The organism is Providencia sp. CIM-Carb-044 (assembly GCF_033901115.1).
Lineage (GTDB): Bacteria > Pseudomonadota > Gammaproteobacteria > Enterobacterales > Enterobacteriaceae > Providencia > Providencia hangzhouensis.
Window position 1 is genome coordinate 1 of record NZ_JAXADV010000002.1, and the last position, 57,671, is coordinate 57,671.

Here is a 57,671-nt window from a genome sequence, read left to right on the forward strand (position 1 = left end):
GTCATTACGGCCCATCGCCCTGGGTCGGAAAAACTACCTGTTTGCCGGCTCTGTTGGCGGAGGGGAACGTGCCGCTGTGCTGTATTCGATACTTGGCACCGCCAAGCTCAATGGCATCAATCCCAATGCGTATTTAACTGCAGTGCTAAAACGTATCGGTAATCATCCGATCAACCGTATTGATGAACTGTTACCCTGGAACATCGACTTATCTGCCCAGCCAGGTGATGCTATCTAAGACACTAAGTGTCCACTAAAAATTAAGTGGACACTTAAATTAGAACACCTACCTGTGATCGCCGGACGCTTACTAATATCGTCAGAATAACATCCCATATTCAAAAACGCATCACTCGAACACGTGAATGTTTTTAATTGATAAATTTTTACTGCATATTGAGAGTATTCCTGTTAGTAACTCGCGGTAATAGCATAATTTGCAAAACACAAATGATAATCATTCTTGACTGAGTGTAATGTAAAAGTGTACATTTGAGTACACTTTGAATAATGATGACAAAAGAGATGATTATGATGAACAAAAAGATGATAGAAACAGAAAGCTGGCCAATCTGTGAGATGAATGTATTTCCTTCAACGATGGATGAAACCCGTTTATGGTTAGAGGAAATGGATATGCTATTGGCAAGAAGAAATGAGTTTGTATTGATATATCCTCCGGTGGTTAAAAAAGAAAAACCATCCTTAGAAGATATGGAAAGCATGAAATATATACGTCGTTGGTTGAAAGATGCAAAAGAAGCGATGGAGCAACATTGTCGTGCTCTGATTGTTACCCTACAACCTGACGGGCGAGATCAAGAAGAAATGGAACGAATGGCACCCATGCTGTCTGCGTTGTACGGCCCTCAAGTTTTAATCGCAAATAATTCCATGGCAGCCAAAGAACAAGCCCAATCAGTTCTAGCTTAGTCGGCTGTGGTTTTACTGATTTTACGGATATAACTGGCGATGATATCGACAGACATAGCAATTTGCTGTTGAATAAATTCATCGCTGGGCTTGAAATCAGCAATACAGAAAGTGGTGATAAACACATCCGCTTTTAGCATTTCTAGGTAGCGTGAAGAAATGCTTAACAATGTTTTTTCATCCACTTTAACGTCAGGAAGCAAAGCCAATTTTTGTGTCAACAGACGATAGCTTTTTACTGGACCTTGCTCAAAAAATGCGTGAGTTATTTCTGGGAAACGGTTGTATTCACCTAAAATTAACCGGTATAACCCAATGGATTCAGGCTTAAGCACATTCAATAAAAATCGAGAACCATAAAAAGAAAGTATGGACTCAATCGTATCCAGTGGTGGTGTTTTTTCGTCGGGCTCTTGAAAAATATCATCAATCATTGATGCAATAACCGCAGCAAATAACCCTTCTTTATCACCAAAATTTTTATATAAGGTTGAGCGAGAGCCCCCAGCACGTTCAATAATCATATCCAGAGTTGCGCCTTCAAACCCATATTGCAGAAAAATTTCAGTTGCTGCAGTGATCAACGCCTGATGCCGACGTTGGCCTTTTGGGGTTTTAGCTGTTAGAGGGCTATTCATAAATGGTTAATCCTACAATTTGTCTTCAATAAGAAAATAACATAACAAATTTTACGAAATAGTTTAAATCACGTTACCTCAATCACAGATTTACCTGAAAGAGATCATCATTTAAGCTGATATTTGTCTTTATGATATTTATAAAGATTAACATGTTTAGGTAGATATCTGAATGGTTGTCACAATGTTGGGGGCAAGATGACAGAGCATGTATTAAATGAGCAAAAAACAGACCAAGATGATCCTGTTAATCAGCAACGTGAGGTAACTCGGCTATGTATTGAGTGTGGTTTATTGTTATTGCAACATGGCGCTGAAAGTATGCTCGTTGAACAATTGACGACCCGTTTGGGTATTGCACTTGGAGCAAGCCAAGTCGATAGTGCTATTTCATCTAATTCATTAGTTTTAACCACTATAATTGATGGTCGCTGCTTAACGTCAACACGACGCATTATTGACCGCGGTATAAATATGCATGTTGTTACTGAAGTTCAGCATGCAGTCATCCTAGTCGAACATCATTTGTTAGACCGAAAACAATTAAAAAAGAAATTATTATCAATTAAACCGTTGCGTTATCCTCGATGGTTAATGGTGCTGATGGTGGCACTATCTTGTGCTTGTTTTAGTAGGTTGAATGGAGGTGGATGGGAGAGTGCGTTAATTACATTTTTAGCTAGCGGTTGTGCAATGTATGTGCGGCAAGTGTTAACTTCCCATCAAATGAATCCGTTAATTAATTTTTGTATTACTGCCTTTGTTGCTACCACGGTCTCAGGTTTATTATTGAAAATACCGTATTTGGCTGTGACTGAAACAATTTCGATGGCTGCCAGTGTATTGCTTTTAGTTCCCGGCTTTCCATTAATTAATGCAGTCGCTGATATGTTTAAAGGGCATGTTAATACAGGATTAGCGCGTTGGACAATGGCGAGCCTTCTCACTTTGGCTACCTGTATTGGGGTTGTGTTAGCAATGACAATCTGGGGTTTAAAAGAATGGGCATAGAATTTCTATTCTCTTTATGTGAGAAAATGCTATTAGCCGCTATACCGGCAGCAGGGTTTGCTATGGTATTTAATGTGCCTGTAAGGGCATTGAAATATTGTGCCTTATTGGGTGCTATTGGCTATGGCTTTAGAATGATACTGATGACATTAGGATTGCAAATTGAGTGGGCAAGTTTTCTTGCTGCAATTTTAATCGGTATTATCGGTATTCAGTGGTCGCGTTGGTGGTTAGCTCATCCTAAAGTGTTTACTGTTGCTGCCGTGATCCCGATGTTCCCAGGTATTAGTGCCTATATTGCAATGATTTCAGTCGTGAAAATATCTCAATTTGGCTATAACCCTGAATTAGTTGAGGTTTTAGTGACTAATTTTTTAAAAGCCTCTTTCATTGTTGGAGCCTTGTCTATTGGTATTTCTTTACCTGGTTTATGGTTATATCGCAAAAGACCAAGCGTGTAATTTTTAATGGCGTGGCTTACTGGCATTCTCGTTATGTGAGTAAGTCATACTTTACTTTTTACTAATAAGACTTAGATATCCTATTAAAGCTGCATAAATTCCGATATGGATGGTGAGCCATAAAATTGGGTCATCTCTGATATCATTTATGCTACTATTTGATTAGAATATGTGATATTTCTTCTTATGCATTAATGTGTTAGAGGAAAAACTAATGCATTTATATTAATTCTTCGCATATATTCTTATTAGTGGTGTTATTTTGAAACAATTTAGCTTGTCCAAATATTATCAATTCATTTTTTCGATTCTATTATTTCTTTTCTCTGCTTTTTCATTTTCCGCACCAAATTCGTTTACAGAAGCTAAAGTGCTAAGTAAAACGCAGGTTTATGCAGATCAAAATCATCAAGGAGAGGGAACAATATATTGTGGTTGCCAGTGGGAATGGGTAGGAAAAAGCGGGGGAAAGGTTGACTTAGCCTCTTGTGGCTACCAAGTGCGTAAACAACAGAACCGAGCTGAGCGTATTGAATGGGAGCATATTGTTCCAGCATGGGTGTTTGGTCATCAAAGGCAATGCTGGCAAAAAGGGGGGCGGAAAAACTGTGTGTCTAGTGACCCTATTTTTGGCCGAATGGAAGCAGATATGCATAATTTAGCGCCTTCTATTGGTGAAGTGAATGGTGATAGAAGCAATTTTAGTTTTGGGCAATTATCCACTAATACACCGTATCCATACGGAATTTGCCGTAGCCGAGTTGATTTTAAACAAAAAGTCTTTGAGCCAAGAGATGAAGCCAAAGGGCAGGTAGCTCGAGTATATTTTTATATGCATGACCGCTATAACTTGTCTATGTCACGTCAACAACAACAGTTATTGATGGCTTGGGATAATAAATATCCTCCAACCTCTTGGGAAATCAAGCGAGATAATCGAATCGCTAAGGTAATGGGACATCATAACCCATTTGTGACAGGGGAGAAAAAATGGAATTTAAATCATAAAAATAGTGCAGAGGGAGTTAATATTTCACCAGTCTCACCCTTAAATCAGCCTCAAGTAATAGAAGCTAAATCTATTGTATCAGATGCGGTTGAAATTAAAGGTAATCGTAATTCTAAAAAATATCATTTTTCACATTGCGCTAGCTTCAATACCATCGCTGATAAAAATGCCGTCATTTTCACTGACGAACAATCGGCTAAAGCCGCAGGTTTTGAGTTAGCGGGAAATTGTAAAATACGCTAATTATCCTTTCAAACCACAATAGTTAACTAACTGATTATTGTGGTTTTACTTTTTTTGTTTTTATGTGTGATAACGAAAAAATTTAATAAACGCCCAAAATTTTGTTAGAAAAATGTTGCTTTATCAAAAAAAATGACGCTATATTTAAAGCAGTGAAAACTGCAATAAAAACATGGACTCATTGGGGCACAAAAAATATTGCAGTTCGTCATATTACTGTCACATAGATTCATTAGTTTAAAAGTATCGCTGTTACAGGAGAAACTAATGGGAAATAAGTGTTTATACACGAGAATACAAAGCCGGTTACCACTCCATCATGAGATTTCCATGGTGAGATTGGTAACCGGTTTTTTTATTAGCCGAGTTATGGCATGGAGTTACAGCCACATAATAGATATTTGATATTAACTTTGAGCTTGAAGGGAGCTCGCCTCTGTTTTGAATAGTCCGTCATTTGAATTGACATCACTGATACCTGGAAGGGTTAATACTATGAGTAGACAGAAAGCTGCAACAAAGGCACGCCGTGAAATGAAACGTTCATCACGCAAAGATCGCTCAGGTCGTTTTGATATCAATAACGTCGCATCATTTGCTGAATTTACTGGCATTGAAGCTATCGGTATGGCAAAAGAACGGCGTGATGAATCCCCTATATTGCCCAGAAATGAAGCTCAAAAACTCTATATTAATTCCATTAAACATAAGCAATTAATTTTTGCGAATGGCGAAGCGGGATGTGGTAAAACTTACATCAGTACTGCACTTGCGGCTGATGCGTTAATTCATAAAGATATCAATAAGATCATTGTGACAAGGCCCGTTCTTCAAGCGGAGGAAGATCTCGGTTTTTTACCGGGGGATATGTCAGAAAAGTTTGCGCCTTACTTTCGTCCAGTCTATGACGTCTTGGTGAAAAGGCTCGGCGCATCTTTTTTGCAATATTGTTTGCGTCCCGAAATTGCTAAAGTGGAAATAGCCCCATTTGCTTATATGCGAGGCCGAACATTTGAAAATGCCGTCGTGATATTAGATGAGGCTCAGAATGTCACAGTCACTCAAATGAAAATGTTTTTAACTCGGCTTGGTGAAAATGTGACGGTGATAGTCAATGGTGATGTGACCCAGTGTGATTTACCAGAAGGTGTGTCTTCAGGGTTAGCTGATGCATTACAACGTTTTAGTAGTGATGAAATGGTTTCAATGGTGAATTTTACTATAGAGGATTGTGTGAGATCACAATTATGCCATAAGGCATTATTGGCTTATAACCACTAATTAGCATTGCTATTAACTATATGCCCCGCGATTTACCCACGGGGCATAGGTTAGACTCCTATATAGGAAGCCGATTAGTGATAGAGCATCTCATGTACGATTTGCTCATCTGTGAGGGTATATGGGTAATAAGTTGGCCAATTTTCTAGCTGACTTAATAATTTTTCCTGAGATTCATTTCCCATGTATAGGTGGAAATGCCCCGAGGCTTGTGGTTCAATAATATGGTCACTAAACTGGATAAATTTAGGCGCTTTTGAGTTTGCATCTTTGCATTCAAATAAGTAACGAACGCCTTTTTTTCCTGAAGTATAATGAAGAATTTTGTAACCGGCGTAGTCATATTTACAGCTACTTACAGTACCATTTTGAGTAAACTCAATAACATCGTTTTCAATACCAATACTGTCAACATCAGTGGCATAACCTTTTTTATAATATTCACGATACTCTTCAACAGTTTTGTCTTTATTTTTCTTCGCTTTACTTTCTAGAACCTCATCAAGTTTTCCATTTAATAGCAATGGATTAACAGATTCCCAGATGCCTTGCCAGTCACTAAGAGATCTATCTTTGACGTCAGTATCTTCAAAAATCCCTTTTGAAGCTTGTAGCGCTTTCTCTGATTGTGGATGGGAGTGACTATGTGAGCCATGAGCAGCAGCAGTATAGCTAGTGAGAGCTAATGCAATATAAAGACTAGTTTTTAAAATTGCCATTTTGTACACAGTGGTTTTCCTATTTTTGTAGTGAATATAGCGACCATAAAAAACCATTATGTTATAACATAACATTAATAGGTATGAAAAGTATTTTAGGGAGTTTATTGTTGAGGAATATAATGGCTAACAACTTGGTGAAGACAGGCAAGATCAGGAAATAAGTTCACTTATTAGAATTTATAAACCAATAAGCGAACTAAATATTTGAAGTGAGGTTAATCGTCAGGATTATCCATTACAGCATGGCGCTCATGATGGTAACCTTCCTCATCATAGCCATATCGCCAGTAAGGGATCGCATAGATATCATCACGACCAAAACCTTTTTCACGACGAATATAACGACGCAAATCACGAATAATTTGGTCTTCACCTGCAATCCAGAAAGCGCAGTCGCTGCTTGGGATGTCCCAAGACTTAAATGTGCTAATTAATTCAGCGGTTTTGGTGATATCACCACAAACCCAAATCACCTCAACTTGTTCAGGTTTTTTTAGTTCTCTTACGTCTTTTGGGTTATCTAATCGTAGTACAACTTTGCCTTGGGCATTCGCTGGCATTTTTTCTAATAATGCGGCGATAGCGGGTAGGGAACTTGAATCACCAGCCATGAAGTAATGTTGTCTGGCAGGTAATAATGGGTCTGGGCCACCTGGGTTGGTAATTCCCATCCAATTTCCTGGTTTTGCATCCCGAGCAAATAGATATGCAGGGCCAGTTGCGCCATCATGCATAGCAAATTCAATATCTATCTCGCTAACTTCTGGACGGATGGCTCTGACGGTATAGGTACGAACAAATGGGCGAGGTTTGTCTTCTGGCCAGCTACGGCCTTCTTTACTTAGGATAGGGAGTGCGGGCTGGCTGATTAAATCAGGGGCTAAAAATATTTTCAGGTGCCCACCTTCACAATCTGTTGGGTATGTATTGAGTCTTTCACCGGTGAAAGTAATACTACGAATAGATGGGCTGATATCGGTTATGGATTTGACTTGAATGAGCTGTGGTGGAGCCGGGCGGTAAATGTTTTTTTCAACAGGTTGTTCAGTGGCCACGGACGATCTCCTTTATTAATGATAATTTTATTATATGGTAATTATTATCATTATCATGAATAAACTTGCAAGTTGCAACCGCTAGCGGATGATTGGGGGCGGATATTTATATAGAGAGATTTTCAGCAGTAGAGAGGGCAATTCACGGTGATGAATCGTTAATTTTAATAAAAATGCCGTATGATTTTTAGCATACGGCATATCGAACGGTAAATTACTTCACTTTCATTCCAGCGGCGGTCATCATCAATTTAAACACTGACGAAAATGCAAATAAAGCAAGTACACTTCCGAACCAGATAATGGCCATCCAACCGAGTTTTTTCCACCAAGGAGAGGCACTCACGCTATCAGTGGTAGCCTTGCTCTGGGGTAATTTTTCCTCTGAAGACATAGTAACTCCAATAGGTATAAACCAAAATAACAGGAATAATGAATAACGCACCCACTAACATAAAGCCTAAACTTTCGGATGGGCCTGCGGCATCACGGAAACTTATTGCAGGTGGAATGAGCGTTGGCCAAATGCTGATACCTAGACCAGTAAACCCAAGGAAAATTAACATTAAAGCCGCTAAGAATGGCACGCTGTCATGTTGTTGGCGATTAGCGTTTTTTAGGATCAACCAAGTACAGGCTAATACCAGTAACGGAACAGGTAAAAAGAAGAACAGGTTCGGCAGTGAGAACCAACGCTCAAAGATTGCCTCATTTAACATTGGGGTCCAGAAGCTGATTACCGCAATGACCGCTAACATCAGTAATGTTAATGGTTTTAGAACGCGATACATTGTGCTACGTAAGTGGCCTTCAGTTTTCATGATTAACCAGCCACAAGCTAGTAGTGCATAAGCGACCACGAGGCCAAATCCGCAAAATAGTGGGAAAGGTGCGAACCAATCGAAGTAACCCCCCATGTAAACACGGTTTTCCACATGGAAGCCTTGGATAAAGGCACCAACTACCACACCTTGAACAAAGGCGGCAAAAATTGAACCCCAAATAAAGGCGTGATCCCAATGGCGGCGGTGTGATTCGTCCGCTCTAAAGCGAAACTCAAAGGCGACGCCACGGAAAATCAAGGCCAATAACATGAAAGTTAACGGAATTGACAGGGCATCAAGGACAATCGCATAAGCGAGAGGAAAGGCGCCAAATAAAGCGGCTCCACCTAAAACTAACCAAGTTTCATTGCCATCCCACACAGGGGCAACGCTATTCATCATCAGATCACGGTCTTGGCTATCTTTTAGCGCAGGGTAAAGGATCCCAATGCCTAAATCGAACCCATCCATAACAATATACATCAACATACTAAATACGATGATGACAAACCAAATGAGAGGTAAATCAATGCCCATGAGCTGCGTCCTCCGCGATGCCTTTACGAATTAATTTCATCATGTACATGTAGCCGATACCGAACACCCCACCGTAAACCACAAAGAAGGCGATTAAACTGATACTCATGTGCATTTCACCATGTGCACTGACTGCATCAGAGGTTCGTTGTAGCCCATAAACAACCCATGGCTGTCGGCCTATTTCTGTTGTAAACCAACCCGCTAAAATGGCAATCAAACCAGAAGGAGCCATGACGAACATAAAGCGTAGGAAGGTTTTGGATTCATACAGGTTTTTACGATAACGTAGCCATAAACCCCAGACTCCAGCCGCTATCATTAATAAGCCCAGCCCGACCATTACACGGAACGACCAGAACACCATAAACACGTTCGGCCTGTCTTCTGGCGCGTATTCTTTTAATGCAGGCACTTGTTTATCAATGCTGTGCGTTAAAATCAGACTCGCCAGATAAGGGATCTCAATGGCATATTCGGTTTTTTCCTTCTCTTGGTTTGGAATACCAAATAAAATTAGAGGGGTGGCTTCACCGGGTTTGTTTTCCCAGTGACCTTCCATTGCGGCCACTTTAACCGGTTGATGTTTAAGTGTGTTTAGGCCGTGAGCATCACCGATTAAAGCTTGAACAGGGGCTAACACTAAAATCAACCACAGGGACATGGAAAACATTTTTTTCATGGCACTGGATTTATTGCCTTTGAGTAAATGCCATGCCGCAGAAGCACCAATAAAGAATGCCGCAGCAAGGAAAGCAGCCGTGGTCATGTGCAATAAACGGTATGGAAACGATGGGTTGAAAATAACCGCAAGCCAATCAACAGGAACAATACGCCCATCGATGATTTCGAAACCTTGCGGTGTTTGCATAAAACTGTTAGATGCCAAAATCCAGAAAGTGGAAATGATGGTACCTAATGCAACCATGCAGGTGGCAAAAAAGTGCAGTTTTTCACCCACTCGGTTCATGCCAAACAGCATGACACCAAGGAAACCGGCTTCAAGAAAGAACGCGGTTAATACCTCATACGTGAGCAATGGGCCGGTAATTCCACCCGCAAAATCTGAAAAGAAACTCCAGTTGGTACCAAATTGGTATGCCATCACCAATCCAGAAACAACGCCCATTCCGAAATTAACCGCAAAAACTTTCGACCAAAAGTGGAACAGTTTTATATAGTCCTCGTCACGAGTTTTAAGCCATAGGCCTTGTAGCACCGCAAGGTAACTTGCTAGCCCAATAGTAATGGCTGGAAAAATAATATGAAACGAGACCGTAAAAGCAAATTGTATACGGGCAAGTTCCAGCGCAGTTAGTCCAAACATATTGACCCCTGAGTGGATATGTTAATGGCACGCAATATTTAACGTTTTGATGAGAGCAATTGAGGCGCTAATCCCTAGCAAAAGGAATTGCTCACACCTGAATGCAAAATAACCGTAATTCAACGAAAAATTTTTTGTGCTTATAGTTAAAAAAAAGTCAGGTGAATGTGTGGATAAGTAGAACATGAGACGATAAACTATAATAGTAACAATTATTGGGATATTAACTATAACAGTTGAGGCGGCTATGACGAGATACGAACAATTAGCAGCGCAAATTCGTCAGCAAATTGAAGACAATATCTGGCAAGTGGGCGACAGATTACCTTCATTGAGGGAAAGTGTTAAACAGTCTGGTTTAAGTTTAATGACTGTTGTGCAAGCATATCAGTTACTTGAAAGCCAAGGATGGGTCGTTGCTCGGCCGCAATCAGGGTATTACGTGGCAAACCGCAATAACGCATTTGCTGCCGCAAAAGGAGGAAAAGGGCTACATTTGAATGAAAATGTAGAGATTAATGCCTCTATTTTTGGTGTCCTACAAGCTTGTAAGGACCCGAATATTATCCCATTTGGCTCTGCATTTCCAGACCCCGCCTTATTGGATGATCCAAAACTCGCGAAGTCTCTTGCGTCTGTTGCTAGGCGCTTATCGAAATTTAATACCCCGGCTAATTTGCCTCCTGGTAATGAACAACTGCGTCGTAACATTGCTCAGCGTTATGCAACCCAAGGGATCCATGTCGCTCCGGATGAAATCGTGATTACAGCAGGGGCAATGGAATCTTTAGTTTTGAGTTTACAATCGGTGACTCAGCCCGGGGATTGGGTCGTTATCGAATCTCCTGCATTCTATGGTTCACTTCAGGCAATTGAGCGGTTAAAACTTAAGGCCATTGCCATTAAAACAGACCCGTTATTTGGTATTGATCTTGACGCATTAGAGGATATTGCGAGCAAATATCCAATTAAAGCCTGTTGGCTAATGACGCATTATCAAAATCCATTAGGCGGAACGATGCCGCAAACAAACAAAAGACGTCTGGTCGATATCCTTAATAAGCATCAAATTACTTTAATTGAGGACGATGTTTATGGGGAACTTTATTTTGGTAGCAAACAGCCAATACCCGCAAAGGCACTTGATACTAAAGGTAATTTCTTTCATTGTTCTTCATTTTCGAAATGTTTAGCACCGGGGTATCGTGTGGGTTGGGTGGCTGCAGGCCAACACGCGACAAAAATTCAACATTTACAAATGATGAGTACCGTTTCTGCCAGCGTTCCCACGCAATTAGCTATTGCGGAGTACTTATCATTAGGGGGATATGACAGCCACCTTCGTAAACTGCGTTTAACGATGGAACAGCGTCAGCACCAAATGTTGAGTGCAATAGCAAAATACATGCCTCAGTCAGTAAAAGTTAATACACCAAAAGGTGGGTATTTTTTATGGCTAGAGTTTGAACCGCCGTTTAATGCAATTCGGTTGTATCAACTCGCACTAAAAGAAGGTATCAGTATCGCGCCGGGGAGCATGTTTTCCACAAGTGACCAGTTTAATCATGCATTTCGTCTTAATGCATCGTTTACATGGAATGAGAGGGTGGAGGAAGCAATGAAAACTTTAGGTCGTTTATGTCACTTTTTAATCAATGAGAGGCGTGATTAGTCACATTATCATCGTTAATTCATTGCCCTGAAAGATTAACTTTGCCAATCTAGGTATAAATCTAAATGTGTTAGCAGCAACAGACGGGAGGTAATGTGAAAATAAAATGTTTTGACATAATGGAATTACCTATCCTTGATTGGAATGATGGTGCGGGGGCCAGCCAAGAAGTGTTTTGCTGGCCGGTTGCATCGGATTATTCATTACGCGCAAGCATTGCAACCATTAACCAAGATAGCTATTTAAAGCGCTATGCAGAAGGGGAAAGGCTGGTGGTATTGTTGAATGACCAGCCGCTTCTTTTAACCGATACCAAAGCGTTTGAGCATCGCCTAGAGCGCGCAGGTGATCAAGCCCAATTTTCAGCTCAGCAATTTTGCGCGGTAAAAGTCTCAGAGCCATCAGTTAAGTTAATGAATTTTATTTTTCGAGATGATAGGTGGGTGGCTATAAACTATTTCATCACTGAAGATTGTAGATTACCCGCCAACCAAGCGGGGTTAGTCTACGTGCTCAATGGCGAATGGGAAATTTCAGGGGCAAATTGCCATCATATGGCGCAAGGACAAGGAGCGTGGTGGTTACCTGATATCGGTGAAGGAGATATAAAACCACTTAGCACCGATAGCAAGTTAATCTGGATTGAGTTATTACCCCGCTAACTGGTTGCTAAACCGATAGCGGCTAGCGTTAGCATTCCACCTGCAACACCTTCGGTTATACGACGTTTTTTATCATTATAAGCTTGTTTATTATGCATGGATGCAAATAATGCACCTATTACGCCGTAGATCACGACACACGAAAGTATAAAAGTGGCTGAAAGTATCAAGGATTGGACAGCGACACTTTCTGTTAGCTTAATGAAATTCGGTAAAATAGCAAAATACACCAGTAACCCTTTGGGGTTAAGAAAGCTAGTTAAAAATGCTTTACCCACGACCGCCTTTGTTGACACAGTTTGAATTCTTAAGTCTCCGGCTTTCATTGCAGATAACACCATGCGAATAGCAAGGTAAGTGACATAAGCGACCCCAACCCATTTAATGGTGTGGAAAATCATGGGTGAAGCTGCAACAATCGCCGCTAAACCAAGTGCAGCCAGAATCGCATGTGCCACATAACCCAATATAATACCCAAATTCGCTTTCAAGGCCGCTGAGGTTCCTCCCGATAATCCTTGTGCGGAAATAAATAGAATGTCTGGGCCTGGTGTGCAGACTAAAGGGATCACGGTTGCGCTAAATAAGAGTAAGTTCTGTAACTCCATTTCAATTCCTCATTATTGTTCATTGTTATTTTCACGCAACTGGCCAGTAGCGATAAAATTATAGCGATAATCCAATGATATTGGATTTTTTTATTGCTTTAAAACAAACAAAAATTGGTATTTAATATCATTAATTAATATAAAATTGAGGGGGAATGCCAATGAAGGAAAGTAGGCTAAAACTGGATGCCATTGATAGGCATATCTTACAAGTATTACAAAGAGATGGAAAAATTCAGAATATTGAATTAGCTAAAGAAGTGGGGCTTTCCCCGTCACCTTGCCTACGTCGCGTGAAATTACTTGAAGAGGCTGGGGTTATCAAACGTTATGTAGCGGTGTTGGATGGCAGTAAAATTGGAGCGGGCCTTTCTTTATTTGCTCGTATTTGGTTTAAAACACAGGATGCTAAAACCATCAACCAATTCGTTGAAGACATTAAACAGATGCCTGAAGTCGTCGAATGTCATCTAATGGCTGGGGAATGTGATGCACTGATCCGTATTGTGACGGAAGACTTAGCTTCATATCGTCGTTTCCATGCGGATCATTTAACACAAATTAGCAGTATTCAAAGTATTAAGACGGAGGTACCAATGGAAACGGTTAAGGTTACTTATGCTTTACCACTTTGATGATAATAGCGAATAGAACGATAGTGACAAATTGAAAATGCTTAACGATTAATTTTAATTATATAAATTAAATATGATAAAAAGGATAAATAGTCACTATGCTTTATTTGTTGGGGAGATTTATTTTTATAAGATAAAAATAAATAATAATACAAAAATGAATGGATGAACATTTTTTGAATTTTAATTTTACAAATTGAAATATTATTATGATTATTTTAATGTTAACAGGTTAGTTTTATTTTATTTTTTAGTATTGTCTAATTGGCTATTTAGTTTTTATATAGCGACTTATTTGATGAGATTATTCTCATATAATGAGAACGTTGCTGAGTAATAATTTGGCTATGCTGGCAGTATCAGCTAATTGGTTGATATATAAATAATGAAAGGAAAGTTTTTTTGATCTTGCGCAACATCATATAATGCCACTAACTTATACTGCCATTAATACTAAATCAAAATAAAATAATGCGAATATTTCTTATTTAAAAAATATTTTCAATTTAATCGGTAATGATGTGAGTCTTTATAAGCATTTTTCTAATTGTCACAGGTATTGTCATACCCGTCTATTAATTGATTATTTGCGATCTGAGTCCAATTGAAAATTCAACGAATAATAGGAACTATTTGCTCATAAATTGAAGGTAAATTTATGATCTATCCTATTACAGATAGAACAATCTCTACAGTAAATAACCAAAAGTTTAAGCGTTATACTATTCGCTATTTGGATATTGAACAGCAAACACAGCAGGCAATTATCGAATATGGACTTAATTTTGAAGACCCTTTTGCACAGCAACATGAGATTGAACAACTCAAACTAGATATAAAAAGTAAAGGCGCAATTTTTGCGAATAATGGAAAGAGTATACATTGTAATTGGTTATCAAGTGCTTGTGTACAATGCCGTACAGGGGAAGGGAGCCACACGACATTTTTGTCCTTAAAATGCCACCGCGATTGTTACTTTTGCTTTAACCCAAATCAAGAAAATTATCAGGAATTTCAAGAGGAAATGCGTGATGCTATTGGTGAAGTTGATGCGATAGCAGAACAAGGCTATACACTTACCCATATCGCATTAACAGGAGGGGAACCTTTACTTTTTCGCCAAGAAAGCATTGCGTTTTTCCAAGCAGTCCAACAGAAATTACCTTTAGCTCATAGCCGTTTATATACAGCAGGTGATCCATTAGACCGTAATACGGCATTAGCTCTAGCTAAAGCTGGTCTACAAGAAATCCGCTTTAGTATCAAAATTGATGATCCTAAAGAACGAATTACTAAAGTTTTACATCGCATTACTTTAGCTCGCGAAATTTTTCCAACTGTAATGGTGGAAATGCCCGTGATCCCCGGTACAGAACCGCAGATGTATCAATTACTTACTCAGCTTGATGATATTGGTATTGATGGTATCAATTTATTAGAGTTTTGCTTTCCACTAACAAATAGCGAGGCTTATCAAACTCGCGGGTTCATGCTTAAAAACCCACCTTATGAGGTGTATTACAACTATTGGTATGCAGGTGGATTAGCTGTCGCACAGAGTGAACTAGCCTGCCTCCGTGTTCTTAAATTTGCACTAGAAAATCAGTTATCTATTGGAGTGCACTACTGCTCTTTAGAAAATAAGCATACTGGGCAAGTGTACCAAAGTAATGCTTTTTTTGAACACAACGAACAAATAATAGGAAAGCATTATATTTTTTCCTCTCGGGATTATTTTTTTAAAAGCGCCAAAGTTTTTGGTGACGATTGTGAAAAAGTGGCGGTTTTATTGAAAAACGCAGGCGTTTCTTATCATCAAGAATTGTTGCATGGATTTTTGCAGTTTAATCCTGAAGCAATTTGCTTATTAACCCCGCTAGCCAAACTACCTATTGCATTGACTTCCCACATTATTGAGCCCGATGAACAGGGCAATCCTTTAATTAAAGAAGTGCGAGTTGAACTCACCACACCCACTGAATTTTTATTGACTGACCTGTAGGGAAACATTTATGACCAATGATGACCAAATTTTAGATTTTCTTTATGCGCGTCAATTTGCTTATGACGTATTACGGCGCTTGTTTATGGAAGAACCGACGCCAGAATTATTAAGTTATTTAAGTGATTCAGGGTTGTTGTTATTCCCCTGTGATGAAGCATTACCTGTAATGAAAAATGCGATAAATGAGATGCATAAAGACTTAAACAATAGGCGGATACAAGCCAATAACGAAGATTTCGAAAATTTGCATTGGGATTTTACTCGCTTATTTATTGGCCCAGAAGCCCCGCCGGCAGCGCCATGGGAATCAACGTATGTTTCTCGTGACAAATTGTTATTTCAAGAAAGTACCTTAGCAGTGAAGTCTTTTTATGAACAGTATGGCGTTCACTTGCCAGAAGGTGATATGGAAGCCGCTGACCATATTGGTTATGAGTTAGATTTTATGTGGCATTTAAGTCTACGTATTACTGAAGTTATTGATAGCGAAACTGAAAATGTTGATTGGACTAAAGTAAACGCATTATTGCTCGGGTCTGTGACATTCCTGAATACCCATTTATTGGCTTTTATTACGCCATTTTGCCGCTCAATGTATAACCATGCAGAAACCGCATTTTATCGTCAATTAAGTTCATTACTTGAACTTTTTTTACGCAATGATATTAAAAAAATCAATGAATTAGTCAATTTATAATAATAAAACAAAATGAAGAGGTAAGAGCAATGTCAGAAAGACAGAAAATAGCCTTAAGTCGCCGTTCATTTATAGCTTGGACATCAGCGGCATCAGTAATGGCTACGTTACCGCTGAGTAAGCAATTATATGCGGCAACACCAGAGGAGGAAAAAGCAGTTGCACAAGCCACTGATGCAGTAACTCAAGGGAAATGGAAACCCGTAGCCTGTTGGCATAACTGTGGTGGCCGCTGTGTTAATAAAGCATTGGTGGTCGATGGTGTCGTTGTTAGACAAAAAACAGATGATGTAGTTGCAGATTCTCCTGATTTCCCACAACAGCGAGGTTGTTTACGTGGTCGTTCACAACGTAAACAAGTCTTTGGGGCGGATCGTCTGAAATACCCCATGAAGCGTAAAGGCTGGGCCCCGGGTGGTGGGGACAAAAGCTTACGAGGACGGGACCAATGGGTGCGCATCAGTTGGGATGAAGCATTAGATATTGTGGCATCAGAGTCGAAACGTATTAAAGAAAAATATGGTAACGAGTCTATTTGGATCACGGGTGGTAACGGTGTTGATATCCAAAACGTTTACGCCAAAGCGGGGGGTTTTGTTGGGGATTGGGGAACAACCTCGTGGGGAGCATGGTTTGAAACACCAGCCCATTTAGGATTACTTGAAGGATTTTATACCTTTGGTACCAATGACCGTTTTGATATGCGTAACTCCCAGTTGATCGTGATGTGGGGGGCAAACCCAGCGTGGAGTAGCCCGGGTAGCCCAACCTATAATTATTATCAGGCAAAAAAAGCTGGGGCTCGCTTCATTAGCATTGACCCAAGTTATACGACGACGGCAGAGTTAATGGATGCAGATTGGTACCCCATCAATCCGGGTACTGACCATGCATTAGCACTGGGTATTATGTACGCACTATTAGAAATGGATAGCCCTGACAGTCCGTTGATTGACTGGGATTTTTTACGCCGTTGCACAGTTGGTTTTGATGAAAGTAATATGCCCGCAGGTGCAGACCCGAAAGGGAACTTCAAAGATTATCTATTAGGCACCTATACGGGAGAGCCAAAAACACCTGAGTGGGCCTCTAATATTTGTGGGCTGTCAGTGAGTGATATTCGCACTTTGGCACGTGAAATCGGTGGCACTAACCGAGTCGCATTGCTTACAGGTTGGGCACCTGCTCGAATTCATAATGGTGAAGGGTGGGTGCAAGCATTCTCAACCTTAGGCTTTATGACTGGCCATATGGGAAGGCCTGGCCGGATGACAGGGGTTAGTTGCCATTTCGCTGCTGGAAATAATGGCACGCGGCTCGTTATGGCGGGAGCAAGTGGGCTACCTTCAGTACCAAATCCAGTCAGTTTAAAAATCAATCACAATGAGCTTAACCGTGCATTATTAGAGAAAAAATTCCGCCAACGTGGTGTGGGAGATGTCGATGCAAATATCCAAATGATCATTCATCCATTCAATGCCACGTTACAAACACGAGCCAATATTTCGCAAAGCGTTGAGGCCTACCGTAAAGATGTGGAATTGGTTGTGACCGCAGCGTATGTTCCGCATACTTGCGCCAAATATTCGGATATTGTCTTACCGGTGACGACTGAGTGGGAGCGTGAAGGAACCATATTAAATCCAAGTAACCGTGAAGTTATGATATCTGCAGTGAATGTAACGCCACCACTTTATGAAGCGAGAAGTGACCAATGGATCGCCAAAGAAATAGGTAAGCGTCTAGGTATTAATGTCGATGAAGTTTTTCCTGTTTCGGAAAAACAACAATTTTTCAATAAACTCAATGGCGCAACAATCATTGGTGAAGATGGTAAGACAACAGAACCATTAATCACAATCACTCAAGCGGACATTGATGAATGGCAAGTAACAGGCAAGCCACAACAGGGGCGAATTACCCTCAATGAATTTCTTACTGTTGGGAAATACCAAGTAAAACGGACTGCTGGTGATAACTATGGCTATATTGCCTATGAAGATTTCATTCGCGACCCACAGGCTAATCCACGACCAACACCAAGTGGCAAATTTGAAATTTACTGCCAAACATTAGTCGAAAAAGCCGATGAGTGTGGCTGGACTAAATTACCACCAATTCCTGAGTATATTCCGTCTGCAAGTGGTTACGAGGCTAGCTTTAGCGATTTCTCGAAGAAGGAGAAAGGGGATTACCCATTCCAAATCTATAATCCACACTATTTACGCCGCTCTCACAGCACGCTTGATAATGTGCCTTGGTTACGTGAGCAGTGGCCAAGCCCAATTTATATCAATGCGTCTGATGCGAAACGTTTAGGTATTAAACACGGTGAAACTGTGTTGATAACGAGCCCACAAGGGAAGATTGTGCGCCCTGCATTAGTGACACAAACGATGAAGCCGGGCGTGGTCGCATTACCCCATGGCAGTTGGACCGATGTTGACGAAAAAACAGGGATAGATATGGCGGGAGCCGACAATACGCTAACCATTCAAGTCCCTACAGGGCTTGGTACATCAGGGTGGAACACGATGCTATGTAATATCGAAAAATGGCATGGTGACCAGTTAGTTCCAGATGCAGCAATTCCACAGCGTATTATATTTTAGGGGGCAATAAGAAATGGATAAACAAGTCGGATTTTATATTAATGTTGCCACTTGCATTGGTTGTAAGACCTGTGTTGTTGCATGTAAAGACAAAAACGACCTTGAAGTCGGGCGTAACTTTCGCCGTGTGTATGATATTGAAGTGGGGGAGTATCCACGTCCTCGGACTTGGCACTTGTCTATTGCCTGTAACCATTGTGATGATCCGCAATGTGTAAGTCATTGTCCTACCACCGCAATGCACAAACGAGAGGAAGATGGCGTTGTCTTAGTCGACCATGATAAATGTGTGGGTTGCCGCTATTGTACGTGGGCTTGTCCATATGAAGCACCTCAGTTTGATGCCAGTATTGGAATGATGACTAAGTGCGACACTTGTCTTGATCTCCGTGAAAAAGGAGGAAATCCAATGTGTGTTGATTCTTGCCCTATGCGTGCGATTGAGTTCGGTCTAATTAGCGAATTACGTAAAAAATATGGCTCGAATGCAGATATTGCCGGGCTACCTAGCTCAAGTATTACCAAACCGAACCTAGTTGTCGGTACAAAAGGATAAGGAGAATTATCATGCATGAATTTCCGTTGGTGATTTTCACCTTATTTATGCAAGCTTCTGTGGGGTGCTTGTTAGTTTCATTAGTATGCTATTTTCGTGTGCTTGAAGGCGGAAATAACCTACAAAGCGTCCAGTTTATTAAACTGCCTGTTCTAGCTAGTTTTGTTCTGGGCTGTGTTGGGTTATTGGGTTCATTATTTCATATGGGTAACCCGCTACACATGTTTTATACCATGTTGCATGTATCGACCTCATGGATGAGTCGCGAAGTGTGGGCGACTGCAATTTATATGGCGCTATTATTTTTCAGTGTCGCGCTGCTATTGCTGAAACAAAAAGCGAACGCGCTGCTACTGTTGCTTAGTGCGTTAGCAGGTATTATCTATATGTACGCAATGTCAGCATTGTATGCTAACACCTTGTTTAATCTCTGGAATGGCTTATTTACCTACGCCAGTTTCTTTGGGGCGGTATTACTGGTTGGTGGCGTGATAGCGGCATTATTACTGGTAGGTTCTTTACGTCGCAATGATAAAGAAGAGCAATTAAAGCGAGTGGTTAAAATTACACTTGGTATTGGTGTTATTGGGATCTTACTTATGCTGCTGGGCGCATTATCTCTACTCGGAAATATCGGGGAGCCTATTTATATGGGAATGACGCCGCGTGAACTACCTGAGGGTTTAGTGAACTTAAGCATTGTTAGAGTCATACTTATTGCATTAGGAGTTTTGTTTGTTGGCCGTTTACTGTGCCAAAAAAATGGGCGCAATGTGAATGCAACATTCGTTATGTCACTGGCAACACTCTGTATTTTTGTCGGAGAAGGGGTTGGCCGAGTGGTATTTTTCTCACTGGGTGGTTAATGCCTTTAGAGGCAAAATGATATTTACCTCTAATTATATCATGTTTACCAATAATGTTAACCGAGGGGAAGCTCCCTCGGTTTTTTTAGCTTTATTCACTCTCAATAACCCTTTATATAATAAGGAATTAAAACAGAATAATTTCAAAATAAATAGTAAATTAAGTTGATTGTTTGTAATGATTATAATTATCATTATCTCTCTTAATCTCCTTTATTGCTTATTCCTTATGAATTTAAAAACTAGCAAGCTACTCATATCATTAGCTATTTCAGCGGCATTAGCGCCTTATCATGTATTTGCTGTTGATAATCCAAAAAATGATCAGATTACAGTTACAGGCAATTGGCTTGAAAATACTGAAGATGGTGAGGTGGTATTTAATCACCCAGGTGCGCGAACAGTAAAAAACCAACAACAAATCAAAGAATCAGGCAGTGAAACCATTGCTGATGCATTGAAAGGGATACCCGGTGTGCAGGTACGAGAAAGTAACGGGACAGGTGGGAGCGATGTTTCCTTGAATGTTGGGGTTCGTGGGTTAACCTCACGCCTTTCACCTCGCTCAACGATTTTACTCGATGGTATGCCACTAGCGGCAGCGCCTTATGGCCAACCTCAGCTGTCGATGTCGCCATTATCACTAGGGAGTATTGAATCTATTGATGTGATCCGCGGAGGAGCTTCCGTACGTTATGGGCCACAAAATGTGGGTGGCGTCATTAACTTTGTGACAAAACCTATCCCGAAAGACTTTTCTGGTGGTGTTTCGTTACAAACCCAAGGGGCTAAAACAGGAGGGCTCAAAACCCTAGTCGATGCGTCCGTGGGGGGCTCAAAAGCCGATGACTCAGCAGGAGCGATACTGCTGTATTCAGGGTTACATGGGCAGGGCTACCGTAAAAGCAATGATAATACAGATATTGATGACCTGATTTTAAAAACACGTTATGCCATAACCGATAACGACGAGTTACTGGCTAATTTTCATTATTATCATGCAATGTCAGGTATGCCAGGTGGGCTAACTCAAGCGCAATATAACGCTGACCCATTCCAATCAACACGGCCTTATGACCGTTTTGAAGGAAATCGACAAGACATGTCATTGAAATATAAACATGAAGAAGATGATAAACAATTTGAGTTAATGACATGGTTTAGTAAAAGTTATCGGGGGAGTTATATAGAAAGTGACCATAAAGATAAAGCGAATGAAAGACGGTTAGTTTCTTACCCTCGTCACTATACCGCGTATGCAATTGAACCGAGTTATTCACAATTATTCCGTTTTAATGATATTTCACATGAAGTGACGGTGGGATACCGTTATTTAAATGAAACCGCAGACGAAAAAGCTTACCGTTCAAATTGGTACCAAGCCGGCACTCAAGGTTCGCGGCCGAGTACTAATGATTATTACCAGCACACATCGGGTGGAACAGAAGCCCATGCCATTTACCTTGATGACACCATTGATGTTGGTAATTGGACGGTGATCCCAGGGATCCGCTATGAGAACATTAATATTCATTTAAATGACAGTTTTAAAAACCAAAACAGAAGTAAGCGATATAGCGAACCGCTTCCTGCGCTGGCGGTGATCTATCACATTGATGATGAATGGAAACTATTTGCCAATGCCAGTACGTCATTTGGCAGTTTGCAGTATTTTCAGTTGAATACGAAAGGGGTAGGGAATTCACCCGCAAATGGGTTAAGTGCAGAAAAAGCACATAACTATGAAGTGGGGACTAAATACGATAATACTGCGCTATCTCTTGAAGCGACATTATTTTATATCGATTTCGATGACCAATTACTTTACGTTGAAAATACAACGGGTTGGACAAATTTGGGAGCCACAACTCATCAAGGTGTGGAATTGGCAGCAAGATATAACCTGTCTGAGCTGAGTGATAAATTGGATGGTATAAGTGTGTATAGTACTTATACCTACACTAAAGCGGTAAGTAAAAAAGGGGATTTCGCTCATAAGGATTTACCGTTTTATTCACGGCAAGTCTTTACCGCAGGTAGCCGTTATGAAACTGGTAATTGGGTATGGAACTTAAATACTTATGCACAATCTACCCAAGAATCGCCAGGAACATCAAGCCATTATGTAACAAAACCAAGTGCTGATGGCCGATACGGAACAATCCCCGGTTATATGGTGTGGGACGCACGAGGCGAGTACCATTTTGGAAAAAGTTTGTCTGATTTAACGCTATCTGCTGGTATTAAAAATCTTTTTGATCAAACTTATTTTACACGTTCTACGGATAACAATTATGGTATCTATGTGGGGCAGCCAAGAACTTACTATGTTCAAGCATCCGTAAAATTTTAATAAAAATAAGGCAGAACAATGATGATGAGAAAACTTATCAATGCATTCGTGCTGATTCTTAGTGCTGTTAGCCTACTATTTCCAACTAATAGTTTGGCGGCACCTATCACTGTGACGGATATTGCGGGTAGGGATGTGACGGTTAATGCCCCTGTATCTCGAGTGATGCTGGCGGACAGCCGTGTTTTAGTTGCGTTAAATATATTACATCCGCAAGACCCATTAAAAGGGATTATTGCTTGGGATGATGCGTTAATTAAAAAAGCGCCTGATTTGAGTATTGCGTACAGCAAAAAATTTCCACAACTCAGTCAAATACCTGTTTTTCCCAACCCTTATACGACAGATTTTAGTGTTGAAAAGGCTTTAGTAGCTCAACCTGATTTGTTAATTTTTGATATTGGCTTAAAAAGTAAGCTTGCTGAAAGTGGCACCTTATCGTTATTGGAAAAAAGTGGTTTACCCGTTATTTTTATCGACTTTAGGCAATATCCATTAAAAAATACCATGCCGAGTATGGCATTACTTGGCCAAGTATTCGGTGAAGAACAACAAGCGCAAGCATTTAATCAGTTTTATCAACAAAAGTTAGACTTAATCCGTTCAAGAGTGGCTAAACTTAGCAAAGAGCAGCGTCCAAGCGTATTCATTGAACGAGCAGCTGGTATCCAAGGGGAAGATTATTGCTGTAAAACGTTCGGTAATGGTAATTTTGGCGAATTTGTTGAAACGGCAGGCGGGAATAACCTTGGTTCACAATGGTTTAGTATTGGAATGGGTGGGGAAATCAGTGAAGAACAATTGATTCACAGCAACCCTGATTATTATTTAATGACCGCAGCTGATTGGGATAGTACCCGTAAAGGTAGTGCTTCTGTGCCGTTAGGTTATACGGGGGATAAACAAAAGTCTTTAGCCCGCTTGAGTAAGCTAATGGATCGCCCTAAGTTTCGTTCATTATCTGCTTACAAAAACAAGCAAGTATTAGCGTTATACCAGCAATACTACGATACGCCATTTAACATTATTGCGGTGGAAGCGATTGCAAAATTTATCCACCCAGAGTTGTTTGCAGACCTTGATCCGCAAGCAGATAGCGATTACTTACACAAAACTTTCACTGCCCTAGAGGGGGATGGTGTGTTTTGGGTTCAAGCGGAATAATTATCTTCTCATATAGCCCGCTTTAGTGGTGTTGGCAGTTAAAGCGGGCAAATTTATTGGTTAATTATATTATTTTTAAGTTTCGTTGAGCACGGGCAAAATGATTTTTGACGGGTATTCGCTAGAAATATGTAGGCTATTACAAGCTATTTTCCAGGTTCTATCACCCGCGATAGTTTTACCTGTATTTGTATTGAAGTCATATTTAGGGAAATTGCTACTAGAAATATCTAATCGTATACGATGTCCTTTTGCGAAACGGTTTGCACAGGCAAACGGCTTAATTTTTACTTCGACAATTTCATTTGGGGTTAATAATTCCTTCCGTTCATAACCATGCCGAAAACGGCAACGTATGATGCCATCAGTAATATTCATGGCATAGCCTTGAGGGTAATCGGCACTGGGAGGGTAAACATCAATAAGTTTTGCGGTGAAATCTGTATCTAATGCATCACTGCTTATCCAAAGCGACACTTCAATTTCACCTGCTAAACAGACATCTGCTTGTAATTCCTCGGTTTCGAAAACTAATACATCACAACGGGCAGAAAGGGGTAAGTTATTTTGTTTACTACCAAAAAACTGGGGTAATTCACATTGATTGAAAGCCCCACCCCAAAATATAGGCTGACCTGAGGTTAAGGCACCGCCAATGGTAGGCACTGGATTCTTAGGGTCATAACAATAGGATATTGTGGTTGTTTTAGTGTAGGGCTGATGATGTAATTTGTTATCTGGCCACAGATAATACGCAGTTTTCTCAGTATTTGGCAAAGGCCACTGATGGTGGCTAAGCCATTTTCCCCCATGCTCTATACGTCCTTGTTGGTTGCGTTTACCACTTCCACCACCCATCATGAATATTGTTACTTCGTCACGATGGTTTTTGGCGCTCTTATCCTTTAAGTGAGTTTCAAACCAATTTAAACGGCAAGATAACCAACTTTCACTAACATTGTGGTCAAATGCTGCGATATCACCAAACTCTGCATCACCACTATGCGTGATATTACGGTCACCATGTAGCCAAGGCCCCATGATTAATTTTTGCGGTGATTGTTTTTTGGTAACAAATGCATAGTAGTTATCTAATGTTGAACTGACATAGGCATCGTACCAACTAGACATAAATAACACTGGGATATCCGGTATTTGGTCATAATAGCCTTCGGCATAAATGCCTATTTTCTGCCAATAATCGGAAAAACACTCTTCTTCCCATTGTTCAAATAAATACGATTCATATTCAGGAACATGTTTAAGTAATGTTTGTCCTTGATGCCATGGCATTGTCGTAAACCACTCATGGATATTTTCTTGTTCGAGTGCGGCTAAAATTTCGGGAGATTGCTGGGCGAGTGGGCTTAGTTTAGCTTGCTTAAACGCCCAAGTGGCTTGTTTGAGTTCAAAAGCCCCCCCTTGACGGATCCCGCATTGGTAGGCGTTGGCAAAACCGCCAGAATCCAGCACCATCGTCTGTAAACCTGGTGGATTTAAACACGCCATTGCTAATTGTGTATGAGCGGCATAAGAGAGACCCATTGAGCCTATTTTGCCATTACACCAGGGTTGTTTCATAATCCATTGTAATGTATCAAAACCATCTTCAGCTTCATTAATATATTTTGTGAACTTTCCTTCGGACTCATAACGCCCGCGGCAATCCTGATACACGACAATAAAACCATGTTTATTGAAGTATTTCGCCATTTCTTGGCGTGTTATTTGCTGGCCTGATACCGTTTTTTCCGAACGAGAAGGTGCGGTTTTATCATAGGGGGTTCGCTCTATAATAACGGGAAAAGATGCAGTTGATTGAGTTTGTGGAAAGTAAATATCGGTTGATAGCATTATTCCATCACGCATTTCTATTCGGTAATTCTTCATATCCATCTTACTAATACCCTATGGTAACGGCGACGCTCAGTAAACCAATGCTGATTGCCATAAAAATGATAAAAAGCGGTAAAATATATTTTGCCCAGGTGGTCCAACTGACACCGGCTGTAGCTAAAAAGATCAATAACCCACTAGATGTTGGTGTGATCATATTGGTTAGCCCATTACCCATTAAAAATGCAAAAACCGTTGTTTGAGGGGAAACACCAGAAATTTCACCAACGGGGCCTAAAATTGGCATTGTGACAGCGGCTTGCCCAGAAGTAGATGGAATAGCAATGTCTAATAATAGTTGGGAAATAAACATGCTATATGATGAAACATAAGGACCGTGATTACCGACAAGCCCAACTAATTGATGAATAATGGTATCAAGAATTTTACCTTGAGAAAGAATAATTTCGACAGCAGTCGCTAACCCAATTAACACCCCTGCGATGAGGACTTTTTTCATTCCACTGACAAATGCATTAGCGGCGGCACTTGCGGTCAAACCACTACAACAAGTTAAAATGACACTTAAGAATAAATAGTAAGCAGATAAATCATTATTTTTCCAATGCCAGCGATTAGAGGCATAGACTAAAAATGCAACACCGATAGCTAAGACAATTAACATAAGTTTATGGCGATGGGTTAATTGTGTGGTTTGATTATGTTCTTCAACCACATAGTTTGTGAGTGTCGTTTTACGAATGCTATAGAAAACGAATAAAATACCGAGTGTAATAAAAATAAGGTACGCCGCAATTCGCATACTTAAACCACTAAACACGGGTAAACCAACAAGCGGTTGTGCGATAGAAAGTGCATATGGGTTGGTGATGGAGGCGAGGTATCCTACCTTAACCGCAATAGCTACAATGGCAAGCCCAATAAGTTCATTCAACCCAACGCGTTTCACTAAGGCTATAACCATGGGAATAACCAAAAGATACTCTTTGGCCAACCCCATAAAGGTACTTCCCATGGAAAATACAATCATTAAGAAAGGGATTAACAAGTAGATATTGCCTCGGGTAACATGGAGCAATCGCTCTAGCCCTGATTCTATAGCCCCTGTTTTATTGAGAATACCAAACATTCCTCCGATGAATAGCACCATATATATAAGTGGCGATTGCTTAACAATTCCTTCGGGGATCGCTTTAAATAGTTGAGGCAAACTGACAGGAGCGGCAGTACCTTCCTCCGATTTCTCAGTGCCTAATAATTGCTCTAACGTAATGTCTTTAGTGATAGTTTGGTAAGAGTCAGGAATGACTTTTTTGCCATCACGCTCATATTGGCCTGAATTAACAAAATAAGTCATTAAAAAGGCAATGATAACTATAGTTAACATTACTAAAACCGGGTTCATTTGCCAGCCTGGTGGTGAAGATGGGCTTTGTATTGTGCTGTTTGTTGGTTGCATGATGTTGTCTCTTTTATTGTATTAATTATGAGTCGTAACCGAGCTGCCTCGATATACGTAAAGCAGACAGAAGCAGTTGCTCAGTCATATCTTGTTCTTTTTCATCAGAAAAACGGCTTAGAGGTAAGCTAATACTCAGCGAAGCAATGCATTCCCCATGTTGTGAAAAGATAGGTACGGCGATCGCACCAATACCTGCGGTTAATTCACCTCGGGTAATTGCAAAACCTTGTGAGCGTATGGTTACAATAGATTTTTCAATAGAGGGGTTCTTTTCAATAAAATGTGCTTGAACATCTTTAGGTGAGTAAGCCAATAGCACTCTGCCTGAAGCCCCAGATCCTAACGGTCGGCGATTACCAGCTTCACTGCGCACTTGAAGTGATTGTCCTGATGGCTTATGAAGAACTTGTAAAATTTCATCGTTGTCACGTATACGCATTTGAATATTTTCATCAAAACGTTGACGTAGTTGCTCTGCTTCAACCTCTGCGACTTGGATATAGTTAATTTGTTGGCGAGCGCAATTCCCCAAGCTTAATAATTGATGGCCTAAATGATAGGTAACCGGATTTTCATTTTTTTGTACGAAATGGCGATTTTCCAATGTGCATAATAAGCGGTATACCTTGGATTTATTCATGCCAGATAAGCGTGCAAGTTCACTTAACCCAAGATTGTTTTTTTCACCTAATAGCATCAATAACAATAAAGCATCATCAACGGCAGTGACAATATTCTCTTTCATCTTAACCTCGGCTGGTTTATACAATAAACCATTGGTTTATTTAATAAAATTAGCATGGAGAATAATAAAAAATGATTCAAGAGAGTTGTTAATAAATTGTGAGGTGAGTTAGGGTTTTAAAAAGGTATTTTTCAGTGATAAAAATGAAAGTGAAGTATTTTTAATATAAAACAATTGGTTATAGGAAATCTAAAATAAGAAAATTTTGATGACAACGCGAATAGAAATGATTGTAAATGGGAAGCTAATCGTCATTTATGGCGGTTATTTGGTTCACCTAGTGAAATTGATTCGTACACCAGCCACCAGCAATAAATAAAAGAACCTTCAACGGAAAAATGCGTCATTTTTATTGAATTTTTAAGGGAAAAATTCGGAAATGGCAGAGGTTATCAAAAAAGCATCGAAGGCATTTCTTAAATAATGAGCCTTATGGCAGAATGAAATTCACTTTCTTTAATGGATAACAGAGATGAAACTCGCGCTGGTCGGTTCTGGAAAAATAATCATGTCGGCTCTTGATGCCTTAATACAGGTGCAGGGGATAGAGCTAGTTGCACTGTGTGTTCGGGCGGAAAGTATTGAAAAGGGGCAGGTTATTTGCCAACAATTTGGTATAGCAAAGTTGTATACTGATTATCAAGAACTCCTGCAAGACCCTGATATTGAGGTGATATACATAGGTTTGCCAAATCATTTGCACTTTCAGTATACCTTTGATGCATTGATGGCCGACAAACATGTGGTATGCGAAAAACCGTTTACACCAAATTGGCAACAATTGCAGGTGTTAATTTCCATTTCACAGACTAGAGGGCTTTTTTTGTTTGAAGCCATTACGTCTATTCATACTCCTGAATTTCATTTTATCAAACAACATATTGATAAAATTGGTGAAATTAAAGTAATTCACGGTAATTACTCCCAATATTCAAGTCGATACAATGACTATTTACAAGGCCGTATTCATGCCGCTTTTGACCCACAGCAAGCAGGCGGTGCACTCTATGATATTAATCTATATAACATTTATTTGTTATCGGCCTTGATGGGAGCACCCGATAGTAGCCATTATATTTGTAATAAAGGGTTTAATGGAATTGATACATCAGGGATATTAACCGCCCATTTTGGGCGTTCAGTTGCATCGTGCGTGGGAGCGAAAGATTCGGCGAGCCCTGGTTACTTTATTATTCAAGGTACCAAAGGGTATATTTGTATCAAGGGGGCTCCAAGTCTTTGCCAGTCAGTCGAGGTTTGCATTGACGGGGAAATATCCAGCGTATCTCGGGATACAACAATCAATCATATGGTCTATGAGTTTGCATTCTTTCGTGAGCAAATTGGCACTAAAAGCCATGCTAAATGTAATGAATTGCTTGAATTAGCATTAATTGTTTCAAAAATATTGCATCAATCACGGGACGATGTAGGGCTGGTATTTGAATCATAAATACATTGGCAGCGCTATGGCTGCCATAATTTGTCAATTTAAAATGAATATAAAGATGCTGCTGATTTACCAAGCTTTTCAGCAAGCTCAGATGCCGCATATCTATCCATGATCACTTCGATATAGGCCGCATGGTTCGATAGCTCGGCTTGTTTAATCGCATTGTCTAATTCAATACAGTTGGTAACACGCTGACAATACCAATCTGTACAGCCTAATGCGGCAGGAAGCTGTGCATAATTCCATTGGGGTAAGTCGTTGTAATAGGCTTCAGGGTTTTTACACAAAAGCCGCTCAATTAAATAGCCGTCATTATTTAGGACAAAAATAATGGGTTTTAAGCCAAAACGGGCAAACTGGCTAATCTCTTGGGCAGTGAGTTGGTGAGAACCTTCTCCAGTTACTAAAATCACCCGTTTGTGTGGCTCAGCTATTGCTGCACCAAATGCAGCAGGAGTGGCCCAACCGATAGAGCCCCACAAGGTTTGGTTATGAAACTGTGCATTTTCAGGTAATAAAGCAAAACCTAACCCCATGGATGCAGTTCCCGTTTCTGCAATAATAATATCGTCCTTACGGAACATTTTTTCTAGGCGAGGGTACAAATATGAGGCAGTAATTTGGCCATTTTCACCTTGTTGTGGAGATCCTAAACCTTGGGCTTTGATCCCAACATGGTTCAGTGAGGGCACAAGTTCTTTTAATTTATGTAACACATCTTTCATCAATACATTTGGATAGATAGCAGAGCCCACTTTCACGTGGTCAGAAAGAATGTTAATACAGCTTTCAGGGGCAATAGCTGCCGTGAAGCTGCCGGAGTTGAAGTCCGTTAATACTGCACCGATCCCCATAACACAGTCACAACTCTCGACAAATTCTCTCACTTCAGGATTCATTAGTTTTCCGTTATAAATCCCCATATATCGAGAGTTAGATTCGCTTAAGACCCCTTTATCCATAAACATAGTGGCATAGGGTAGGCCAGTTTTCTGAATAATAGCCTCAACATCAGTCGTTAAGCCGAAACGTGCTGTTAAAATTCCAGGAATAATGCAGGCTTTTGTACTCGATGTGAGCTTTTCGACAATAGCTGTAACGGCAGCTGATAATGACTCGCTATGACTTTTATTTATAGTGATAGTTTCAGATGTTTTATCTGCTTTAATTGGCATAACAGCGTAGTCAGAAGGGAAACCTAAATAAACGGGTCGAGATTTTTGTAAAGCGCTTGTAATTAAGCGCTCTGTCTCGGCAATACAGTTTTCAGGCGTTAAAATAGCGTGAGCACAGCTTAAGTGTTGGCTCATTTGATAAAATACATCGAAATCACCATTTCCTAGAGTGTGGTGAACTAAACGGTGGTTTTTTTGAACCCCACTTGCTGGCATACCAACAAGGTGAAAAATGGGAAGATGTTCGGCATAAGCGCCTGCAATACCATTTAAAGCACTAAGTTCGCCGACACCAAAAGTCGTCGATAATGCTGCTGCACCTTTCACGCGGGCGTAGCCATCTGCAGCATATGAAGCATTAAGTTCATTGCAGTTGCCAATCCAGCGCATATTTTCACTTTCACATACTGCATCTTCAATAGGGAATGCGTAGTCACCAGCAACACCAAAAATATCGTGAATACCGATTTGGTAAAGTCTGTCCAATACGTATTCGATAACCGTCTTATTCATCATGCTGATCTCCATTAATTGCTTAGCTAATAATTCTAAATTGAATTATTTTTATCGTTTATTGTGCTTTAAAGGAAATCACTTAAACTCATTCTATCTATAACTAAAAATCATAGGGGGTGGAATGGACATTCGTTCATTACGTTATTTTGTTGAAGTCGTACAGCTCAATGGTTTTAGTCGTGCGGCAGAAAGTTTATTTGTAACGCAACCGGCGATTAGCCGCAGTATTAAAAAATTAGAAGATGAGCTTGGTTATACCTTGCTGATTAGGGAAGTCGATGGCGTTAAATTAACGGAGGAAGGGGACATTTTATTGGCTCATGCAAAGCAAATTCTTTCACAGTTTAGCAGTATGAAAAAAGCGTTACAGGAAAGGTCGGGCCCTATATCCGGGGTACTACCTGTGGGGCTACCACCGGTGATAGCATCGACTTATTTTGCTGATATTATTATGGCTTTTAGCCAACGTTACCCACAGGTGGAACTGAAAATTCTTGAGTTAGGTACCCGAAAAATGCGTGAGGCAATGTTAAATGGTGAAGTTGAAACTGCCGCGGTGATGTTACCTTTTGCTGATGACCGCTTTGAAGTACACCCCTTTTCAACGGACCGATTAATGCTATTAGTCAGCAAACAACATCCACTCGCGATCCGTGAATTTGTTAAATTTAGTGAAATAGTCGATGAGCCTTTTATTTTCTTTTCTGATGATTTTCTAATTAATGAACTGGTTGTCAGTGCTTGCGGTGTTTATGGCAAAAAGCCCACTATTTCCGGACGCAGTAGCCATTTAGATTTGGTAACTGCCATGGTAAGAGCCGGGGTAGGGGTAACGCTACTGCCAGATAGTATGTGGCAGAATACCAGTTCAGTGGGATTATCCGTTATTCCAGTTATTGAGCCAATATTGGCTTACGATATTGCTTTAGCGACAGTAAAAAACCACCACCAAAGCCGTCGTGCCAAAGCATGGCATGATTTGGCGTTAACTATATTAAAGGCCAATAGGGCAAGATGAGGCAGTTAGTCCTGTATTGCTAAGTCTTGCATTAAACCGCCCAAAAATATTCATTTATTAATGAATATTGCTAAGGTTTAAATATTTATCTTAATTAAAAATTTTCTTTAATAAACAGAATCTATTGAGATTATAAAATAATTACATAAGAAATTATTTTTGATTTAAATCACATATGCGGAATATTGTTCATACATTAATGAATTAAAGGCGCTATTGTTAAGCAAATGAAAATAAATTGTTTATTTTATTTGGCGGGGTGACAAATGAGCGCAGTAAAATATGATTATATTATTGTAGGTGCGGGTTCTGCCGGTTGTGTTCTTGCTGCTCGGTTGATCCAAGAAACGCAATCTAGAGTATTACTTATCGAAGCGGGCGATAGCGATAACCATTTGTTTATTCGTATGCCTGCAGGTGTAGCGAAAATTATCGCCCAAAAAAGCTGGCCTTATGAAACTGAGCCAGAGCCTCATGCTAATAACCGTAAAATGCAAATTGCCCAAGGGAAAGTATTGGGGGGAAGTAGTTCTGTCAATGGAATGATTTATATCCGAGGACAGAAACAAGATTATGATAATTGGGCTCTAAACTATGGTTGTGAAGGTTGGGGATATGCGGATGTATTGCCATGGTTTAAAAAAGCAGAGAACAATGAAAGCCTGACAGGGGAATATCATGGAACAGAAGGCCCACTTCCTGTCAGTGAAAATAGATATCGGCACCCATTATCAATGGCATTTATTCGTGCAGCACAAGAGCATGGTCTTCCTTATCTCAATGATCTTAATGGAGAAAGCCAGCAAGGAACAAGCTTTTACCAGACGACAACGCATAATGGAGAAAGAGCCAGTACATCAAGAACCTATTTAAAATCAGTGGAAAAGAATGATAAGTTGACATTAAAGCTTGGCACTCAAGTGAACCGTATTATAATTCGCGATGGCCGCGCGATTGGTGTTGCTTATCAAGGGAAAAATGGCCATGAAGTTGAGGCATTCGCTAGTTGCGAAGTATTGGTTTGTTCTGGTGCGATGGGCTCTGCAAAATTATTGATGCTGTCAGGAATCGGGCCAGAGGAGCACCTATCTTCGTTGGGGATTGATACTCATGTGAATCTGCCTGTTGGCAAAAATTTTCATGACCACCTACATATGTCAATTAACGTCACGACTAAGCAACCAATTAGCTTATTCGGCGCAGACCAAGGTCTAAATGCGATTAAACACGGGGTAGAGTGGATAGCATTTCGCAGTGGACTGCTCACCTCTAATGTTTTAGAAGGCGCTGCATTTAAAGACAGTTGCAGCCAAGGTCGTCCTGATGTACAAATTCATTTTTTACCTATTTTAGATAGTTGGGATGATGTTCCTGGCGAACCTCTACCCGCTGCCCACGGCTTTTCTTTAAAGGTCGGGTACCTACAACCTAAGTCTCGTGGTGAAGTTTTATTGCGCAGCGCAGACCCACAAGCACCACTAAAGATACATGCTAATTATCTTGCGTCACCTGAAGATATGGAAGGTTGCAAACGTGCAGTTAAATTTGGACTGGAAGTATTGGATTGCCCTTCATTACAAGTATTAAGCAAAGAAGTTCTAATGCCGCCAGCGTCGGTGCGCCATGATGAAGCTCAACTTGAAGAGTTTGTCCGAAATTTTTGTAAAACGGTTTACCATCCTGTGGGAACTTGCCGTATGGGAACGGATACTACAACATCAGTGACTGACTTGCGGTTACGTGTACATGGTATCGAAAACTTACGTGTCGTGGACTGTTCTGTGATACCTGAAATTCCAAGTGGAAACACAAATGCCCCAACGATCATGATTGCAGAACGCGCAGCAGCGATGATTATAGAAGATAGGAACGCAAATTAGCCTTGCGATAAGGTAATAATAGAAAAACAGCATAAAATCAAGGCAACCACCCAAACTTTATGCTGTTTCAATAATCTTACGGTACTTAGAACGATCTAACATTAAGTTGTGGTGTTATATATTAAACCGTTATTTTGCTTTATTGATTTATAGTATTTTTATATTTAATGGTTTATTTTGTACTCGCGGTATATTCATTTAATTAAATCCATCAAATAAAATAGCGTACTTTTATTAAAGTTAAATAATTTCATACAATAAATTTACTTCTCAATGACTACTATAAAGTGACATAAAGTCGTATTTCCCTTTTTTGGATAATATGCCAAAGAGCGTTATAGGTGAAGCTGACTTGATTGGCTTGGGATGATGTAGATAAACCTTACCTTCACGATAAAAATTTCGACCGTGCATAATCATTTGAAAGCTAAACAAACTATTACTGATATTCCACTTTCAATATTCCAGAAGCGGTAAATAAACCTAGTTCAATTTCTTTCCCTTCATGAAAAACTGGGGACACCGTTAATACTGGCTGTGCATAGTAAGTAAAATTACGATATTCATTAGGTAATAAAGGCGTATTATCTGCTTGAATTTTTAGTCCTAAATTAGGGTTAGATGTTTCAAGCAAATCCGTATTAAAGCTTGCACTAGAGCTTTCAAGCTTTAATTTAAGATTTGGATTACTGGATGATTTACTTCCGCAATCCAAATGATAGTCAATGTTTTTTGTATAACGTTCACTGGTAAATCCGTGTAGATTTATTTCACCAAATGAGACTTCAATAGGTTGTCCAGGGCCATTTTCACCATACACATCACAAGTGCTTTCAATAACATCCACTTTAATTGTTAATGTATAGGTTTCGGCAAGACAAAAGCTACTAAAAAAAATAATCAGTATGTTAGTGAGAATTACAAATAGTAAAAGTGTTCTTTTTTTTATTATTTGAGTTAAAAATATCATAATGATTTATACTCCAATCGATAAATCAAATAAATTAATTTCAAGTAACTTAGATTTAATTTTTTAATTAATTACAATAGATAAAATAGCATTTCCTACCCTCGAACCTGGCTCGGGATTTCCTAATGAAGATAGAGTTGAACTAACGGAAAAGGTTAAGTTTGTATTTTTTTTAATATCCGCTTGAACTAAATTATTCAACATACATTTTCCTGAGACACATACATCTAATTGACTTTTTACACCATGTAATAAATCAACTTCATTTTCAGGTAAAAATTGAAATGTGGCACTCATATCGCCAGTACACGATATATCCCCATTAATTTTTGCTATATTTCCATTTATATTATTTGAGTTGACATTGCCATGAGATATCGTCAATGGCATAGATACATTGCAAGAAGGCAATACTGGGATCTCAGGGACATTAACTGAACAGGTTGTTCCTACATCTTTTCCATTCACAATTATTTGTAAGCATGTATCAGCATAACCTGTTGCTGATGCATGGTAATCGAAGAAATTTATATATCTAACATCAAACTGACCAAACTTAACGCCGAAGTCGGGTAATACTTCACTACAGTGCTTAGGTGTGTTTCGTGTAACTGAATAGTATTTAACAACACCTACATTATATATACTACTAAATCCAACTAGTAGAGAAATACTTGGTGTTTCCATAGAGGTTATAGAGCCTGTCGATGAGCGTCCAGTCGCAATAACTGTAATATTACACTCAGTATTCGTGCTGTTTTTTATCTCATCTGGAATATATAAAAAATAAGGGCCTAACGTTTTTGGTATAGTATAGTATGCATCATTAATAAGATTATGTAACTTACTTGTGGTGTATATACTGTTAGGATTTAATGGACTTGCACTAGTTTTATTATTAATTATAAATAGTAAAGCTAGCATCATTATTTTAAAAAAATAAATATTTTTACTTTTTAGCATTACGCTATTACCTATCAATTTTATAAATTATTATCGTGATGCTATGACGTTAATCATATAGCATTTCAAAAGCAATTAAAGCAGAAAAAGCACCAGGTATGAGTGGACCGGACGTTCTTATAGCTGAGACATAATAAATTAGGCTATTTTGGCCCGATGCAATTAACGTTGGGTTACTTTCTTTACCTATTGGTAATATTTCTCCTGCTGAATTTGCTACTTGCAACCCAAAGCCGTATGCCCCGTTGACTTGAATAATATTTGAATGTTCAGGTTCACTTGCCGCTAAAAATTTGATTTTGACCGCAGGCTGTGTGCTACTCCATACTGTTTTTCCAGTTTGGAAATTTTGAAGTTCAGTTTGAACTTGCAAGCAATTTAACAACTCAATTTGGAATGGAATAGGTTGCATCACTTGCTCAGAAGAATTTAGATCACTAAATGATAAATTTCCTAGCGAAACGGATTGGTTACTAGATTTCATAGCTAATTCGCATGGGTTTTCAGTTAAAGAGCCTGAAACATGGATAACCCCATGCTGGCCATCAACCTCCCAACCATCTGTAGGCCTGAACAGATTATTATTGTCAGCAATTGCCGGCAATACTGTGGCTAAGCAAAGTGAAATGACCATATATTTTGAACGTAACCAACGATATATTTTTGAGCTCATAAATATGTCCCCATTTAGCTTTATATTCCTTTACTATTTATTTAATAAATTTTTTGTAATAACAGAGCAGATTGTATTTTTACAATCAAAGGTTAATTTGGGGCGACCACCATAATCATTAATATAAGTAATCACGGGGGTATTACCTAATTGCTCATTTGTCATTCCAATATTGATCTCACTAAAGGGCGCAATCATAATTGGATTAAATTCTTTCGCATCTGTATTTGCATGGGCCCCTGCATTAATTATTGTGATATAATAAGGTGTTGGGTTTTTGGCAAAAACAAGATTTCCTTTCTTTTCAAGCTGCATTTTTTCTTGCCATGGCGCACTGTTTTGCTGTGGTGCAATTGCTTCTGGACGATAAAATAATTTTATTTTTGTTTGTAATGCAATCTGTAAAGTATTTGGTTTATCACTCTTAGGTGGAATCTCTCGCATATTAAAATAGAATAAAGACTCTCTATCCTGAGGTAAGTTTTTTACATCGGGTAGAGCTTCAATTTTCATTTGACTAGATTTTCCTGGTTCTAATCGTTGAACTGGTGGTAATACAATTAATGGTGATGTTATTTTTTTACTTTCTTCATTTTCAATCCAACCTTGAGCAAGATAAGGAAGTTGCTTATTATTATTATTAATATTTAAAGAGATTGACTTGTTCTCTCCATCAAAGATGACTCTTGTTCTATCTAATGATACCGCAGCCTCTGAAAAAGCACTTAGGGTTAAAGGCCCTAAAAAAATACTCATTAATGTCTTTTTGATATTCATTTGGTTATTACCTTTCATATTACTTTTATCTATTTAAACTAAATAATCATTTGACTATTGCTTTTACTACCTCGTTGCATGGAAGTAATAAATTATCTTGAATTTCTCGATTCATTAATTCAGAGGGGAAAATTATTTCACATGACATATTTTTACCCCATGTGACATTCATTATTTCTGAAGGATGAACACCGCTTATATAAGTATTACCTAAATCACCTACAATCCCTACGTTTTGCTTTTTATGATTTGTTACTTGAGCTCCTAATGGTGGATGAGTACCATCAGTAAGTACGATAACAGCCATAATTTTCTGACCTGAAATAACCGAAAATGAACGATATCCAACAGCACCTTCAGTTAATGTTGCTTGAATAACAGATTGTTGGGCATCTATATCATCAGGTAGCTTATTTAAATCAATTTGCGCTTTATTTCGATAGTAGCTACTGACATCTGAAATAACTGCTTTCCCAAATCGGTTTGATTCAACAGGAACACCAATACCACGAATCGTAATATTTGGAACATCATCAGTATCAACTAATATGCGTGCTCCCCCGAGATTATTTATTCTATGTGCAACCGTACCTTTCCCTGTTAAGGTCAAGCCACCTGAAGTGGAAAGGCCAAAAGCACTATATTGGTTATTTATATGATTCGCATTGGCTGACCAACGAGCATTATCCCCTTGATGTGAAATAAAAGCACTTGCGGTTCCACCTTTTCGATTTGCACCTGCACTTACCTGATAATTTGTTCTATCATCCAATCGGTCATAATAAGAAACACGATTAGTCGTATCATAGCGGCTTGTATTCATCGAATAACCAACATTTGCCCCATTACTTAGTGGGAAAGATAATGATACATAAGCGCTATCATCGGTCACACCATTATAAAAACTACGATTTGCAGATAAGCTAATACTCATATTTTTTATTGGACCGATATCCATATATTTCGATAGCATTAAACTGTAATAATCATTATCTTTTTTATCCCAATACGTCTGATGGTTATAATTTAAATATAATGATAACCCTATATCCTGGAAATTTTTATTTACAGATATAGTGTATAGCTCTTTGCTTCCATAATTGCGTAGCCCTGTTCGTTGGGTATTTAAGAAATCACTCATGCTCATATAACTTCGTTCTGAAAAACGATAACCTGCAAATTGTATCTGGCTATCGAACTCTTCAAATCGTTTAGAATAGTTAACTCGGTATGAGCTCCCACTTAATGTCCCTTCACCGGATAAACGGGCGATAGACTGAGTAACATCAAATGAAAGTGCACCGAATACGAGTAAATCCCGCCCAAATCCCATTGATAGCGCATTATAATTTTGGCTATTCAAACTACCGCCAATTAAAGACCAACCATTACTAATACCCCAAGAAAATTCACCTGTAATGAAATTTTCCCCTTCACTTTGGCGCTCGGTATTCGTTGGCTGGCCTAGCGCAAATTTATATTGAACTTGCCCAGGTCTTGTTAAATATGGCAAATTTGCGGTATCAACTTGAAACTCTTGAATTGAACCATCTTGCTCTTTAATGGCAACATTTAAAGTTCCTGTTATGGCATCACTTAAATTTTGGATACGAAAGGGACCCGGCGCAACTTGTGTTTCATACAGTATCCGTCCTTGTTGCATGACCGTCACTGTAGCATTACTTTGTGCTATCCCTGTTATTTCAGGGGCATATCCACGCAAGTTTGGTGGCATCATGCTTAATTCAGATTGCAAGCTTGCACCAATAAATCTAAAGCCATCAAAAATATTTGAAGCCAAATAGTCTTCACCCAGTACGAGTTTAGCCTTTAATTCAGATAGAGCTCGGTATGCATAAAAACGGTTCCATGTGAAATCAGATTGGTCACGTCCTTGGCTTCCTGTTGTATGGTTATAGCGGCTTTGCCAATCAGCTCTAAACCGCCAAACACCTAAATTGATACCTGCAACACCATTACTATTTACTGAGGATGAATTTGCTCCTCCATTATAGGAATTAGTGGCATTAGCATTCACATTATAATCAATAAGTAATGCTGATATTCCATTGTCCCAGCGAGAAGGGGGATCCCAGTTTTCTGATGTGTATTCTAGGTACGCTTGTGGAATACTGACATATAGAGATGACGTAGCTAAATCACCGCGCAGCAATAATCCTGGTAAGCTGTTTTCATTAAGGCATTGCCCTTCATGCCACCATGTTAATTTTTTTTGCGACTCAGAAGTAAGCCCGAGTAGCTTAACTATTTCTGGAGATAAACAAGGCTGACTATTATCAGGATCATACTCACCAGAATAATAGGGGATGCTAATGTCAGATATTTGTTCGTTATTGATTTTTAGCGTAAAGTTATAAACTCCGGGCATAATATAACCCGCACGAGAGAATTGGTTTAAATCAATGTTATTTTTGTCTTCTAAATCTAAAACATCAGTATTGAATTCAATATGATTATCTGCATTGATAGTTAAAGTCACACAACTGATTGTTAATCCAATAAGAATACTTAACCATTTTAATTTTGGTGTATAAATAGGTAACGAAGACATAAAACATTCCTAAAATCTAACAATAATTTATTTATTATTTAGTAATAATCTAGTTTAAAACGCAGTGATGTTTGATACTGCCCAGCACGTAAAGGTGTTTTATCTGAAATAACTTTTAACTGATAATTCAAAATATATTTCCCAGCTTTTATATCGTTCGGTAGTGTTTTTTTTCCTGGGTAAATATGTACTCCTTTCGAATCAGTTAATAATAGTGCTATACCTTGTGCTGACCCCGATACTGAAAAAAAATCCCCATTAGCAGGCCCATCAAATGAAACTTCAAATGTTTTCCATGGTTCACCTGTATAAGATGTTAGTTTGCAACCAATTAATGTAATAAAAAAATCATGTGCTTGTCCTTGTCCTTTTTGCTGTATTAATGATAGTGGTAAAATTCCCATATCAATGGATTGTTCATAAGAACCAGTATCAATACTACATGCCGTATCCATAATGCTACCTTGCATTATCAGATCCATTGAGTTATTTGCAGAAGCACTTTTTAAAAAAGGTAATAGTAAAAAAAAACACAATGATAAAATAACTTCTTTTTTCTTTGTTATCATATTATAACCATTAAAATATACACCACGAGGTCTATCAACCCCGTGGTGAGATAGCATCTTATAAAAATTTATTTAATTATATGCTAATGTAAAATTAGTAACTGCTTGGAATTTCCCTGGTGTTACTGGAATAACTTTGCTTTGCGCATCAACTAACTGAAGTCCAATTAATGATGCTTGGAATTTTAATGTGTTATTCCCTTCAACATAATTTTGTTTTGCGCCAGAGTTAACTTTAATTTGAGTACCCGATGAATTCATGATCTTCACTGCGGCACCAGTAGCATCACCTGTAATCTGTAAATAACCTGTATCTTTCCCCGCTTCAGTTCCCTTGAAAGTTACCGCAACTTGATTATCACCTTTTAGGTTACAGCCTTCTAATTTAATCTGAAATGGTTGTGCTGATGATTCACCACCGTTATCTAAAGTCACATTAGATACTTGGCCTAATGGAACTTCTTGATTCTCTTCACCAGGAGCAATAGAGCATGGCGCTTCAATAATAGAACCAGAAAATGTTACCGTTCCACTCCCTGCATCAACAGCTAAAGCAGATGTACTCATTAAACCAGAAATCATAGTTGCTAAAATAATTTTTTTCATTTTTTCCTCAAACGATAAGTATAGATATACATATAAATATTTATATGCATTTTTTTAATAAAAAAATATTTAAATAAAATATATTTAAATGGACTAATAAAAATAAATTGTATCAGATGCTGATATCTTATTTTTTAAAGAAATTACATCATCCGAAGGGGATTTTTGAACTTCAGCAATAATAAGCTTAATGACTCTTTCAAATGGACAATCGAGTGCTACGCTTAAATTAAATAACATATCAATACTAATTTTATTTATTCCACGTTCATAACGTGACATTTGTTGCTGTGAAACATTTACTTGTTTTGCTAGTTCACAAGCAGAAATACCATTCTCTTTACGTATTTTTCTTATAACTAATCCACAGTAAATAGAAAATAGATTATCTTGTGTTTCATATTTGGATATGACTCTATTAACTTTACTCATAATTAATAACAAGGTCTCAGTTTAATAATTTATAATTTGTTGTGCTCTTATATATTCCCTTTAAGTGCTTACAATTATAATGAGTAGTATTTTTTAAATCAAACCACGAAAAAGAATAGAGTCTATTTAATTGGCTATATTTACACTTTTTACAATTCAGTTGTTTTTCTTATCTAACAATAAGTTATAAACATTTAAAGTTTTTAACAATTTTTTTAAAATCAAATTTAGAAGTTAGCTTGTTAGTTTATTAGGCTTGGTTTGACATAAAAAAAAGTATTTTTATCTGAAATTAACAAATTTTAATAAATCCTCTTAGATTGTAACAAAATAACTTGATTTCAATCAAAAACACACACATAAGGAGTGATTATGTAATTTGAAAAACGAAAGACTTTAGAAAAAAGACAGTAAAATCAAGTGATTAATTAATACTCTCATTTGGAGTAAAAATCTACAAAAAAATACAATTAAATCATTATAGTAGCTAGCAGAGATGATGTGTGGCTTCTTATCATTACATCAATAGCCTTACTTATCTAAATATTTATACCTCCATAGCCGAGACACTATAGGGTTCTATCTGCTTAAATTTTTTGTTACGGGCTCTTCTAGCTTACTTTATATCTAGTAAGAGAGTTACTGCAGAGTAGTAAACAAGTACGGATATGTGTCGTTTTTTACCATAATGTTTTATTTTAAGATATGACTTAGGGCGGTCATTAGTCTGATATTTTTTAACTTGGCTTTGTTAGCCTGTAAATTCAAATTGTTATGAAAGTAAGCTAGATTCTATTTATTTAGAAAGAGAAGGAGAACCAATAGTGAGTTTTTATGATATAACAGGAGGGAAAACAGCATAGTATTATATTTATAAATTAAATATTATGCTGTTTTTTTGATTAATGATACTTTTTAGTTGGGTGCAAATCTAAAATATAGGTTTACACATTAAACAGGAAGTTGAGCACATCGCCGTCTTTCACGATGTAATCTTTTCCTTCTGCGCGCATTTTACCTGCTTCTTTAGCACCTTGTTCGCCACGGTATTGGATAAAGTCATCAAATGCAATAGTTTGCGCGCGAATAAAGCCTTTTTCGAAGTCAGTATGGATTTTACCCGCAGCTTGTGGCGCAGTTGCACCAACAGGGATAGTCCACGCACGCACTTCTTTAACTCCGGCAGTAAAATAGGTTTGCAGGTTTAATAACTGATATCCAGCACGAATAACACGGTTAAGACCCGGCTCTTCAATACCTAAATCCGCCATAAATTCATCGCGCTCTTCGTCTTCAAGTTCTGCGATATCAGACTCAATCGCTGCGCAGACAGGAACAACCACAGAGCCTTCGGCTTCTGCGATTTTATACACCACATCTAAGAACGGGTTATTTTCAAAACCATCTTCATTAACGTTAGCAATGTACATGGTTGGCTTTAATGTTAAGAAGCTCAAGTAGCGGATAGCCGCTTTATCTTCATTAGATAAATCTAATGTGCGTAACATGCCTGCTTGCTCTAAGTGCGGCAAACATTTCTCTAATGCTTCTAATTCTGCTTTTGCGTCTTTATCGCCGCCTTTTGCACGTTTTTGGACACGGTGAATAGCGCGCTCACAAGTATCAAGGTCAGCAAGTGCTAATTCAGTATTAATGACTTCAATATCTGCGGCAGGGTCAACTTGGCCTGCAACGTGAATGATATTGTCGTTTTCAAAACAACGAACAACATGGCCAATGGCTTCGGTTTCACGGATATTCGTTAAAAATTGGTTGCCTAGGCCTTCACCTTTGGATGCACCTTTCACTAAGCCCGCGATATCAACGAATTCCATAGTCGTTGGTAATATACGCTGTGGCTTCACAATTTCAGCTAATTGATCAAGACGTGGGTCTGGCATTGGCACAACACCCGTGTTTGGTTCAATTGTACAGAAAGGGAAGTTGGCTGCTTCGATGCCGGCTTTGGTCAATGCATTAAATAGGGTGGATTTACCCACGTTAGGCAAACCAACGATACCGCATTTAAAACCCATATGTTTCTCACCTTAATAGCAAGGGGCAGCCTCACGCTGCACCCAATGTTTAGAAATTGGCGCTGATTATACACAAAAAGTTGATTCGGATGAAATGAACTCTTATGCGGTTGCTTTAAAACCATGTAAACGATTGATGGCTTTGTCCATCCCATCAGCCAGGAGAATATCTGTGCACCTAGCTGCTTCATCAATCGCATCATCAATGAGCTTTTGTTCAGATAAAGGCGGTTTGCCCAAAACAAAACCAACAACTTTATTTTTATCACCCGGATGACCAATACCAATGCGTAAACGATAAAAATTCGGGTTATTGGCGAATTTGCTTTGAATATCTTTCAACCCATTGTGCCCGCCATTACTGCCACCTAACTTCATTTTAGCCACACCTGGTGGTAAATCGAGCTCATCATGGGCGACTAAGATCTCATCGAGATTGATGCGATAAAAATTAGCTATAGCGGCAACAGATTTACCACTTAGATTCATAAAGGTGGTTGGAACCAGCAGACGGATATCGTTACCATTCATATTAATGCGAGCGGTATAACCAAAAAATTTAGCTTCTTCTTTCAATGGCTGATTATGGCGCTCAGCCAGTAAATCAACATACCATGCACCTGCATTATGGCGCGTTTGTGCATATTCAGCACCTGGATTGGCAAGTCCAACAATTAACTTAATTTTGCTCACGGCGATGATTTCACTATCAGTTATGAAAATAATGCCTTAGTTTACCTTGTGAAATACAGGATGTACAAAATTGTGATAGATAAAAGTCACTATGATTATAATTGCCGAATAAACTATTCGGATTTTCTGGGTTTTTGATAAAAAGCACTTTTTGTACAGATATTCTTGCTAACTTCCTTCCTTGTGATGTCTATCGCAAAAAATTTTACTTAATGCACTATAATCATTACATAAATATAAATTATGACCGAATTTATTTACACATGCTTGCTTATCAGTTTACTGGTACTGGAGGTATATATGAAACGGAAAAGCGCTCATCTTCTTGGTAATGTCTTCATGGGAATCGGAATGGTGTTGATGATCGGGAGTATTGGTGTCAACTTATTCTCTCATATTGTTAACTTAGGCCTTTCAGAACTTATTACCAATGGTTCCTTATTCGGCATTTTTATCGGTGCGATGGTATGGTTAGTCGGTGCAAGGATCGGCGGCCGTGAAAAAGTTGCAGACCGTTACTGGCAGTTAAAACAACAATATCATTCACGCAGAGATAATCACCGCTATCCATAAATAGCCTAGAGCAATTAATTGCTGATAATGGTGAACAAGTTTGATAATTAGGCATTAAGAAGAGTGAAATTCCAAAGAATTTTGCTCTTTTGTCGTGAAGATTGTGAGTTATTTTAGATGGCTATTTTTATCGTTTTATTACGTGAAATCACCACTATGATTGGCGATAGAATATAAACATAGGCATCGATGGTTTCTTTCCTGCCAAAATCATAAAGCCCCTGCAAATTACATTGCAGGGGCTTATATTTTTTATTGTGACTTTTTCATTATGGTTGAACGCTAAAACCCAATATTGGAGAATTAGTGCTCAAACATTGCTGAAATTGACTCTTCGTTGCTGATACGACGGATAGCTTCAGCTAACATACCTGAAAGCGTTAAGGTGCGAACATTGCTCAGCGCCTTGATTTCAGGAGAAAGAGGTATAGTGTCACAAACAATGACTTCATCAATGACTGAATTTTTGATGTTGTCTACAGCATTACCTGAGAAAATCGGGTGTGTTGCGTATGCAAATACACGTTTAGCACCACGTTCTTTCAGTGCTTCAGCTGCTTTACACAGAGTACCACCGGTATCAATCATATCGTCCACTAAGATGCAATCACGACCTGAAACATCACCAATGATATGCATAACTTGAGAAACGTTCGCACGTGGGCGACGTTTGTCAATAATGGCCATATCAGTGTCATTCAGGAGTTTTGCGATAGCTCTAGCACGTACCACGCCGCCGATGTCTGGAGATACAACGATTGGGTTTTCCAAATTCTTCTGTAACATATCTTCCAGAAGAATAGGGCTACCAAATACATTATCCACAGGAACATCAAAGAAGCCCTGGATCTGCTCTGCGTGTAAATCGACAGTGAGCACACGGTCTACACCTACACTTGACAGAAAATCGGCAACAACTTTAGCGGTGATTGGTACACGGGCAGAACGTACGCGACGATCCTGTCTTGCATAACCGAAGTAAGGGATAACAGCGGTAATACGACCAGCAGATGCACGGCGTAGCGCATCGACCATAACAACCAGTTCCATCAGGTTATCATTGGTTGGTGCACAAGTTGACTGGATGATAAAAATATCACCACCGCGAACATTTTCATTAATTTGAACACTGACTTCGCCGTCGCTAAAACGACCAACAGCCGCGTCTCCAAGATTAGTGTAAAGGCGGTTAGCAACACGTTGTGCTAGTTCCGGTGTAGCGTTACCAGCAAAAAGCTTCATATCGGGCACGAGAAAAACCTCAGGCTTGCGTCCAGAGAGATATTGTTGACCAATAGCGACAAGGCTTATTGGTGCAATACACGGGTTATCCCAGCGCGGAACTTGTGCAGTGGGGAAACGTTAACGCCTTGAGCGACGAACCCTTGCACCCACGATGGGGCTTTATTTAACACCTGCAGGGCATCCGCTTGTGTTTCAAATTCAGAAAAAACACATGCGCCTGTTCCTGTAAGGCGAGACGGAGCATATTCTAACAGCCAAGAAACAAGCTGTTCAACCTCACGAAAACGTTTTCTTGCGATTGGTTCACAGTCATTTGCGTACGGAGCCAGTAATAATGCGGCTAGGGAGCGTTTTGGAGAATTTCGATTTAATTGTGGATCTGTGAAGATCATCGGGGTTGATATTTCAATTCCGGGATGAGCGACGAGATACCATTTCTCTTCAGGGGAAGCTTTGGTTAAAATATCACCAATCCCTTCAGCGAAAGCGGCATGTCCACGAACAAACACTGGAACATCAGCACCTAATGATGCACCTAATTCTGCAAGGACTTCATCAGAAACCTGTGTTTTCCAATGTTCGTTAAGCGCAATTAAGGTTGTTGCTGCGTTTGATGAGCCCCCACCAATACCACCGCCCATGGGCAATACTTTATGAATACAAATATCAGCCCCTAATGGGCCATAGTGCTGTAAGGTATCGCGGCAATAGGATTGTAATAATTTAGCTGCCCGTAAAATTAGGTTTTTTTCGGGGGGAACCCCTTGCATGTCAGTCAATAAATTCAGTTGGTCGTCATCACGTGCTGTAATGGTGATTTCATCGCCATAATCAACAAATTGAAATAGAGTTTGTAATTCATGGTAGCCATCAGAGCGTTGGCCTGTGATGTACAAAAAAAGATTTAATTTTGCCGGAGATGGCCATGTTAACGTCATTTCTTCAGTGTCCAACTATCCATTTTTAATTTGATAAGCCTGTCCCCTTGGCGTAGCTCTAGGTAGTTTGGCAGCATAGGTACCGTTTTGCTGTCATACGAAATGTAGTTGAGCTGCCAAGTTTCACCATTGCTTTTAAACGTGACACTTTTCAGCAGGTGGTTTTCATCTAAGGTAAAGTCTGTTGCACGTCCCGGTGAGCCTGTTAACCATGCAGTTAGGTCATCAATTGGAATTTCCATACCAGTAAGTTGATAGATAAGCTCGCTTGGAACGTCACTCATATGGGTTTGGCCATCTTTAGTGGTTAACCGAGCTAAATCAGGTTCAACGGTAAGCTCAAGTTCGCGGCTACCTAATGGGTTGGTCAGCAACAAACGGTACTTTTCAGGTGTATATTGTTGCCAGAAAAACTTAGCATACGTTTTTGTTTCTCCGCCGTTATAGGCAAATGATCCACGGGTTTGGTAGTCACGTAACTGACTTAATTCCTGTTGATGTGCTTTCCATTTCGCATCGGATGCGGAGCTGGTTCCTTTTGTGGTCGTTTGTGACGTTGTCACGCATGCGGTTAGCAAGACGCATGAAAGTGGCAATAGGCGAAAAAAATGCTTATTTATGTGCATAAAGGGCAAAGTTTGAGTTAATTGCATATCAAATCTCAAAGTTGTATTGGGCGCTGATAGCAGTCTCTAATTGAGTTACTTGCATTTAAAGAAGTTCAGTTTAGCGCGTTAAGGCCATCAGAGTCATCTATTACACTAGATGATATACCTTGCGGATAAAAACCTGTAAGTGATTTACCGTTTGTATACAAATAACATAGTGTATTGACAGGGAAAATGGTTCCTTAAAAATGTTATTAGGCCAATCCAGTTTGGGTTCATGTGGCGTTAAGTTATCAGGATAAACCTCACCAGTCACCATTTGCTTTCTGTGCGAAATAATTGCATTCTCTATGCATCTTATTGTAGTTAATTTATCATTGTAAATAATGATATGGCTGATAATCAGTTTCATATAGCATAAATAAACGATAAAATTACGATCAGTTGTGATTGGTAAAATAACCATTACGTCTGTTTTTTTCGGTTTATTTTTTGGCGTGGGTCATCTTTCTGAAGGATAGGCTTATGTAAACCGTAGAAAGAGAGACGCGGATCATCTACAATAGAACAATATAAATAACAGTATTGCTAAATTGATGGGGAATACCCATCGAGCATTACTGAAAATAATTAGCACTGTAAGCAATGTGAGTAAGTCGTAAAGCACAATGACCTTATTAGCCTTAGGCATCAACCATAAAACAGCACCAGTAGCCCTGCGTGAGCGGGTGACATTTGGTCCTGAAAAAATTGACCATGCACTTGAGGAACTTCTCAAACAGCCTCAAGTGAATGGTGGCGTTGTGCTGTCTACCTGTAATAGAACTGAGCTTTACTTGAGCCTTGAATCACAAGAACGAGCTCAAGAACAGCTAGTAAAATGGTTGTGTGATTTTCATGGTATAACCCAAAAAGATTTACAGCCAAGTTTATATTGGCACCAAGACGACCGAGCGGTGAGCCACCTAATGCGTGTGGCGAGTGGCTTGGATTCATTAGTTTTGGGAGAGCCACAAATATTAGGGCAAGTAAAAAAGGCGTTTGCACTTTCGCAAGGTAACCATTCGTTATCAAGCGAACTTGAGCGTCTTTTCCAAAAATCATTTTCTGTTGCAAAACGTGTGCGTACAGAAACCGATATTGGAGCGAATGCAGTTTCTGTGGCATTTGCTGCTTGTACACTTGCTCGTCAAATATTTGAATCACTTAAGCATTTAAATATTTTGTTAGTTGGCGCAGGGGAAACTATTGAACTTGTGGCTCGTCATTTGCGCGAACACGGCGTACAAAAAATGATGATAGCTAACCGAACACGTGAACGTGCGGAGCTATTGGCCAATGAGGTCAATGCACAAGTTATTTCGTTATCGGATATTGATAACCGTTTAGCTGAAGCGGATATTGTCATTAGTTCAACGGCGAGTCCTTTACCCATTATAGGGAAAGGGATGGTCGAGCGTGCAATGAAAGTACGTCGTAGTAAGCCGATGTTGTTAATTGATATTGCCGTTCCTCGTGATATCGAACAAGATGTTGAAAAATTAAGAGATGTTTATCTCTATACTGTGGATGATTTGGAATCTATTATTGCACAGAACCTTGCTCAGCGAAAAGCCGCAGCCGTTGAAGCTGAATACATTGTTGAGCAAGAAAGTAGCCACTTTATGGATTGGTTGCGCTCACAAGCGGCAGTGTCTACAATTCGCGATTACAGAGAACAAGCTGAGGCCATTCGGGCAAATATGACTGAAAAAGCGTTGACGGCTATCCGTCAAGGTGCAGACCCTGAGCAAGTGATCATGCAATTATCGCAACAATTAACCAACCGCCTTATTCACGCTCCAACCAAATCTTTGCAGCAAGCTGCAGGAAATGGGGATGTAGAGCGTCTAAATCTACTTAGGGACAGCTTAGGGCTGGACCATCAATAACCACATTTTAATCATAGGTCTTATATAACGAATGAAGCCTTCTATTGTCGCAAAACTAGAAGCATTACAAGAACGCTACGAAGAAATTGAAGCGCACCTTGCTGATGCAGGTGTAATTGCCGATCAAGACCGTTTTCGTGCTTTATCAAAAGAATATGCTCAATTGTCTGATGTCGCTAAATGCTTTAGCGCATGGCGCACAGTACAGGATGACATCGAAACAGCTGAAATGTTGTTAGACGATCCTGAAATGAAAGAAATGGCTCAAGAAGAGCTTAAAGAAGCCAAAGCGCGCAATGAAGAGCTCGAACAGCAATTACAATTGTTATTGCTTCCGAAAGATCCTGATGATGAATATAACTGCTTCGTTGAAATCCGTGCGGGAGCAGGGGGAGACGAAGCGGCAATTTTTGCGGGTGATTTATTCCGTATGTATAGCCGCTATGCAGAAAACAACCGCTGGCGCGTTGAATTAATGAGCACGAGTGATGGTGAACATGGCGGTTTTAAAGAAGTTATCGCGAAAATTTCCGGTGATAGCGTTTATGGTCGCTTGAAGTTTGAGTCAGGCGGTCATCGTGTTCAACGTGTCCCTGAAACTGAATCGCAAGGCCGTATCCACACTTCTGCTTGTACTGTGGCTATTTTACCTGAACTGCCAGAAGCTGAGTTACCTGAAATCAGCCCTGCGGACTTACGTATTGATACCTTCCGTTCATCGGGAGCGGGTGGTCAGCACGTTAACACCACAGATTCTGCAATTCGTATTACCCATATTCCAACAGGTATCGTTGTTGAGTGCCAAGATGAACGTTCACAACATAAAAACAAAGCGAAAGCGATGTCTGTGTTAGGTGCGCGTATTCGCCAAGCAGAAATGGATAAACGCCAAGCCGCGGAAGCCTCTGAACGTCGTAACCTGTTGGGTTCTGGTGACCGTTCTGACCGTATTCGTACCTATAATTTCCCTCAAGGCCGAGTGACTGACCACCGTATCAACTTAACGTTATACCGTTTGGATGAAGTAATGGAAGGAAAGCTGGATTCACTTATCCAACCTATCATCAATGAATACCAAGCAGACCAACTTTCTGCGTTGTCTGAGCAGGAATAATGCAATATATCGAATGGGTCAAGCAGGCAGCGAATCGGCTGTCTGCAAGTGACAGTGCGAAGCGAGATGCTGAAATTTTACTGGAACATGTCACAGGCCGCAGTCGTACCTATCTTTTTGCTTTTGGTGAAACGGAACTCAAAGCCGAAGAATTCCAACAAGCTGAATTACTTTTACAACGCCGTGAGAAAGGTGAGCCTATCGCCTATATTATCGGTGAACGTGAGTTCTGGTCTCTTCCTCTTTATGTCTCTCCTGCAACACTAATACCTAGGCCAGATACTGAATGCATTATTGAACAAGCATTATCTAGGCTAACAGAGCAAAAAAATCAAATTTTAGATTTAGGCACTGGGACAGGGGCTATTGCATTGGCTTTGGCGTCAGAGATGCAACAAAGTCAGGTTATTGGTGTTGATTTTAACCCTGATGCAGTTGCTTTAGCACAACGAAATCAGCAGCGTTTGAATATTTCAAATGTCAAATTTATACAAAGTAATTGGTTTTCTTCACTATCAATTCAACAATTTGATATGATTATCAGTAATCCACCCTATATTGATGAAAATGATATGCACCTCAGTGAAGGTGATGTGCGATTTGAGCCGTTAACCGCTCTAGTGGCGAAGGATGAAGGCTTAGCTGATTTAATGCATATCATTAAAGAATCTAAAAAGTATCTTAAAAATCAAGGGTGGTTGCTTCTTGAGCATGGCTGGACACAAGGTCTTGCGGTGCGTGATTTATTTAAAGTACATGGGTACACCAAAATTGAGACTTGTCTTGATTATGGTGGAAGAGAGCGAATTTCACTCGGTCAATGGAATGGTTAAGTGGCGTAGCAGTGGGAATGTAATGAAAACCATAGCGAATATAGAGTTTAATCAACTCCCTTTAAGTGAAGGGATCATGACTGTGTCACAATGTATCCGTCATGATTTCCCGCTGATGAAAGTGCAAGCTCAGTTAGATAGCTTAGTATCATCAGCCAAGTCTTGTATCGATTTAACTGCTGATAATGAAACAAAAATTCAGCAATTGACTTCACTTTTCTACCAAGAATGGTCGTTTGGTCCAGCTGAAGGAATTTATTTGTTATCGGATATGCTGTGGTTAGATAAAGTATTGTCATCTAAGCAAGGTACACCAGTGACACTCGGTGCTATCTTCTTGTATGTTGCCGAACGCCTTGGTATTGCGATTTATCCCGCTATTTTTCCTACGCAATTATTATTTATCAGTGAAAGAAATGATGGCAGCCAATGGGTAATTAACCCTGTTAATGGCGAGTCTTTATCATTACACACATTAAATTTATGGCTCAAAGGAACAGTTGATCCTTTTTCTGAATTTTACCATGACCAACTGGATGTAGCAGAAAACAGCGTTGTCATTCGTAAAATTTTTGACACATTAAAAGCGTCATTAATGGAAGAGAAAAAGATGGAATTAGCGTTGCGGGTTTGTGAAACGCTTCTGACTCTTGACCCTGAAGACCCTTACGAAATTCGTGACCGAGGGTTAATTCTGGCACATTTAGACTGTAATCATGTGGCATTGAGCGATCTCAATTATTTTATTGAGCATTGCCCAGAAGACCCTGTTTCTGAAATGATTAAAATACAAATTTATTCGCTGGATAACCATCCGGTCGTATTACATTAATTAACATACAGGCCTATCCCCTGTTTTAATATTTAAGGTAAGAGTATGCAACAGAAAGTAGTCAATATTGGTGATATCAATGTCGCGAACGACTTGCCGTTTGTGTTATTTGGTGGAATGAATGTATTAGAATCCCGCGATATGGCGATGAAAGTGTGTGAGCATTATGTCACGGTGACACAAAAGCTGGGAATTCCTTATGTTTTTAAAGCGTCATTTGATAAAGCAAATCGCTCATCAATCCACTCTTATCGTGGCCCTGGTCTTGAAGAAGGAATGAAAATATTCCAAGAGTTGAAACAAACATTTGGCGTAAAAATCATTACGGATGTTCATGAGCCAGCACAGGCCGCCCCTGTTGCTGAAGTCGTTGATGTTATCCAATTACCTGCGTTCTTAGCACGCCAAACAGATTTAGTTGCGGCAATGGCTAAAACAGATGCAGTAATTAATATTAAAAAACCACAGTTTATCAGCCCAGGGCAAATGGGGAATATCGTCGAGAAATTTATCGAAGGCGGTAATGATAAAATTATTCTTTGCGACCGCGGTGCGAACTTTGGTTATGACAATCTAGTGGTTGATATGCTTGGCTTTAATGTCATGGTCCAAGCATCAAAAGGCTGTCCTGTCATTTTCGACGTAACCCATGCACTGCAATGCCGCGACCCGTTCGGTGCAGCATCTGGTGGCCGTCGTGGCCAAGTTGCTGAGTTGGCAAGAGCTGGAATGGCGGTTGGAATAGCAGGTTTATTCCTTGAAGCGCATCCAGACCCAGACAACGCACGTTGCGATGGCCCATCAGCACTGCCATTAGATAAGCTGGAACCATTCCTGAAACAAATGAAAGCAATTGACGAAGTTGTAAAAAGCTTCCCAGAGTTAGATACAAGTCGCTAAGTTAGGCGGTTTATGCAACTCACTGAAGTCGTTTCTATGTTCGGCGCTGATTTACAGCGCCGATATGGTGAAAAAATCTATAAAATCACCTTACATGGTGGCTTTAATTGCCCGAACCGTGATGGCACCCTTGGGCGAGGAGGCTGCACTTTTTGTAATGTGGCCTCTTTTGCTGATGAAAGTCAGTCATCTCAAACTATTAGTGAACAAATTCACCAACAGATCACCCGAATTTCCCGCGCAAAACGTTATTTAGCTTATTTTCAAGCCTATACCAGCACTTATGCCGAAGTAAGCCTATTAAAACAACTTTATGAAGAAGCCTTACTGCAAGCCGATATTGTTGGTTTATGCGTAGGAACTCGCCCTGACTGTGTCCCTGAATCCGTTTTGTCTTTGTTAGGCCAGTATCAACAGAAAGGCTATGAAATATGGCTTGAGCTAGGTTTACAAAGTGCTCATGATAAAACACTACATCGTATTAATCGTGGCCATGGTTTTGATGCATACCGACAAACAACGCAAAAAGCCCGTAGCCTTGGATTAAAAGTGTGTACGCATTTGATTTGTGGATTACCCGGGGAAAATGGCCAAATGAACATGGAAACACTTGATAAAGTGCTTGAATGCGGAACGGATGGTATCAAATTACATCCGTTACATATTGTTGAAGGCAGTGTGATGGCCAAAAGTTGGCGAGCAGGGCGCTTGGCAACGCTTTCTCTTGATGAATATACCCAAACTGCTGGTGAAATGGTACGTCATACTCCGACTGACATTGTCTACCACCGTATCAGTGCAAGTGCAAGAAAGCCAACTTTGCTCGCCCCGAACTGGTGTGAAAATCATTGGGTGGGAATGAATAATTTATATCAATATTTCTTAAAATGGGGAGGGCAAGGCTCCGCGCTTTGACTTCTTTAATGAGAACAACTATGAAATCAAATTTTTATAAAGCTATTATCGTTTCATCTCTAATTACGTTTTCTTTTCAAGCTGCCGCTCAACTTGATATTACTCCTGAAGATAAACAAAAATTCGTACAAACTCACCAAAAAGCAGTCAAGAAAGATGCCCTTGCTCAGTACCAACTTGCTCAAATGTATTTTTCCGGTTTAGGTGTCCTACAAAATTTTAATAATGCGCGTTTATGGGCAAATGAAGCGGCAAAAAACGGTAATGCGGATGGTTATGCATTATTGGCGGATATCAATCTATTAAGTGATAGTTACTTTTCGCAGGAATTGGCTGATGCCCGTAAATACGCGACAAAAGCGGTTGAAATGGGCAGTACGCGCGGAAAAATCAGTTTAGCAGAGTCATTGATAAATCCAATTGCAGGCAAAACGGATTATCAACAATCTATAGAACTTCTTAATGAAGTTAATGCGTTAAATAACCCGGATTATTTTATTGCTCCAATTTTACTTGGTGTTATCTATTTAGATGGCAAAGGCGTTGCAAAAGACGAAAAGCAAGCACAGCAATGGTTTGATAAAGCAAATGAGATGACTTATCCAGGCTATGCAGAGTGGATGGCTGCGTTTAGATTTTCTGAAGATAACACAGGAACGGTGACCATCGACCAAGTTAAAGCAAAAAAATTAAGGGAAATAGCCTGCGAAAAAGGAAAAAATGCAGGGAATGAGATGTTTTGTTTTAGTGAGTGATAGCTAAACCGCCATGTGAAATAGCATGGCGGTTTGCTTTGATACCTAAGTTAAGGCGTTGTTGTTGATTTTTCTGTGTCGATAGAACCTGCCTGTTCGATAGCTTTAACGGCTTCAAGTGCATGATCCATTGAATTATAAAAGCTCAATACGCCTTCAATAGGTGTCACTTTTGCTCTTGCCAAAGTTTTTAATGGCTGGAACGGAATGTCACAAACTAAGACATGGGTATCTTTGCGTACGGCATCTATGAATTTTTCGAAAGCTTCTAAACCACCTGCATCTAAAACCGGCACTGCGTCCCATTGCATAATAATGGTTTCATAACCTGCGCTTTTGACACGCAATTCATCGAAAATACGCTCAGCAGCAGCGAAAAATAACGGGCCATTTATTCTTACGACTAAACGGCTTCGCTCTTCGTCTGTTTCTGCGAGTTGTGTTGAACGGGTCATATTGGCAATACGCCGCATGAACAATAATGACGCGAGAACAATCCCGACAGTGATAGCAATAACCATATCAAATAGAACAGTTAGAGACATACATAGTACTAATACAATAATGTCATCTTTTGGCGCGCGTTTAATCAGGTAAACGACTTTGCCCGCAGCACTCATGTTCCAAGCCACTATCAATAGTAATGCAGACATTGCGGCTAATGGCAGATAAGAGAGCATTGGTGCAAGAACTAATAATGTAAGTATCACCAGTATTGAGTGAATAATCGCAGAAATGGGGGATGTAGCACCTGCACGGACGTTAGCTGCAGAGCGTGCTATTGCAGCGGTTGCTGTGATCCCACCAAAAAAAGGCGCCGCAATGTTCCCCACACCTTGGCCAATAAGTTCACTATTGGAATGGTGCTTGGTTCCTGTCATGTTGTCCAATACTACAGCACATAACAGTGACTCAATTGCGCCAAGTACCGCCATAGAAAATGCTGCAGGCATTAATGCGGTGATCATCGCCCAGTTGATTGGCGCACTTCCGGGGAGTTCCCATGGCAAAATAAACTGCGGTAGGATAGGGGGAATACCATTACCTTCAGTACCATCAGGCAATAAATAGCTAAATTCAGAACCGATAGTCGCGACTTCCATACCAAATAATGAAAGTACCCACATGACGAAAGTCCCGACAATAAGGGCTGGCAAATGGCCGGGAAGTTTTAATTTTAGTTTAGGCCAGAAGATAAGCACCAAAAGGGTTGAAAGACCAATTAGTGTGTCACTGTACTGAAAAGTGGGGAAGGTATTGCCAATAGCAATGAGCTTATCAACATAGTTTTCTGGGACATGCGCCATTTGCAAGCCAAAGAAATCTTTAATTTGCATGGTAGCAATGGTGATAGCAATTCCCGAAGTAAAGCCTAAGGTGACAGAAACGGGTATGTATTCAATAAACTTACCAAAGCGAGCAAACCCCATCGCAAGAAGTATGACACCCGACATCAATGTGGCGACTAATAACCCACTTAATCCAAATTGTTGAGAGACAGGATAGAGGATCACCACAAAAGCCGCTGTGGGGCCTGAAACGCTATAGCGTGACCCACCAGTTACCGCGATGACGATCCCAGCAATCGCGGCAGTATAAAGCCCATATTGAGGCGGAACACCGCTAGCGATAGCCAAAGCCATTGCGAGGGGGATAGCGATAATACCCACGGTAATACCCGCGATTAAATCCTTAATAAAGCGGGTAGCCGTATATTTTTCTTTCCAACAAGAATCTATTAGCGCACTAAAAGGGCGCAACCTATTAATTTTTTTTGTACTCATTATACCCTACCAAATAACAGGGTGAAAAATAAACGAAAGATGTACCTATAAGGATACGCTTAGCAATCTAAAAAAAATCTGTTATGTATCAATGAATCTGCAATTATCATAACGTTTTCAGTAACAAAAGTAAAAAACCGTTATATTATAAAGAAAAATAGTTAGAGTACATTTTATATGGCTATTTTTCTTTTTTAGACTGTATATGTGAATGATGTAATCGTAATTTTATTTTTTAAGTAGTAATTATAAATCATTATAAATAAATAATTAGTCAACACGTATAATGGCTAGATTGTTATGATTGCTACCAATAATCCTATCCATTGCAGTAGTACTAGCCCAAGAGCACGTATGAAAAGACGTTTAGTCCCAGACCACCTTTGCTGCATCGTACAATGTTTAATTTTGCTTGGAAATAAAAAATTTAAAGCGTTATCAAAATGTTCTGTTTCATTATGTGTGTAGATAATTTTAAAGAAATGGTTATCTAGCCATAGGCGATATATATAATATTGGCAAATTATAAATATAATTACATTGACGAATAAAATATATTTAGGGTAATTAGAATCCAAAAATAAACTTAATTGGCAAAATAATGCTAATACAGACCCTACAGCGAAATAACGCCAACTATGAGTCAAAATAGTGATGACTTCACCTTGTTGTTTATTCATCAATGTATTCATTTTTTCACTCGGTTTAGGTGGTAATGGGTATACCAATAATTCAGCTGCTCTATCGTTGCTGTATTTAAAATCACTTGTGGGCGAGTTTGCTCAACTAATACTACGGCCCCTTCTATATTTTTAGCATCACCATGATGTACCAGCCATGCAACAGCCACAGTCGCACTTCGTGAGTAACCTAATTTGCAATGAATATATACCGCACCGTGTTTTACCAACTCATCCATAGTATGGACTGACTTTTCGATATCTTCCGCGCTTAGAGGTAACAAATCAATTTGCG

The 57,671-nt window shown here is 39.5% G+C and carries 54 protein-coding genes (1 of these 54 running past the window's edge); 27 read left to right on the plus strand and 27 right to left on the minus strand.

The window, feature by feature from the left end; genetic code table 11:
• Together SJ312_RS03275 and SJ312_RS03280 are read left to right on the plus strand one after the other, a co-directional pair.
• Positions 1 to 238, plus strand: a 238-nt coding sequence (locus tag SJ312_RS03275; RefSeq protein WP_319866936.1) for a transposase domain-containing protein, incomplete at its 5' end; no start/stop codon positions are given.
• A gap of 293 nt (positions 239 to 531) precedes the next feature.
• Positions 532 to 933, plus strand: coding sequence for a hypothetical protein (locus SJ312_RS03280; protein WP_227528772.1), 402 nt, complete (start codon positions 532 to 534; stop codon positions 931 to 933).
• Here the strand turns inward: SJ312_RS03280 and SJ312_RS03285 are convergent.
• Positions 930 to 1,571 carry a TetR/AcrR family transcriptional regulator gene (locus SJ312_RS03285; protein WP_094962483.1) on the minus strand — a complete coding sequence of 214 codons (642 nt, stop codon included), beginning with the start codon at positions 1,569 to 1,571 and terminating at the stop codon, positions 930 to 932. The two genes, SJ312_RS03280 and SJ312_RS03285, sit on opposite strands and share 4 nt — an antisense overlap.
• Before the next feature lie 198 nt (positions 1,572 to 1,769).
• Between SJ312_RS03285 and SJ312_RS03290 the strand changes: the two genes are divergently transcribed.
• The 4 genes from SJ312_RS03290 to phoH all read left to right on the plus strand — a co-directional run bounded on the left by SJ312_RS03290 (position 1,770) and on the right by phoH (position 5,576).
• The gene (locus SJ312_RS03290; RefSeq protein WP_004263992.1) at positions 1,770 to 2,582 is read left to right on the plus strand and encodes a threonine/serine ThrE exporter family protein; all 813 of its coding nucleotides are present in this window, start codon (positions 1,770 to 1,772) and stop codon (positions 2,580 to 2,582) included.
• Positions 2,573 to 3,043 carry a threonine/serine exporter gene (locus tag SJ312_RS03295; RefSeq protein ID WP_094962485.1) on the plus strand — a complete coding sequence of 157 codons (471 nt, stop codon included), beginning with the start codon at positions 2,573 to 2,575 and terminating at the stop codon, positions 3,041 to 3,043. The genes SJ312_RS03290 and SJ312_RS03295 overlap by 10 nt, the downstream gene beginning before the upstream one ends.
• 298 nt (positions 3,044 to 3,341) lie before the next feature.
• Positions 3,342 to 4,295, plus strand: a complete 954-nt coding sequence (locus SJ312_RS03300; protein WP_319867233.1) for an endonuclease — start codon at positions 3,342 to 3,344, stop codon at positions 4,293 to 4,295.
• Positions 4,296 to 4,790: 495 nt separating this feature from the next.
• Positions 4,791 to 5,576, plus strand: coding sequence for a phosphate starvation-inducible protein PhoH (phoH, locus tag SJ312_RS03305; protein ID WP_094962486.1), 786 nt, complete (start codon positions 4,791 to 4,793; stop codon positions 5,574 to 5,576).
• A 74-nt stretch (positions 5,577 to 5,650) separates the two neighbouring features.
• Here phoH and zinT read toward each other — a convergent pair whose 3' ends face one another.
• The 5 genes from zinT to SJ312_RS03330 form a co-directional block, all read right to left on the minus strand.
• A complete protein-coding gene (gene zinT, locus SJ312_RS03310; protein WP_004264004.1) occupies positions 5,651 to 6,295 on the minus strand; it encodes a metal-binding protein ZinT in 645 nt (214 codons plus the stop codon).
• A gap of 218 nt (positions 6,296 to 6,513) precedes the next feature.
• The gene (locus SJ312_RS03315) at positions 6,514 to 7,353 is read right to left on the minus strand and encodes a siderophore-interacting protein (RefSeq protein ID WP_094962487.1); all 840 of its coding nucleotides are present in this window, start codon (positions 7,351 to 7,353) and stop codon (positions 6,514 to 6,516) included.
• 214 nt (positions 7,354 to 7,567) lie between these two features.
• Positions 7,568 to 7,699, minus strand: coding sequence for a DUF2474 domain-containing protein (locus tag SJ312_RS03320; protein ID WP_306821397.1), 132 nt, complete (start codon positions 7,697 to 7,699; stop codon positions 7,568 to 7,570).
• Positions 7,700 to 7,703: 4 nt separating this feature from the next.
• Positions 7,704 to 8,714: a cytochrome d ubiquinol oxidase subunit II gene (gene cydB / locus SJ312_RS03325; RefSeq protein WP_319866939.1), complete on the minus strand. Its 1,011-nt coding sequence runs from the start codon at positions 8,712 to 8,714 to the stop codon at positions 7,704 to 7,706.
• A complete protein-coding gene (locus tag SJ312_RS03330) occupies positions 8,704 to 10,041 on the minus strand; it encodes a cytochrome ubiquinol oxidase subunit I (RefSeq protein WP_140170537.1) in 1,338 nt (445 codons plus the stop codon). Before SJ312_RS03330 ends, cydB begins: the two co-directional genes overlap by 11 nt.
• A gap of 247 nt (positions 10,042 to 10,288) precedes the next feature.
• Between SJ312_RS03330 and SJ312_RS03335 the strand changes: the two genes are divergently transcribed.
• Both SJ312_RS03335 and SJ312_RS03340 read left to right on the plus strand, forming a co-directional pair.
• Entirely contained in the window at positions 10,289 to 11,713 is a 1,425-nt protein-coding gene (locus tag SJ312_RS03335; protein WP_319866942.1) for a PLP-dependent aminotransferase family protein, read from the plus strand.
• Between the two features lie 95 nt (positions 11,714 to 11,808).
• On the plus strand, positions 11,809 to 12,375 hold the full coding sequence (locus SJ312_RS03340; protein ID WP_262410978.1) for a HutD family protein: 567 nt from the start codon (positions 11,809 to 11,811) through the stop codon (positions 12,373 to 12,375).
• Here the strand turns inward: SJ312_RS03340 and SJ312_RS03345 are convergent.
• Complete coding sequence (locus SJ312_RS03345; protein ID WP_004264031.1) at positions 12,372 to 12,983, minus strand: LysE family translocator; 612 nt, start codon at positions 12,981 to 12,983, stop codon at positions 12,372 to 12,374. The genes SJ312_RS03340 and SJ312_RS03345 overlap by 4 nt on opposite strands.
• A gap of 155 nt (positions 12,984 to 13,138) precedes the next feature.
• Between SJ312_RS03345 and SJ312_RS03350 the strand changes: the two genes are divergently transcribed.
• From SJ312_RS03350 to SJ312_RS03385, 8 genes are all read left to right on the plus strand, one after another.
• Positions 13,139 to 13,618, plus strand: coding sequence for an Lrp/AsnC family transcriptional regulator (locus SJ312_RS03350; protein WP_004264035.1), 480 nt, complete (start codon positions 13,139 to 13,141; stop codon positions 13,616 to 13,618).
• 658 nt (positions 13,619 to 14,276) lie between these two features.
• Positions 14,277 to 15,620, plus strand: a complete 1,344-nt coding sequence (locus SJ312_RS03355; protein ID WP_319866944.1) for a radical SAM protein — start codon at positions 14,277 to 14,279, stop codon at positions 15,618 to 15,620.
• A gap of 10 nt (positions 15,621 to 15,630) precedes the next feature.
• Positions 15,631 to 16,320, plus strand: a complete 690-nt coding sequence (locus SJ312_RS03360; RefSeq protein ID WP_153673483.1) for a molecular chaperone — start codon at positions 15,631 to 15,633, stop codon at positions 16,318 to 16,320.
• 29 nt (positions 16,321 to 16,349) lie between these two features.
• Positions 16,350 to 18,932, plus strand: a complete 2,583-nt coding sequence (locus SJ312_RS03365) for a molybdopterin-dependent oxidoreductase (protein ID WP_319866946.1) — start codon at positions 16,350 to 16,352, stop codon at positions 18,930 to 18,932.
• Between the two features lie 13 nt (positions 18,933 to 18,945).
• Positions 18,946 to 19,488, plus strand: coding sequence for a DMSO/selenate family reductase complex B subunit (locus tag SJ312_RS03370; RefSeq protein ID WP_004264054.1), 543 nt, complete (start codon positions 18,946 to 18,948; stop codon positions 19,486 to 19,488).
• 11 nt (positions 19,489 to 19,499) lie between these two features.
• On the plus strand, positions 19,500 to 20,354 hold the full coding sequence (locus SJ312_RS03375) for a dimethyl sulfoxide reductase anchor subunit family protein (protein WP_110591637.1): 855 nt from the start codon (positions 19,500 to 19,502) through the stop codon (positions 20,352 to 20,354).
• A gap of 229 nt (positions 20,355 to 20,583) precedes the next feature.
• Complete coding sequence (locus SJ312_RS03380; RefSeq protein WP_319866947.1) at positions 20,584 to 22,707, plus strand: TonB-dependent siderophore receptor; 2,124 nt, start codon at positions 20,584 to 20,586, stop codon at positions 22,705 to 22,707.
• Positions 22,708 to 22,728: 21 nt separating this feature from the next.
• A complete protein-coding gene (locus SJ312_RS03385) occupies positions 22,729 to 23,871 on the plus strand; it encodes an ABC transporter substrate-binding protein (RefSeq protein WP_175427143.1) in 1,143 nt (380 codons plus the stop codon).
• A gap of 75 nt (positions 23,872 to 23,946) precedes the next feature.
• Here SJ312_RS03385 and SJ312_RS03390 read toward each other — a convergent pair whose 3' ends face one another.
• From SJ312_RS03390 to SJ312_RS03400, 3 genes are read right to left on the minus strand one after another with little or no spacing between them, the layout of a single operon-like run.
• Positions 23,947 to 25,767 carry a CocE/NonD family hydrolase gene (locus SJ312_RS03390; protein WP_319866948.1) on the minus strand — a complete coding sequence of 607 codons (1,821 nt, stop codon included), beginning with the start codon at positions 25,765 to 25,767 and terminating at the stop codon, positions 23,947 to 23,949.
• 4 nt (positions 25,768 to 25,771) lie between these two features.
• Complete coding sequence (locus tag SJ312_RS03395) at positions 25,772 to 27,187, minus strand: YfcC family protein (protein WP_050763789.1); 1,416 nt, start codon at positions 27,185 to 27,187, stop codon at positions 25,772 to 25,774.
• Between the two features lie 25 nt (positions 27,188 to 27,212).
• On the minus strand, positions 27,213 to 27,935 hold the full coding sequence (locus SJ312_RS03400; protein ID WP_153673480.1) for an IclR family transcriptional regulator: 723 nt from the start codon (positions 27,933 to 27,935) through the stop codon (positions 27,213 to 27,215).
• A 472-nt stretch (positions 27,936 to 28,407) separates the two neighbouring features.
• Here SJ312_RS03400 and SJ312_RS03405 point away from each other — a divergent pair, with 472 nt between their 5' ends.
• Positions 28,408 to 29,388 carry a Gfo/Idh/MocA family oxidoreductase gene (locus tag SJ312_RS03405; RefSeq protein WP_319866951.1) on the plus strand — a complete coding sequence of 327 codons (981 nt, stop codon included), beginning with the start codon at positions 28,408 to 28,410 and terminating at the stop codon, positions 29,386 to 29,388.
• A gap of 38 nt (positions 29,389 to 29,426) precedes the next feature.
• On the opposite strand, the gene SJ312_RS03410 is transcribed toward SJ312_RS03405, so the two are convergent.
• Positions 29,427 to 31,076 (minus strand): alpha-keto acid decarboxylase family protein, encoded by a 1,650-nt coding sequence (locus tag SJ312_RS03410; protein WP_319867235.1) that lies wholly within the window; start codon positions 31,074 to 31,076, stop codon positions 29,427 to 29,429.
• Positions 31,077 to 31,200: 124 nt separating this feature from the next.
• Between SJ312_RS03410 and SJ312_RS03415 the strand changes: the two genes are divergently transcribed.
• Positions 31,201 to 32,097, plus strand: a complete 897-nt coding sequence (locus SJ312_RS03415) for a LysR family transcriptional regulator (RefSeq protein ID WP_004264091.1) — start codon at positions 31,201 to 31,203, stop codon at positions 32,095 to 32,097.
• Between the two features lie 266 nt (positions 32,098 to 32,363).
• Positions 32,364 to 33,977, plus strand: coding sequence for a GMC family oxidoreductase (locus SJ312_RS03420; protein WP_319866953.1), 1,614 nt, complete (start codon positions 32,364 to 32,366; stop codon positions 33,975 to 33,977).
• A gap of 439 nt (positions 33,978 to 34,416) precedes the next feature.
• Here SJ312_RS03420 and SJ312_RS03425 read toward each other — a convergent pair whose 3' ends face one another.
• From SJ312_RS03425 to pth, 10 genes are all read right to left on the minus strand, one after another.
• Positions 34,417 to 34,947 carry a fimbrial protein gene (locus SJ312_RS03425; RefSeq protein WP_110591643.1) on the minus strand — a complete coding sequence of 177 codons (531 nt, stop codon included), beginning with the start codon at positions 34,945 to 34,947 and terminating at the stop codon, positions 34,417 to 34,419.
• Positions 34,948 to 35,010: 63 nt separating this feature from the next.
• Positions 35,011 to 35,910 (minus strand): hypothetical protein, encoded by a 900-nt coding sequence (locus SJ312_RS03430; RefSeq protein WP_319866954.1) that lies wholly within the window; start codon positions 35,908 to 35,910, stop codon positions 35,011 to 35,013.
• Between the two features lie 49 nt (positions 35,911 to 35,959).
• On the minus strand, positions 35,960 to 36,583 hold the full coding sequence (locus SJ312_RS03435) for a fimbrial protein (RefSeq protein WP_319866955.1): 624 nt from the start codon (positions 36,581 to 36,583) through the stop codon (positions 35,960 to 35,962).
• Between the two features lie 33 nt (positions 36,584 to 36,616).
• Positions 36,617 to 37,378, minus strand: coding sequence for a fimbria/pilus periplasmic chaperone (locus tag SJ312_RS03440; protein ID WP_136135199.1), 762 nt, complete (start codon positions 37,376 to 37,378; stop codon positions 36,617 to 36,619).
• 28 nt (positions 37,379 to 37,406) lie between these two features.
• Positions 37,407 to 39,932 (minus strand): outer membrane usher protein, encoded by a 2,526-nt coding sequence (locus tag SJ312_RS03445; protein WP_110591646.1) that lies wholly within the window; start codon positions 39,930 to 39,932, stop codon positions 37,407 to 37,409.
• Between the two features lie 38 nt (positions 39,933 to 39,970).
• Positions 39,971 to 40,501, minus strand: coding sequence for a fimbrial protein (locus SJ312_RS03450; RefSeq protein ID WP_036958688.1), 531 nt, complete (start codon positions 40,499 to 40,501; stop codon positions 39,971 to 39,973).
• A gap of 72 nt (positions 40,502 to 40,573) precedes the next feature.
• Positions 40,574 to 41,107: a fimbrial protein gene (locus tag SJ312_RS03455; RefSeq protein ID WP_094962509.1), complete on the minus strand. Its 534-nt coding sequence runs from the start codon at positions 41,105 to 41,107 to the stop codon at positions 40,574 to 40,576.
• Between the two features lie 93 nt (positions 41,108 to 41,200).
• Positions 41,201 to 41,539, minus strand: coding sequence for a helix-turn-helix domain-containing protein (locus SJ312_RS03460; RefSeq protein ID WP_004264112.1), 339 nt, complete (start codon positions 41,537 to 41,539; stop codon positions 41,201 to 41,203).
• Between the two features lie 944 nt (positions 41,540 to 42,483).
• A complete protein-coding gene (gene ychF, locus SJ312_RS03465; RefSeq protein ID WP_094962511.1) occupies positions 42,484 to 43,575 on the minus strand; it encodes a redox-regulated ATPase YchF in 1,092 nt (363 codons plus the stop codon).
• A 102-nt stretch (positions 43,576 to 43,677) separates the two neighbouring features.
• Positions 43,678 to 44,268: an aminoacyl-tRNA hydrolase gene (gene pth / locus SJ312_RS03470; protein ID WP_110591647.1), complete on the minus strand. Its 591-nt coding sequence runs from the start codon at positions 44,266 to 44,268 to the stop codon at positions 43,678 to 43,680.
• Positions 44,269 to 44,568: 300 nt separating this feature from the next.
• Here pth and ychH point away from each other — a divergent pair, with 300 nt between their 5' ends.
• Positions 44,569 to 44,841, plus strand: a complete 273-nt coding sequence (gene ychH / locus SJ312_RS03475; RefSeq protein ID WP_004910602.1) for a stress-induced protein YchH — start codon at positions 44,569 to 44,571, stop codon at positions 44,839 to 44,841.
• Between the two features lie 303 nt (positions 44,842 to 45,144).
• Here the strand turns inward: ychH and prs are convergent, their stop codons facing one another.
• The 3 genes from prs to lolB are packed head-to-tail and all read right to left on the minus strand — an operon-like array spanning position 45,145 to position 47,677.
• Entirely contained in the window at positions 45,145 to 46,092 is a 948-nt protein-coding gene (prs, locus tag SJ312_RS03480; RefSeq protein ID WP_004910604.1) for a ribose-phosphate diphosphokinase, read from the minus strand.
• A gap of 56 nt (positions 46,093 to 46,148) precedes the next feature.
• The gene (gene ispE / locus SJ312_RS03485) at positions 46,149 to 47,024 is read right to left on the minus strand and encodes a 4-(cytidine 5'-diphospho)-2-C-methyl-D-erythritol kinase (protein WP_140172373.1); all 876 of its coding nucleotides are present in this window, start codon (positions 47,022 to 47,024) and stop codon (positions 46,149 to 46,151) included.
• Positions 47,021 to 47,677, minus strand: a complete 657-nt coding sequence (gene lolB, locus SJ312_RS03490; protein WP_004264131.1) for a lipoprotein insertase outer membrane protein LolB — start codon at positions 47,675 to 47,677, stop codon at positions 47,021 to 47,023. The genes ispE and lolB overlap by 4 nt, the downstream gene beginning before the upstream one ends.
• 623 nt (positions 47,678 to 48,300) lie before the next feature.
• Here lolB and hemA point away from each other — a divergent pair.
• From hemA to SJ312_RS03525, 7 genes are read left to right on the plus strand one after another with little or no spacing between them, the layout of a single operon-like run.
• Positions 48,301 to 49,563: a glutamyl-tRNA reductase gene (gene hemA / locus SJ312_RS03495; protein WP_110591650.1), complete on the plus strand. Its 1,263-nt coding sequence runs from the start codon at positions 48,301 to 48,303 to the stop codon at positions 49,561 to 49,563.
• Between the two features lie 31 nt (positions 49,564 to 49,594).
• The gene (gene prfA / locus SJ312_RS03500) at positions 49,595 to 50,677 is read left to right on the plus strand and encodes a peptide chain release factor 1 (RefSeq protein WP_004264135.1); all 1,083 of its coding nucleotides are present in this window, start codon (positions 49,595 to 49,597) and stop codon (positions 50,675 to 50,677) included.
• Positions 50,677 to 51,510 (plus strand): peptide chain release factor N(5)-glutamine methyltransferase, encoded by an 834-nt coding sequence (gene prmC / locus SJ312_RS03505; protein ID WP_094962514.1) that lies wholly within the window; start codon positions 50,677 to 50,679, stop codon positions 51,508 to 51,510. Before prfA ends, prmC begins: the two co-directional genes overlap by 1 nt.
• Positions 51,511 to 51,532: 22 nt before the next feature.
• Positions 51,533 to 52,342, plus strand: coding sequence for an invasion regulator SirB1 (sirB1, locus tag SJ312_RS03510; RefSeq protein WP_036958727.1), 810 nt, complete (start codon positions 51,533 to 51,535; stop codon positions 52,340 to 52,342).
• Positions 52,343 to 52,387: 45 nt separating this feature from the next.
• On the plus strand, positions 52,388 to 53,242 hold the full coding sequence (gene kdsA / locus SJ312_RS03515) for a 3-deoxy-8-phosphooctulonate synthase (protein WP_004255137.1): 855 nt from the start codon (positions 52,388 to 52,390) through the stop codon (positions 53,240 to 53,242).
• Positions 53,243 to 53,254: 12 nt separating this feature from the next.
• Positions 53,255 to 54,157, plus strand: a complete 903-nt coding sequence (locus tag SJ312_RS03520; RefSeq protein WP_094962515.1) for a TIGR01212 family radical SAM protein — start codon at positions 53,255 to 53,257, stop codon at positions 54,155 to 54,157.
• A gap of 20 nt (positions 54,158 to 54,177) precedes the next feature.
• Positions 54,178 to 54,912 carry a tetratricopeptide repeat protein gene (locus SJ312_RS03525; RefSeq protein ID WP_112307007.1) on the plus strand — a complete coding sequence of 245 codons (735 nt, stop codon included), beginning with the start codon at positions 54,178 to 54,180 and terminating at the stop codon, positions 54,910 to 54,912.
• A gap of 50 nt (positions 54,913 to 54,962) precedes the next feature.
• Here SJ312_RS03525 and dauA read toward each other — a convergent pair whose 3' ends face one another.
• From dauA to SJ312_RS03540, 3 genes are all read right to left on the minus strand, one after another.
• Positions 54,963 to 56,696 (minus strand): C4-dicarboxylic acid transporter DauA, encoded by a 1,734-nt coding sequence (gene dauA / locus SJ312_RS03530; protein ID WP_110591652.1) that lies wholly within the window; start codon positions 56,694 to 56,696, stop codon positions 54,963 to 54,965.
• 290 nt (positions 56,697 to 56,986) lie between these two features.
• Positions 56,987 to 57,376 carry a hypothetical protein gene (locus tag SJ312_RS03535; protein ID WP_242439617.1) on the minus strand — a complete coding sequence of 130 codons (390 nt, stop codon included), beginning with the start codon at positions 57,374 to 57,376 and terminating at the stop codon, positions 56,987 to 56,989.
• A gap of 8 nt (positions 57,377 to 57,384) precedes the next feature.
• Positions 57,385 to 57,671 carry the final stretch of a phosphatase PAP2/dual specificity phosphatase family protein gene (locus SJ312_RS03540; protein WP_165880137.1) on the minus strand. 1,057 nt of this gene lie beyond the right edge of the window, so the window shows 287 of its 1,344 coding nt (coding positions 1,058-1,344); its start codon lies beyond the right edge, outside the window; the stop codon is at positions 57,385 to 57,387.

Bases quoted from the DNA above. Each gene is read 5' to 3' on its own strand.
- SJ312_RS03280 (WP_227528772.1), top strand. From the start codon at position 532: ATGATGAACAAAAAGATGATAGAAACAGAAAGCTGGCCAATCTGTGAG.
- SJ312_RS03285 (WP_094962483.1), bottom strand. From the start codon at position 1,571: ATGAATAGCCCTCTAACAGCTAAAACCCCAAAAGGCCAACGTCGGCAT.
- SJ312_RS03290 (WP_004263992.1), top strand. From the start codon at position 1,770: ATGACAGAGCATGTATTAAATGAGCAAAAAACAGACCAAGATGATCCT.
- SJ312_RS03295 (WP_094962485.1), top strand. From the start codon at position 2,573: ATGGGCATAGAATTTCTATTCTCTTTATGTGAGAAAATGCTATTAGCC.
- phoH (WP_094962486.1), top strand. From the start codon at position 4,791: ATGAGTAGACAGAAAGCTGCAACAAAGGCACGCCGTGAAATGAAACGT.
- zinT (WP_004264004.1), bottom strand. From the start codon at position 6,295: ATGGCAATTTTAAAAACTAGTCTTTATATTGCATTAGCTCTCACTAGC.
- cydB (WP_319866939.1), bottom strand. From the start codon at position 8,714: ATGGGCATTGATTTACCTCTCATTTGGTTTGTCATCATCGTATTTAGT.
- SJ312_RS03330 (WP_140170537.1), bottom strand. From the start codon at position 10,041: ATGTTTGGACTAACTGCGCTGGAACTTGCCCGTATACAATTTGCTTTT.
- SJ312_RS03335 (WP_319866942.1), top strand. From the start codon at position 10,289: ATGACGAGATACGAACAATTAGCAGCGCAAATTCGTCAGCAAATTGAA.
- SJ312_RS03345 (WP_004264031.1), bottom strand. From the start codon at position 12,983: ATGGAGTTACAGAACTTACTCTTATTTAGCGCAACCGTGATCCCTTTA.
- SJ312_RS03350 (WP_004264035.1), top strand. From the start codon at position 13,139: ATGCCAATGAAGGAAAGTAGGCTAAAACTGGATGCCATTGATAGGCAT.
- SJ312_RS03355 (WP_319866944.1), top strand. From the start codon at position 14,277: ATGATCTATCCTATTACAGATAGAACAATCTCTACAGTAAATAACCAA.
- SJ312_RS03360 (WP_153673483.1), top strand. From the start codon at position 15,631: ATGACCAATGATGACCAAATTTTAGATTTTCTTTATGCGCGTCAATTT.
- SJ312_RS03365 (WP_319866946.1), top strand. From the start codon at position 16,350: ATGTCAGAAAGACAGAAAATAGCCTTAAGTCGCCGTTCATTTATAGCT.
- SJ312_RS03370 (WP_004264054.1), top strand. From the start codon at position 18,946: ATGGATAAACAAGTCGGATTTTATATTAATGTTGCCACTTGCATTGGT.
- SJ312_RS03375 (WP_110591637.1), top strand. From the start codon at position 19,500: ATGCATGAATTTCCGTTGGTGATTTTCACCTTATTTATGCAAGCTTCT.
- SJ312_RS03380 (WP_319866947.1), top strand. From the start codon at position 20,584: ATGAATTTAAAAACTAGCAAGCTACTCATATCATTAGCTATTTCAGCG.
- SJ312_RS03385 (WP_175427143.1), top strand. From the start codon at position 22,729: ATGATGAGAAAACTTATCAATGCATTCGTGCTGATTCTTAGTGCTGTT.
- SJ312_RS03390 (WP_319866948.1), bottom strand. From the start codon at position 25,767: ATGGATATGAAGAATTACCGAATAGAAATGCGTGATGGAATAATGCTA.
- SJ312_RS03395 (WP_050763789.1), bottom strand. From the start codon at position 27,187: ATGCAACCAACAAACAGCACAATACAAAGCCCATCTTCACCACCAGGC.
- SJ312_RS03400 (WP_153673480.1), bottom strand. From the start codon at position 27,935: ATGAAAGAGAATATTGTCACTGCCGTTGATGATGCTTTATTGTTATTG.
- SJ312_RS03405 (WP_319866951.1), top strand. From the start codon at position 28,408: ATGAAACTCGCGCTGGTCGGTTCTGGAAAAATAATCATGTCGGCTCTT.
- SJ312_RS03410 (WP_319867235.1), bottom strand. From the start codon at position 31,076: ATGAATAAGACGGTTATCGAATACGTATTGGACAGACTTTACCAAATC.
- SJ312_RS03415 (WP_004264091.1), top strand. From the start codon at position 31,201: ATGGACATTCGTTCATTACGTTATTTTGTTGAAGTCGTACAGCTCAAT.
- SJ312_RS03420 (WP_319866953.1), top strand. From the start codon at position 32,364: ATGAGCGCAGTAAAATATGATTATATTATTGTAGGTGCGGGTTCTGCC.
- SJ312_RS03425 (WP_110591643.1), bottom strand. From the start codon at position 34,947: ATGATATTTTTAACTCAAATAATAAAAAAAAGAACACTTTTACTATTT.
- SJ312_RS03430 (WP_319866954.1), bottom strand. From the start codon at position 35,910: ATGCTAAAAAGTAAAAATATTTATTTTTTTAAAATAATGATGCTAGCT.
- SJ312_RS03435 (WP_319866955.1), bottom strand. From the start codon at position 36,583: ATGAGCTCAAAAATATATCGTTGGTTACGTTCAAAATATATGGTCATT.
- SJ312_RS03440 (WP_136135199.1), bottom strand. From the start codon at position 37,378: ATGAAAGGTAATAACCAAATGAATATCAAAAAGACATTAATGAGTATT.
- SJ312_RS03445 (WP_110591646.1), bottom strand. From the start codon at position 39,932: ATGTCTTCGTTACCTATTTATACACCAAAATTAAAATGGTTAAGTATT.
- SJ312_RS03450 (WP_036958688.1), bottom strand. From the start codon at position 40,501: ATGATAACAAAGAAAAAAGAAGTTATTTTATCATTGTGTTTTTTTTTA.
- SJ312_RS03455 (WP_094962509.1), bottom strand. From the start codon at position 41,107: ATGAAAAAAATTATTTTAGCAACTATGATTTCTGGTTTAATGAGTACA.
- SJ312_RS03460 (WP_004264112.1), bottom strand. From the start codon at position 41,539: ATGAGTAAAGTTAATAGAGTCATATCCAAATATGAAACACAAGATAAT.
- ychF (WP_094962511.1), bottom strand. From the start codon at position 43,575: ATGGGTTTTAAATGCGGTATCGTTGGTTTGCCTAACGTGGGTAAATCC.
- ychH (WP_004910602.1), top strand. From the start codon at position 44,569: ATGAAACGGAAAAGCGCTCATCTTCTTGGTAATGTCTTCATGGGAATC.
- ispE (WP_140172373.1), bottom strand. From the start codon at position 47,024: ATGACGTTAACATGGCCATCTCCGGCAAAATTAAATCTTTTTTTGTAC.
- lolB (WP_004264131.1), bottom strand. From the start codon at position 47,677: ATGCAATTAACTCAAACTTTGCCCTTTATGCACATAAATAAGCATTTT.
- hemA (WP_110591650.1), top strand. From the start codon at position 48,301: ATGACCTTATTAGCCTTAGGCATCAACCATAAAACAGCACCAGTAGCC.
- prfA (WP_004264135.1), top strand. From the start codon at position 49,595: ATGAAGCCTTCTATTGTCGCAAAACTAGAAGCATTACAAGAACGCTAC.
- prmC (WP_094962514.1), top strand. From the start codon at position 50,677: ATGCAATATATCGAATGGGTCAAGCAGGCAGCGAATCGGCTGTCTGCA.
- sirB1 (WP_036958727.1), top strand. From the start codon at position 51,533: ATGAAAACCATAGCGAATATAGAGTTTAATCAACTCCCTTTAAGTGAA.
- kdsA (WP_004255137.1), top strand. From the start codon at position 52,388: ATGCAACAGAAAGTAGTCAATATTGGTGATATCAATGTCGCGAACGAC.
- SJ312_RS03520 (WP_094962515.1), top strand. From the start codon at position 53,255: ATGCAACTCACTGAAGTCGTTTCTATGTTCGGCGCTGATTTACAGCGC.
- SJ312_RS03525 (WP_112307007.1), top strand. From the start codon at position 54,178: ATGAAATCAAATTTTTATAAAGCTATTATCGTTTCATCTCTAATTACG.
- dauA (WP_110591652.1), bottom strand. From the start codon at position 56,696: ATGAGTACAAAAAAAATTAATAGGTTGCGCCCTTTTAGTGCGCTAATA.
- SJ312_RS03535 (WP_242439617.1), bottom strand. From the start codon at position 57,376: ATGAATAAACAACAAGGTGAAGTCATCACTATTTTGACTCATAGTTGG.